The organism is Nostoc sp. C117 (assembly GCF_043099735.1).
In the GTDB taxonomy this organism is placed as follows: Bacteria; Cyanobacteriota; Cyanobacteriia; order Cyanobacteriales; family Nostocaceae; genus Nostoc.
Map to the genome: position 1 here is coordinate 5,712,986 of NZ_CP170991.1, position 57,671 is coordinate 5,770,656.

37 protein-coding genes, 2 pseudogenes and 1 riboswitch (2 of these 40 running past the window's edge) are annotated in these 57,671 nt (G+C 42.3%); of the genes and pseudogenes, 20 read left to right on the forward strand and 19 right to left on the reverse strand.

Annotated elements, in window-relative coordinates:
• On the reverse strand, positions 1-4,735 hold the 5' portion of the coding sequence (locus tag ACFG4S_RS24655; protein ID WP_392531572.1) for a PAS domain S-box protein. It extends 857 nt beyond the left edge of the window; only the first 4,735 of its 5,592 coding nucleotides appear in the window; it begins with the start codon at positions 4,733-4,735; its stop codon lies off the left edge, out of view.
• Positions 4,736-5,054: 319 nt separating this feature from the next.
• Positions 5,055-7,379 (reverse strand): response regulator, encoded by a 2,325-nt coding sequence (locus ACFG4S_RS24660; RefSeq protein ID WP_392531573.1) that lies wholly within the window; start codon positions 7,377-7,379, stop codon positions 5,055-5,057.
• An 842-nt stretch (positions 7,380-8,221) separates the two neighbouring features.
• Between ACFG4S_RS24660 and ACFG4S_RS24665 the strand changes: the two genes are divergently transcribed.
• From ACFG4S_RS24665 to ACFG4S_RS24680, 4 genes are all read left to right on the forward strand, one after another.
• Positions 8,222-8,572: a hypothetical protein gene (locus ACFG4S_RS24665; RefSeq protein ID WP_392531574.1), complete on the forward strand. Its 351-nt coding sequence runs from the start codon at positions 8,222-8,224 to the stop codon at positions 8,570-8,572.
• Between the two features lie 669 nt (positions 8,573-9,241).
• Positions 9,242-9,478: a hypothetical protein gene (locus ACFG4S_RS24670; RefSeq protein ID WP_392531575.1), complete on the forward strand. Its 237-nt coding sequence runs from the start codon at positions 9,242-9,244 to the stop codon at positions 9,476-9,478.
• Positions 9,479-10,133: 655 nt separating this feature from the next.
• A complete protein-coding gene (locus ACFG4S_RS24675; protein ID WP_392531576.1) occupies positions 10,134-14,300 on the forward strand; it encodes a PAS domain S-box protein in 4,167 nt (1,388 codons plus the stop codon).
• Positions 14,297-15,253: a diguanylate cyclase domain-containing protein gene (locus ACFG4S_RS24680; RefSeq protein WP_392531577.1), complete on the forward strand. Its 957-nt coding sequence runs from the start codon at positions 14,297-14,299 to the stop codon at positions 15,251-15,253. The genes ACFG4S_RS24675 and ACFG4S_RS24680 overlap by 4 nt, the downstream gene beginning before the upstream one ends.
• Positions 15,254-15,470: 217 nt before the next feature.
• Here the strand turns inward: ACFG4S_RS24680 and ACFG4S_RS24685 are convergent, their stop codons facing one another.
• The 6 genes and pseudogenes from ACFG4S_RS24685 to ACFG4S_RS24710 form a co-directional block, all read right to left on the reverse strand.
• Positions 15,471-16,607: a cob(I)yrinic acid a,c-diamide adenosyltransferase gene (locus ACFG4S_RS24685; RefSeq protein ID WP_392531578.1), complete on the reverse strand. Its 1,137-nt coding sequence runs from the start codon at positions 16,605-16,607 to the stop codon at positions 15,471-15,473.
• Between the two features lie 297 nt (positions 16,608-16,904).
• Positions 16,905-17,912: an aldo/keto reductase gene (locus ACFG4S_RS24690; protein ID WP_392531579.1), complete on the reverse strand. Its 1,008-nt coding sequence runs from the start codon at positions 17,910-17,912 to the stop codon at positions 16,905-16,907.
• A gap of 24 nt (positions 17,913-17,936) precedes the next feature.
• Positions 17,937-19,049: a zinc-dependent alcohol dehydrogenase family protein gene (locus ACFG4S_RS24695; RefSeq protein ID WP_392531580.1), complete on the reverse strand. Its 1,113-nt coding sequence runs from the start codon at positions 19,047-19,049 to the stop codon at positions 17,937-17,939.
• Positions 19,050-19,283: an alpha/beta hydrolase gene (locus ACFG4S_RS24700; RefSeq protein ID WP_392531581.1), complete on the reverse strand. Its 234-nt coding sequence runs from the start codon at positions 19,281-19,283 to the stop codon at positions 19,050-19,052.
• 181 nt (positions 19,284-19,464) lie between these two features.
• Positions 19,465-19,862: pseudogene (locus tag ACFG4S_RS24705) on the reverse strand (SDR family NAD(P)-dependent oxidoreductase); the annotation flags it as partial.
• A gap of 57 nt (positions 19,863-19,919) precedes the next feature.
• Positions 19,920-20,342, reverse strand: a complete 423-nt coding sequence (locus ACFG4S_RS24710; RefSeq protein WP_392531582.1) for a cupin domain-containing protein — start codon at positions 20,340-20,342, stop codon at positions 19,920-19,922.
• 182 nt (positions 20,343-20,524) lie between these two features.
• On the opposite strand from ACFG4S_RS24710, the gene ACFG4S_RS24715 reads away from it, so the two are divergent.
• Positions 20,525-21,508: an AraC family transcriptional regulator N-terminal domain-containing protein gene (locus tag ACFG4S_RS24715; protein ID WP_392536072.1), complete on the forward strand. Its 984-nt coding sequence runs from the start codon at positions 20,525-20,527 to the stop codon at positions 21,506-21,508.
• Positions 21,509-21,726: 218 nt separating this feature from the next.
• Positions 21,727-24,156, forward strand: coding sequence for a BsuBI/PstI family type II restriction endonuclease (locus ACFG4S_RS24720; RefSeq protein WP_392531583.1), 2,430 nt, complete (start codon positions 21,727-21,729; stop codon positions 24,154-24,156).
• A 189-nt stretch (positions 24,157-24,345) separates the two neighbouring features.
• On the opposite strand, the gene ACFG4S_RS24725 is transcribed toward ACFG4S_RS24720, so the two are convergent.
• Both ACFG4S_RS24725 and ACFG4S_RS24730 read right to left on the reverse strand, forming a co-directional pair.
• Positions 24,346-25,887 carry a sensor histidine kinase gene (locus tag ACFG4S_RS24725; protein WP_392531584.1) on the reverse strand — a complete coding sequence of 514 codons (1,542 nt, stop codon included), beginning with the start codon at positions 25,885-25,887 and terminating at the stop codon, positions 24,346-24,348.
• Positions 25,884-26,567: a response regulator transcription factor gene (locus ACFG4S_RS24730; protein ID WP_392531585.1), complete on the reverse strand. Its 684-nt coding sequence runs from the start codon at positions 26,565-26,567 to the stop codon at positions 25,884-25,886. The genes ACFG4S_RS24725 and ACFG4S_RS24730 overlap by 4 nt, the downstream gene beginning before the upstream one ends.
• Positions 26,568-26,716: 149 nt before the next feature.
• On the opposite strand from ACFG4S_RS24730, the gene ACFG4S_RS24735 reads away from it, so the two are divergent.
• A complete protein-coding gene (locus ACFG4S_RS24735; protein ID WP_392531586.1) occupies positions 26,717-27,373 on the forward strand; it encodes a hypothetical protein in 657 nt (218 codons plus the stop codon).
• A 159-nt stretch (positions 27,374-27,532) separates the two neighbouring features.
• Here ACFG4S_RS24735 and ACFG4S_RS24740 read toward each other — a convergent pair whose 3' ends face one another.
• Complete coding sequence (locus ACFG4S_RS24740) at positions 27,533-27,739, reverse strand: hypothetical protein (protein WP_392531587.1); 207 nt, start codon at positions 27,737-27,739, stop codon at positions 27,533-27,535.
• A gap of 297 nt (positions 27,740-28,036) precedes the next feature.
• On the opposite strand from ACFG4S_RS24740, the gene ACFG4S_RS24745 reads away from it, so the two are divergent.
• From ACFG4S_RS24745 to ACFG4S_RS24755, 3 genes are all read left to right on the forward strand, one after another.
• Positions 28,037-28,813, forward strand: a complete 777-nt coding sequence (locus ACFG4S_RS24745) for an intradiol ring-cleavage dioxygenase (RefSeq protein ID WP_392531588.1) — start codon at positions 28,037-28,039, stop codon at positions 28,811-28,813.
• A gap of 119 nt (positions 28,814-28,932) precedes the next feature.
• A riboswitch (TPP riboswitch) is annotated at positions 28,933-29,029 on the forward strand.
• A gap of 6 nt (positions 29,030-29,035) precedes the next feature.
• Positions 29,036-30,409 carry a phosphomethylpyrimidine synthase gene (thiC, locus tag ACFG4S_RS24750; protein WP_392531589.1) on the forward strand — a complete coding sequence of 458 codons (1,374 nt, stop codon included), beginning with the start codon at positions 29,036-29,038 and terminating at the stop codon, positions 30,407-30,409.
• Between the two features lie 215 nt (positions 30,410-30,624).
• Complete coding sequence (locus ACFG4S_RS24755) at positions 30,625-31,182, forward strand: chloramphenicol phosphotransferase CPT family protein (protein ID WP_392536073.1); 558 nt, start codon at positions 30,625-30,627, stop codon at positions 31,180-31,182.
• Positions 31,183-31,262: 80 nt separating this feature from the next.
• Here the strand turns inward: ACFG4S_RS24755 and ACFG4S_RS24760 are convergent, their stop codons facing one another.
• Positions 31,263-33,251, reverse strand: a complete 1,989-nt coding sequence (locus tag ACFG4S_RS24760; protein ID WP_392531590.1) for a S8 family serine peptidase — start codon at positions 33,249-33,251, stop codon at positions 31,263-31,265.
• Positions 33,252-33,614: 363 nt separating this feature from the next.
• Here ACFG4S_RS24760 and ACFG4S_RS24765 point away from each other — a divergent pair, with 363 nt between their 5' ends.
• The 3 genes from ACFG4S_RS24765 (at position 33,615) to ACFG4S_RS24775 (ending at position 36,966) form a co-directional block, all read left to right on the forward strand.
• On the forward strand, positions 33,615-34,220 hold the full coding sequence (locus tag ACFG4S_RS24765) for a hypothetical protein (protein ID WP_392531591.1): 606 nt from the start codon (positions 33,615-33,617) through the stop codon (positions 34,218-34,220).
• 470 nt (positions 34,221-34,690) lie between these two features.
• Positions 34,691-35,008: a thioredoxin gene (gene trxA / locus ACFG4S_RS24770; RefSeq protein ID WP_392531592.1), complete on the forward strand. Its 318-nt coding sequence runs from the start codon at positions 34,691-34,693 to the stop codon at positions 35,006-35,008.
• A 476-nt stretch (positions 35,009-35,484) separates the two neighbouring features.
• The gene (locus tag ACFG4S_RS24775) at positions 35,485-36,966 is read left to right on the forward strand and encodes a site-2 protease family protein (protein WP_392536074.1); all 1,482 of its coding nucleotides are present in this window, start codon (positions 35,485-35,487) and stop codon (positions 36,964-36,966) included.
• A gap of 145 nt (positions 36,967-37,111) precedes the next feature.
• Here ACFG4S_RS24775 and ACFG4S_RS24780 read toward each other — a convergent pair whose 3' ends face one another.
• From ACFG4S_RS24780 to ACFG4S_RS24795, 4 genes are all read right to left on the reverse strand, one after another.
• Complete coding sequence (locus tag ACFG4S_RS24780) at positions 37,112-38,833, reverse strand: multicopper oxidase family protein (RefSeq protein WP_392531593.1); 1,722 nt, start codon at positions 38,831-38,833, stop codon at positions 37,112-37,114.
• Positions 38,834-39,265: 432 nt separating this feature from the next.
• Positions 39,266-40,525 carry a glycoside hydrolase family 10 protein gene (locus ACFG4S_RS24785; RefSeq protein ID WP_392536075.1) on the reverse strand — a complete coding sequence of 420 codons (1,260 nt, stop codon included), beginning with the start codon at positions 40,523-40,525 and terminating at the stop codon, positions 39,266-39,268.
• 82 nt (positions 40,526-40,607) lie between these two features.
• Positions 40,608-41,744, reverse strand: coding sequence for a hypothetical protein (locus tag ACFG4S_RS24790; protein WP_392531594.1), 1,137 nt, complete (start codon positions 41,742-41,744; stop codon positions 40,608-40,610).
• 715 nt (positions 41,745-42,459) lie between these two features.
• Positions 42,460-42,966 carry a hypothetical protein gene (locus ACFG4S_RS24795; protein WP_392531595.1) on the reverse strand — a complete coding sequence of 169 codons (507 nt, stop codon included), beginning with the start codon at positions 42,964-42,966 and terminating at the stop codon, positions 42,460-42,462.
• 1,295 nt (positions 42,967-44,261) lie between these two features.
• On the opposite strand from ACFG4S_RS24795, the gene ACFG4S_RS24800 reads away from it, so the two are divergent.
• Complete coding sequence (locus ACFG4S_RS24800) at positions 44,262-46,847, forward strand: GAF domain-containing protein (RefSeq protein WP_392531596.1); 2,586 nt, start codon at positions 44,262-44,264, stop codon at positions 46,845-46,847.
• Between the two features lie 569 nt (positions 46,848-47,416).
• On the opposite strand, the gene ACFG4S_RS24805 is transcribed toward ACFG4S_RS24800, so the two are convergent.
• Positions 47,417-49,261: an alkaline phosphatase family protein gene (locus ACFG4S_RS24805; protein WP_392531597.1), complete on the reverse strand. Its 1,845-nt coding sequence runs from the start codon at positions 49,259-49,261 to the stop codon at positions 47,417-47,419.
• 326 nt (positions 49,262-49,587) lie between these two features.
• Between ACFG4S_RS24805 and pheT the strand changes: the two genes are divergently transcribed.
• From pheT to ACFG4S_RS24825, 4 genes are all read left to right on the forward strand, one after another.
• Positions 49,588-52,050, forward strand: coding sequence for a phenylalanine--tRNA ligase subunit beta (pheT, locus tag ACFG4S_RS24810; protein WP_392531598.1), 2,463 nt, complete (start codon positions 49,588-49,590; stop codon positions 52,048-52,050).
• Between the two features lie 200 nt (positions 52,051-52,250).
• A complete protein-coding gene (locus tag ACFG4S_RS24815) occupies positions 52,251-52,520 on the forward strand; it encodes a YciI family protein (protein WP_392531599.1) in 270 nt (89 codons plus the stop codon).
• A 182-nt stretch (positions 52,521-52,702) separates the two neighbouring features.
• Positions 52,703-53,497: a Tab2/Atab2 family RNA-binding protein gene (locus ACFG4S_RS24820; RefSeq protein ID WP_392531600.1), complete on the forward strand. Its 795-nt coding sequence runs from the start codon at positions 52,703-52,705 to the stop codon at positions 53,495-53,497.
• Positions 53,498-53,805: 308 nt separating this feature from the next.
• Positions 53,806-54,192, forward strand: coding sequence for a DUF4280 domain-containing protein (locus ACFG4S_RS24825; protein WP_392531601.1), 387 nt, complete (start codon positions 53,806-53,808; stop codon positions 54,190-54,192).
• A gap of 149 nt (positions 54,193-54,341) precedes the next feature.
• On the opposite strand, the pseudogene ACFG4S_RS24830 reads toward ACFG4S_RS24825, so the two are convergent.
• Positions 54,342-54,858 (reverse strand): annotated as a pseudogene (locus tag ACFG4S_RS24830) (IS701 family transposase); the annotation flags it as partial.
• Between the two features lie 29 nt (positions 54,859-54,887).
• On the opposite strand from ACFG4S_RS24830, the gene ACFG4S_RS24835 reads away from it, so the two are divergent.
• Together ACFG4S_RS24835 and ACFG4S_RS24840 are read left to right on the forward strand one after the other, a co-directional pair.
• Entirely contained in the window at positions 54,888-56,321 is a 1,434-nt protein-coding gene (locus ACFG4S_RS24835; protein WP_392531602.1) for a bifunctional orotidine-5'-phosphate decarboxylase/orotate phosphoribosyltransferase, read from the forward strand.
• Positions 56,322-56,476: 155 nt separating this feature from the next.
• Positions 56,477-57,577, forward strand: a complete 1,101-nt coding sequence (locus tag ACFG4S_RS24840) for an AI-2E family transporter (protein ID WP_392531603.1) — start codon at positions 56,477-56,479, stop codon at positions 57,575-57,577.
• Between the two features lie 52 nt (positions 57,578-57,629).
• Here ACFG4S_RS24840 and ACFG4S_RS24845 read toward each other — a convergent pair whose 3' ends face one another.
• Positions 57,630-57,671 carry the 3' portion of an MlaD family protein gene (locus ACFG4S_RS24845; protein ID WP_392531604.1) on the reverse strand. Its footprint extends 1,437 nt past the window's final position, so the window shows 42 of its 1,479 coding nt (coding positions 1,438-1,479); its start codon lies beyond the right edge, outside the window; the stop codon is at positions 57,630-57,632.

Genomic DNA, 57,671 nt, shown 5'->3' on the forward strand with positions numbered 1-57,671 from the left:
CTTTGGTTTGAATACCGCTTGTTGTCTGGACAAAAGGCTGAAACAGATTATCCATTTCTTCTGGTGCTATTCCCCGTCCAGTGTCTTCGACTTCAAAGATTAGGGAGTGGGGAGAGGGGGGAGAGGGGGGAGACAAGGGAGATAAGGGAGACAAGGGAGACAAGGGAGACAAGGGAGAAATATTGCTATCTTGTCTACCTTGTCCCCAGTCCCTAGTCCCCAACTTTACCCGCAAAGTTACCCCCCCAGTTTGGGTAAACTTGACGGCGTTACCCAAAAGGTTAATTAGGACTTGGCGGAGTTTACCTTCATCTGTTTGGATGTAACGGGGGAGATCGGGGGACATTTCAAATCTAAGAAACAATTGCTTTGCTCGTGCCCGTACCTGGAACATCTCTTGTAATGTTTGCAACAGCATATAAAGGTCGAAGTCTTCGGGGTTAAAAATGATTTGCCCGGCTTCAATTTTGGACATTTCCAGGACATCGTTAATCAAGTTAAGCAAGTGTTCTCCACTGCGGTTTATGGTAGCTAAAGATTCACGCTGATTTGAGTTGAGGCTGGTGTCTCGCTCCATTAATTGAGAAAAGCCAAGAATTGCATTTAGAGGGGTGCGAAGTTCGTGACTCATGTTAGCGAGGAAAGCACTTTTGGCACGGTTGGCACTTTCGGCAGCTTCTTTGGCAATTCTCAGTGCTTCTTCTGCTTGATATCTAGCTCGACCGATCGCTATTATTTCACCTACCAATTTTAATAGATTAATATCTTCTTGATTCCAAGTTTTGGTATAGTGAATCGTTGCTGCACCAACAAACCCAACGACTCTGCCAGTATGAAGCATGGGCACAGCTAATAAAGATTGAAACGACATACTTTCAAACAATTGTCGCTCAGGTAGATGGGGCGGTAGTTCTTCCACACAAGAGATTTGGCGATGTCTACCACAAAGAATGGGCTCGTAGAAATAAGGGAAAACTTCCACAGGCGAACCTCTGGCAATATCAATTAATGGCTGAACATCTTCGCCACACCATTCATGAATGAGGTTAAATTCTTTTTGCTCGTTGGAGCATTCAAAAATACAACTGTGTTCAACATCAATAAATTGAGCGATCGCTCGGAGTGTAAAATGTATTGCTGTTTCTAAATCTTGGTCAATAAATTGTCGAGATATGCTGCTGAGTAAACTTTCTGCTTGAGTGCGACGTTGCAGGGCTGCTTCTGCTAGTTTGCGATCGCTAATATCACGAGCTACCCCGACAATCTGAAAGTTACCTTGGGCATCTTGTGTGCGGACTGCATTACTAGTTAGCCAAACCCATCCCTTGGTGCGATGTTTAGCGCGGTACTCAGTATCCGAAATTCCCTCGCCTGTTGCTAGGATTGTTTGGGCGACTTCTAGACATTTTGGTACATCATCAGGATGAGTAAAGAACGCCAAAGAATTACCCTCCATTTCCGTAGGGGCATATCCAGTAGTCTTCAAGATATTTGGAGAAATATAGTTGAAAACACCATCAGGATTGATCGCAAACAGCACATCATTGACTTTTTCGACGATCGTGCGAAACTTTAACTCACTTTGCTGGAGGGCGGCTTCTGCTTGTTTCCGCTCCAATTCGGCACCAGCGCGGGCAGCAAAAATTTTTACAATCAGTTCCCGTCCCGGATCGGGCTGCATTGGTTTGACATCTATCACTGCTAGATGTCCAATGATTTCGCCGGATGAACTGGTGAGAGGAACGCCAAGAAAACTTTCGGCATTCATCTTTACTAAATCTGCATCTGTAGGAAAAGCAGTTTGCACTCCTTGGGGATAGTGACACATGTTGCCTTGCAAGGTATGTTCACAAGGAGTACCATACAAATCATATTGCAAGTTATCAGCAATATCCCCGTAGCACCAAAATGCCAAAGTGCGGACTTGAGTTTTTGACTCATCATTAAACTCAGTTACCAGAGCATATTTAACCTGCAATACTTCAGCCAGGTAACGAACGCAGGAATTAAAGAAGTCATTGCCTGTTTTCGCTGCTGTACCCTCAACAATTAAGCGTAAGGCTTTTTCTTGATGTTTGCGATCGCTAATATCTGTAAAGACTGAATCTAAACAGTTTTCTTCTGCATTTAAACGAATTGACAATAATACCCAAACCACAGAATTATCAAGGCGACGCAATGCTACTTCAAAATTGCTGACCTCACCGTACTCTTCTAACTCTGCTAAAATCCGGGTGCGATTTTCTGGATCTACATATAACTCAGTTGTAAAATACTTACCTATGAGTCCAGCCGCAGAGGCAAAACCTAAAATCTCTGCACTGCGTTGATTGGCATCCACAATCAATCCATCTTTTTGACGGGTACGAAAAATCCCCACTTGGGAATTTTCAAAGATGTTGCGGTACTTCATTTCACTCCGACGCAAGGCTTCTTCTGCTTGCTTGCGTTCTGTGATGTCGCGTCCCACACCTGCGATCGCAATTTCACTACTATCGGTGTTGATTGTTGAAGTGTTAAAGTTAAACCATCGCCAGCTACCATCTTTGTGTCGCAATCGCACTTCAATATTAGTTAGCTTTTCCCCTGTCATTGCCCTTTGTAAGGCGGCGGCGCTAGTTGGTAAATCTTCTGGTTTGGTAAACTCCACCACCGAATGACCTTCGATTTCTTCCAAGTTGTAACCCATAATTGCAGTTACATTCGGCGAGTGATAAGTAAAAATTCCCTCTGGTGAGAGGACAAATATCAAATCATTGGCATTTTCCACGATGCTGCGGAATTTTAACTCGCTTTCCTGGAGGGCTGCTTGGGCGCGTTTGCGTTCTGTGGCATCGGTGCCCACTGAAAGAATTTCGATTAAGTTTCCTTGTTCATCTAAAATGGGTTTATTCGCCCAAACTATCCAAACGCGATCGCCATTTTTGCACAAGTTCTCGTTTTCGTTAAATAGATAGTTCTCTGGATGCTCGCAAATATCAACCATTAACGCTTGTAAGTCCCGTCCAGAAGTTTCCGTTTCTGGAACAATTGTACCGATGACATTACATCCAGTAATTTCATCTAAATCAAACCCAAAAAGCCTTTGACCATAGTCATTTAAAAATATAATGTCACCATTGCCATCCCAACGCAGAATAATACAGTTGGCTGTTTGCACCAAATCGCGGTACTGTGCTTCGCTTTGGCGTAAGGCTGATTCGGTGCGTTTACGAGCGCTGATATCCCGCACAATGGCTAAAATATGTCGCTTGCCATTGTAAATACAAGTCGTTCCTTTGACTTCCACATCGATTAAAGTACCATCTTTGCAGATATCAACCGCTTGTCCGTAAAATTGTTCGCCAACTCGTGTTTTCTCGACAAACTCATGAAAAACAGAATGTGAGTCTGGGTGAATGTAGACAGATGGATGTAAAGTCAGAAATTCTTCATAAGAGTAACCGTGCATCTGACAAGCAGCAGGGTTGATTTCCGCGACCGTTTCAGTTTCTATTTCAGTAATAAATAGTCCATCATTGATCGCTTCAAAAACACTGCGGTACTGTAACTCACTTTGTCGCAGTGCTTCTTCCGCCTTTTGGCGTTGAGTAACATCGCGGAAGCACCACAATCTACCAATAATCTGTTCGCCAACGCGTTGAGGACAGGAGTAGCGCTCAAATATTCTGCCATCGCGCATTTCTAAGCAGTCGTGACTAACTACTTCCGGCTGTGAATATAATTCTCGGACGCGTTGCAAAAATCCATCTGGGTCTTTTAGTTGGTTTGCCAGATACCCTAGCCGCTGAGGATGATTTGGTTCCGCCAAAAGTTCTGGTGAAATAGACCACATTTCTAAGAACTTTTGGTTGTAATTAGTGATATTACTAAAGCGATCGACTACTAAGATACCATCTTGAATTGATTCAAAGATAGTTTTTAATAAAGATAAAGAATTTTCTAGAGCTAGCTGGGTTTGTTTGCGTTCGCCAATATCGCGTCCCAAAACAAGCATAGCCTTGCGTTTACCATCTTGGTGAAACAGAGGAGCTTTAATCATATCTAAACTGCTCACTGTCCCATCAGGTCGAGGAATAACTTCTTCTACTCGATGCACAGTTCCCAATTGCCAAGATTGTTCATCTGTTTCGCTGCAATTGAGCAAAGCATCGTGATAAAAATTGCTAAATTCTGCTAGTTCTGAGTCAGTTTTGCCTTGATAATCAACGTCTTGGAGTTCTAAAAACTCTAGGTTAGCCTGGTTTGACAGCAACCATTTTCCCTCACCGTCTTTTAAACAGATGATATCGGGTGTAGCGTTAATTAATGTCTGCAATCGCTCCTCAATCTCTTGCAGAGATTCTTGGGCTTGTTTCGTCTCCGTGATATCCCGAATCACCAGTATTGCACAGCGATCGCCAGTCAATCCTATACAGCTACCGGAAATTTGTAGCGTTAAAGTCCGCTCACCCTGCTGCAACTGATAATTTGTGGTTTCATATTCTCCATTCAGTATTCTGAGATCGGGATAGCAAGGCAAAGCAACTAATAGGGGTAGCAAATCACTTAACCTCAAGCCGCAGACAGTACCGTGGGGTTGGTTAACGAGAGATTCAAAGCAAGAATTGCACCATTGAATGAGCCGGTCTTCTCCCACCCAGACTACAGCATCAGCGATCGCATCCAGTGTGACTTCCATCTTATTCAACGTGGCTTGCAATTGCTCTACCTGCTCTAGCTTTTGTCTACTCATCAAGGACTCCTGTTAAATAATTCGTAATTATTATGAATTAAGTACTTTACAAATTAATGATTATGTGGTTTTTATGGCACTAACAAATTTGTATAGAGATTGTATCGTTACTCCATGACTGGGATATTCGACTACAGCAAAACTACACATTTCCTTCAAATCTTTTACAAAGTTAACGCAAGAGAAGCGATAAATAGCCGTCTTTACAATAACCAGTCCTTCGTAGAGACGGCGATTTATCGCGTCTTTGTCATTTGAATGCGATCGCCATATGATAATTACGAATTACGAACTTGTACTGAGTTTCGACTACGCTCAACTACCGCGTAGCCTCTCGTAGAGAAGTATTACGAATTACCCCGACTTGATATAGAGATTGGATCGTTAGCCCATCGCTAGGATATTCAACTACAGCAAAATTACATGTTGGCTGAAAGCGATCGCTATTGAAAGCTGTGAATATTTGCTGGCGTAAAGTAGTTAAAATCTCACTCAGGCGATGGTTCATTTCTGTTTTGGTTAACCCAGTAATTCCCACTATAAAGTCTCCATCACCCCAATAACCAAGAATTTCACCACTACAAAATGCTGATTGGAATAAACGACTCCATCTTTGTAATACTTGGTTTCCAGCCTCATGGCCATACTTTATATTAATTTGACGTAAATCATCCACGCTCAAAATCGCCAAAGAAAGAGATTGCTGATTTTTCTCAGCTTGAGTAATTAGGTGTTCTAAGTTGCGGCGAGATTGGAACTGATTTGCCAGTCCAGTTAAAGGATCTTTGGTAGAAAGGGACTGAAGTAAACGGTTGCGTTCTAAGCGATGGGTAATCCGTGCCAACAATTCGGCTCCAACAACAGGTTTAATCACATAATCATCTCCCCCCACAGCAAACACCTGCTGCACAATTTTGATTTCCCGATGAGCAGTTAAAAACACAATCGGCAATTCTTGCCATTGGGGATCGGTACGAACTGCTTGGCAAAGTTCGATACCACTAATATGAGGCATATCTACATCTAAAATCAACAAATCCGGTGTAGTCGATTGCAGTACTTCCCAGAAACGTAAGGGATTGTCCAATGCTGTCATCCGCATACCCCAAGGTTCTAACATTGGGCGCAGTGCTGCTAAAATCAGGGGGTCATCATCTACTGCTAATACATTTACTCGCAAAGAACGAGTACGCTGTAATAATTGAGACGAAACATCCCACACCTGAGCTGCTGTTACAGGTTTGGCTAGAAAACCTCGCGCCCCACATTGAGCGAAAGTCACGCGTTCTATTAACTCATCAGTCCCAGCCATTACCAGCACAGGTACAGGTGGGGTACGGGTTGTCAATTCTGACAACAGTGCTAAACTTTCTTGCCGTCGCCCGACTTCATCTACATTTAGTACTACTAAATCTGGGGATGTAGTTTGTAGAAAGTTTTTTGCATCCTCTAAGGTTGTAATTTGCTGCCAACACATTCCCATGCATTCAACGAGTTGTTGCAACTCAGAACCTAGTTGTGGATTGGAGTCAATTAATATTAATTGGCTACAAATTTCTGGGGCGATCGCAGTTGTAGTTTGATTATCTACTTTTTGCCCCATCTGATGAATTAACTTACCTAAATTTTCAATCAGTGTCAGCAATTGCCGCTTTTCATCTGGTAGCAAATCGCCATCTTTCCCTAAAATCTGCTCAATTTCTCGCGCTATTTGAGTGCCATTATCTTGTTCAAACATACCCAAGACACCAGCCAATTTGTGCGCCTCTCGTTCTGCGGATTTGTATAACTCCTGAGTCAGGTTTTTATGAGAAAGTGCTGCTGCTAATTCTTCCAGTACCGCCAGGCGTTGTCCGATCAACCCTTTATATTGCTTCCACAAGCCCCCCATTGCCTCCTTAAACTCCTCCTCAACATGAGGACTTGGGTGCAATTTTTCTTTTCCCCCCTGCTTCCTCTGCCCCTCTGTCCCTCTTCCAGGCTTCAGCCGATATCCCAAACCATAAACGTTTTCAATCCAGTCTACTGCTCCAGCTGCTTTTAACTTTTGTCGTAGGTATTTGATGTGTGATTTTACAGTTTCTTCCTGGGGCGGATCATCAAAAGTCCACAAATGCTCAATGATATCTCCGCGACTAAAAACACGCGATGGATTTCGCAGAAATAGCTCTAGCAGACTGTATTCTTTGGCTGTTAATTCTAATAATTTATTGTTATACGTGACTTCGCAACTACTAGGATCTAGTCGTAGTGCGCCTACTTCTAGTATTGGGGTAACGGGGCGATCGCCTCGACGTAACAACGCTCGTATCCGTGCTTGCAGTTCTCCCAAATCTAAAGGTTTAATCAGATAATCGTCTGCACCTGCATCAAGTCCCTGAATTCGCTCTCTAGTACCATCTTTTGCCGTCATCAACAAAATCGGAGTGAAACACCCACCAGAACGCAATCGCTGACACAATGTAATCCCGTCCAGTTTCGGCAAACCTACATCTATTAGCAGCAGATCGTAGTTGGCATTTTGCGTATATTCCCAACCCATTTGACCGTCTTGTGCTACATCAACAACATAGTGTTGTTTAGTCAGAGACTTCAACAAGACACTTGCTAAAATTTCTTCATCTTCGATGAGTAAGATTCTCATCACACCCGTCCAATATATAACTTGCTACCTTCCCCAACAAAATAGTAGACTAAATAGCTAATTTCCTACAAGAAAATAATATTTTTATACTAATACCAATTTAACGTGAAGTTGCACATATCTTGATCCCCCTAAATCCCCCTTAAAAAGGGGGACTTTAATAGATGTTTTTCTGGTTCCCCCCTTCTTAAGGGGGGCTAGGGGGGATCGAATTATATGCAGCTTCATAAAAAATTGGTATAAATTACCTATTGCAGATAAAGTAATAATCCAATTCCAGCGATCGCTTTCTAACTAACTGTTCACTTCTACACATAGCCATAGGGATGACAAACGCTAGGCTAGTCTGTATATCATTGTAGCTTTACAAACTGTAAGGTAATTTATTAAATCATTATAAAAAACAAATAATACTCCTGAAAAGTATTACGACTTACACAAATGTCACAAAAATTAAAACTTTTAGTTTGTAGTAAGGGCTCCCCTGGGGAACGCAACTCTTAGAGAGGTTCCACCAACGCAAATAACCCTGATTTTGAGTACTTTAGTTCTCTCTGCGAGACGCTGCGCGTAGCAAGCTCCCCGGAGGGGTACACTACAAACTAAAAATAATATGCCAGTTGCGTTAGTCTTAAGTATGCATAATACTCATTAATAATGAGTGTAAGATTTGAATTTAATTTAGCACTAAAAGCCTGAGAGTGCTAAATTTGAACTGAGATTTAATAGTTATAATGTAGGTGAAAGCTATACTTTTTCTAGATGATTTAGATAATTTTCAGATATCATATTAGACAAAGTTAAAGCTTTGCAGAAAGGCATTTACGACTGGGAGTACTGGCATGAAATATACTTTTGATATTGTAGGAGTATCTCCACTTTTACAGTTTTTTAATCATCAACAAAATAGTTTGCAAAAACCACCCTACCAAGGCGTAGAATATTTGGGAATGCATACCTGTACGCTAGATACATTTCTCGAATCTGTGGAATCAGTTCCCGCAAAACGGGGTTGGAATTTGGATCAAGTGGTAGATACAGTCATTCAGTTTTGGTTGAATAACTCAGAGAGTATTCGTTACTGGAAAGTATCTTTAAGTGATGCTGGTAAAGATAATTTATTAGTGACAAGGTTGGCAGATATAACCGCCTTGCAAGCTGAATTTGAATCTCTGCTAGATAACGATTTCTGAAGCAAGAGTGATGGAAGAGCGTTAGGGAATTCCAAGAAATAAATTATCCAATATTGTCGGGTGGGCATCCTGCCCGCCCAGTTGATATGGCTCTCGTGTCGCCCACCGCACAAGAGTTAATTGGATGTTTGTTTATTTGGAAGTCCCTTAGGAGACAAATAAGTAAAACCATGTTAACGACTGCACGTAGCCTCAGCCGTAACAATTTTGGGAAAGCACTACCGATTTACTGGCACAAATGACAATAAAGCAACTCAAATTTGATGAATTGTGCTGTCAAAACTATCCTTTGAATTATCCTAAAAATCTCTTCTCAATTTACCAAAAATTTATTTTTCTAAGTCTAATAGTATTTTTTTTGAATTGTTTTTCATTTTACTACTGATATAGAATTTACTTACGTGTATTTATTAAAATGCCCCGCAGTTAATCCTTGTCAAACTTTTAGTTAGAGTATTGTTTTACCTGAAAACAGTTGCAAAATAAAGCTTTGAGGGTTATAAATACTTGTAATTTATAACTTAATTCGTCTTAAATATTGCGCTCAGTATTGACAATTTCTGAATAATCGAATAACAAGGTGGCAGCAGCTTAAAAAAAAGCGTTAGTGCATTCCTACCTAGAAACTAATTAACGCCCTTCATGAAACTTCATACGGAAAAGATAATTATGCCAGAAAATACTGAATACAAAGCTTCTAAATTAGACAATCAGGGTACTGCCTACAAAGAGCGCCTGAATTCTTGGGCGATCGCTCGTTTAGTTCCTAATACCCAACGAGAAATTGTTGCTCGCTTCCGCAGTCGTTCTGATGCAGATGGTTATATGCAGCACCTGCGTCAGGAGATGCCAAACGCTTCTTTCATGGTTGTTTTTGATTGTCAACGCGAAGAAGCTGTAATTTAGATTACAGCTTGATTTTGAATTTTTGGATGGAGATTTCCTCCATCCGAGAGTTCCTCAAGTCTGCCTCACCAATTTCCAGCAGAAAGTACAGATATTTCATGCTATGGAAGTAAAAGTAATTTGTAATTGATAATGACGTTTGCGGAGTCGCTAACGTCATTTATAGTTATAATCAGTGGAGGGTTGTACCTTCTTAATTACCAATATTTGGTCAAAAGTCCAAAAACTTCAACTTTTGAATCTTTACTCTCAACAACCTCTACGAAAAAATAACACAAGGCTGGCGATCGCTTTGTTAAGACAAATCACACAGAATTTGATGGGAGAATTCCATAACATTAATTCAGTCATCTTGGAAGAACCTATTTCCCAACTTCTATTTCAAAGCTACAGTTTATACAGCATAGGGAATGCATCGCTTAGGAAATCCCCAATCAGTGAACTTCTAATATCAAAGGACAATAGCCTTGGCGTTCACCCGCACTAGTAAGGTACATACTTCTACCTTAATTATTTTTTGTTAAGTTTTTTTGTCAAAAAATACAAATATTAAATTTTCCCAAAATCCGTAATTGCCCCCTTGCGATTAATATTTTAGATTAATTAAAAGTAAAAGTTAGCACGAAAATCCCTGAAAGTGCTGGAGGGTTAATAAGTGGTCAAACAGCACCGATGTGATTGGTTCAAAGCTGTGAAATTTTTCTGCAAACGGGAATTACTAGGGCTGTTGCTAGAGATTTTTTTCTCCATTTCCGTAATCTTACTGTGGCAGAAACTTTTAATCCAAACTGTGGGGTTATTAACACCAGTAGGATTGATTAGTGGGTTATTTGTTATCGGGTTATTGGTTACCAGCAAGCTAATATTATCAATGTATTTTGCTCTGGGTATGAAAGCAAGCAACCAACAGATAACAGCAATAAATCAGGAGTTAATTCACGAAATCGATCGACAAAAACAGGTAGAAATTGCCCTCCGTGCCAGCGAAAATGGTCTGCGGCAGTTGTTAGAAACTGTCAAAGTCATTCCTTGGGAATTAGACTTGAAAACTTGGCGATTTATCTACGTTGGACCACAAGCTGTAGATTTGCTAAATTATCCCATTGCAGAATGGTATGAGGGAAATTTTTGGGTAAATCATCTACATCCACATGACCGAGAAAAATCTGTTCGTCTTTATCAACAAGCAACTGCTAGGTGTGAGAATTACGAATTAGAATACCGAATGTTAGCAGCAGACGGGCGCGTTGTTTGGCTGCGAGACATTATTAGCGTCGTTCACCAACTAGGAACTCCGACGACGCTGAGGGGGTTTATGTTTGATATTACTGATTTAAAGCTAGTTGAAGAAACCCTGAGACTAAGAGAGAGGGCACTTGCTGCTACCAGTAATGGAATTATTATTTGTGATGCCAGACTGGCATATAATCCAGTTATTTATGTTAACTCTGCCTTTGAACGGATAACAGGTTACAGTACTACTGATGTAATTGGGCAGAACTGTCGATTTTTGCAAGGCACAGATACTCAGCAGCCAGCACTCAATGAATTACGGTCATCCATTAAAGCTGGAACAACTTGTAAAGTGATTCTCCGCAACTATCGCAAAGATGGGTTGATGTTCTGGAATGAATTGAGTATTTCTCCTATTCATGATGACAATGGCAAGTTAAGTCATTTCATTGGCATTCAGAGAGATATTAGCGATGTCTACGAGGAACTTCGCTTACGCAAACTTGCCGAAGACAGTCTGCGTCGCCAAGCCCTCACCTTTGAAAACATGCATGATGGTGTGATTATCACAGATTTAACAGGAAAAATTATTGACTGGAATCCTGCTGCCGAAAGCATGTTTGGCTATACTAAAGCTGAGGTTTTGGGTAAATATCCCAGTATTTTACATAAACCTGAAGTAGCTGCAACATTAAGTGCCAAAGTGCTGGAAAGAATCAAACAGCAAGGACGCTGGTCAGGGGAAATACACTTTATTCGCAAAGATGGCAGTGAGGGAATTTCCGAAACAACAGTAGTCTCTTTGCAGAATGAAGAAGGTCAAACTGTTGCCACTGTTGGGGTCAATCATGACATTACCGAAAACAAACGAGCTAAAGAGGCATTGCAGAGACAATTACATCGAACCCTACTACTCGAACAAATTACTCAAGAAATTCGTCAAAGTCTGGATACAAGCAAAATATTTGAGACGGCTGCTACTCAAATTGGGCAAGCCTTTGGAGTCGATCGCTGTCTAATTCATTCTTACATTAATGAACCTATCCCCCGAATTCCCTTAGTAGCAGAGTACAATGTTATCCCCGGTTACTGCTCGATATTGAACTTGGAAGTTTTTATAACTAACAATCTTCATGCTGAGCAAATGATGACACAAGAAACAGCGATCGCCTCTCCAGATGTATACGTCGATCCTTTACTCCAAGGAACTGAACCTACCTGCCGAGAAATTGGTCTGAAATCCATGCTCTCAGTCCGCACTTCTTATCAGGGAGAACTAAATGGCGCTATAATCCTACACCAGTGCAGCCGTTTTCGCCACTGGACACAAGACGAAATTGAATTACTAGAAGCAGTGGCGGCTCAATTGGGTATTGCTTTAACACAAGCTCACTTACTGGAACAAGAAACCCGCCAACGTCAAGAACTCACCTTGAAAAACTTTGCCTTGGAGCGAGCAAAACGTCAAGCAGAAGCCGCAAATCGAGCAAAAAGTGAATTTTTGGCGATGATGAGTCACGAAATTCGCACTCCCATGAATGCTGTGATTGCTATGACAAATCTATTGCTGGATACTGACCTCACGCCCCAACAGCAAGACCTTGTGGAAACAGTTCGCAGCAGCGGAGATGCTTTGCTCACCATCATCAACGACATTTTAGATTTCTCGAAAATAGAGTCTGGCAAACTGGAATTAGAAGAACAGCCTTTTGATTTGAGAGCTTGTGTAGAACAGGCTATCTATTTTTTAGCCCCTAAAGCTGCCCAAAAAGATATCGAATTAGCTTACCTGATTGAGCCGCAAGTTCCCACGCACATCATCGGCGATTTGACTCGTCTACGCCAAGTCTTGATGAATCTGCTCAACAATGCCATTAAGTTTACTGAAAACGGAGAAGTAGTACTTTCTGTTGAATTGGGGACTGGGAATTTAATTCAAGAAACTTCTTCTCAGTCCCCAATACCCAGTCCCCAGTCCCTAGTCCAAATTCAATTTGCCATCAAAGATACAGGTATCGGTATTGCACCAGAAAAAATAGAGCGATTATTTCAACCCTTCACTCAAGCTGATGTCTCCATGACTCGACGATATGGCGGTACAGGATTGGGACTGGTGATTAGCAAGCGGCTCAGTCAGATGATGGGGGGTACTCTTTGGGTAGAAAGTCAGGGGTTTATTGGTGGCAATCCTAGCTCTACATGGAAAAATATAAAATTATCATCTCCTTACTCTTCTCAAGGTTCAACATTTTACTTCACCATTACAGCCGAAGTGGCCGTTGTGGCAGAACAATCTGAATTTAGGACTTTGCTAGTAGAACTGGCTGGAAAACGTTTGTTGATTGTGGATGACAATCTCACCAACCGAACAATTCTCAGTTTGCAAGCAGAGTGTTGGAAAATGCAAACTTATGCTGCCAAATCTGGTCAAGAAGCCTTAGCTCAACTTGCTCAGGGGAACCAGTTTGATATTGCCATTTTGGATATGCAGATGCCTCAAATGGATGGTCTAACGCTAGCTCGTCAAATCCGCAAGCAATCTGGCTGTGAAAATCTGCCTTTGGTAATGCTGACTTCTTTGGGTAGACTAGAAACTTCTCTTAACTTTGGGGATGTGCAGTTTGCTGCCTCTTTGGGGAAACCGATTAAACAGTCTCAATTCTACGATGTTCTGACCAGTGTTTTGGGTAATCAGCCGATTCCAGTCAGTATTTCTCATTCGCATTCTCCCTTAATCGATCCACATCTCGGCCATCGATCGCCACTGCGGATTCTCCTAGCAGAGGACACGATTGTTAATCAGAAAGTTGCCCTATTGATGCTACAGAAAATGAGTTATCAGGCGGATGTAGTAACCAATGGGCTAGAAGTACTCAAAGCCTTGGAAAAACAGATCTATGACGTAGTATTAATGGATGTCCACATGCCGGAAATGGATGGATTGGAAGCAACGCGGAGAATTTGTCAACAATGGAAAGTTGGTTTTCGTCCCTATATCATTGCAATAACTGCCAATGCAATGCGCGGCGATCGCGAAGCTTGTCTGGCTGCTGGGATGGATGACTACATTAGCAAACCCGTTCAACTTGAAGACCTAGCCCAGGCACTGAGAAAATGTTCGCTCCACGTCATTTCTCAATTCGCTTCCATCACTCAACAAGATAAAGTGATGACTTTGGAATTGCCATCTTTGCAAAATATCCTGGAAGAGAAACAAAACCAGATATTGAATAATTCCAAAATTGATGCCAAAATTCTCACATCTTTGCGGGATATTCTCAGAGGAGATCGTGTGGCATTTGTGGAACTACTCCAGTGTTATCTTACAGAAACTCCCAGACTGGTGCAAAATATCAGCACCGCGATCGCCAATGAAGATGCCCAAACCCTATGGAAGACAGCACATCAACTCAAATCCAGCAGTGCTTCTGTAGGAGCCATCACTCTAGCGCAACTTTGCAAGGAATTAGAAAGACAAGGACGAAGCAACAAATTCCAAAATAATCTAGATACTATATCACAACTACACCAAGAATATCAACAAGTTAAAAGTGCCTTAGAAAAAGAACTTGCCAAGGAAGCACAATGAAAGCCACCCTTCAAGAAAGCCAATCATTAGTTTTAATTGTTGATGATGAACCATTTATCAGAATGATATTACGACATTTCTTGCAGCGGGAAGGCTATCAAATAGTGGAAGCCCAAAATGGCATAGAGGCTTTAATCATATTTAAGCAACTCCAACCTGATATAGTACTCCTTGATGCTATAATGCCTGACATGGATGGGTTTGAGTGTTGCACTGAGTTGCAAACTCTTGATTGTGGCAAGCACACTCCAGTTTTGATGATTACAGGACTTGACGATCAAGAGTCAGTCGATAGTGCATTTGAAGTGGGGGCAATTGATTATGTTACCAAACCAATTCACTGGCCAGTTTTGCGACAACGGGTAAAACGCTTAATTCAGCAATCTCAGTTACAACAAAAATTAGAAGCCATTAATTTGGAATTGCAGCGATTAGTTACTATCGATGGGTTAACTGAAGTGGCAAACCGTCGGGGATTTGAAGAGTATTTTGCCCAAGAGTGGCAGCGGATGAAACGCGAGCAAAGCCCGATTTCCCTGATTATTTGTGATGTTGATTTCTTCAAATTATACAATGATACTTATGGTCATCGAATAGGCGATCGCTGTCTTCAAGAAATTGCTAAAGCCATTAAAGATATTGTTAAACGTCCTGGAGATTTAGTTGCCCGTTATGGTGGGGAAGAATTTGCTGTAATTTTACCCAATACAGACACTTTAGGGGCGACTTATATTGCCGAAAACATTTGTGATGCTGTCCGAAAACTGGCAATTCCTCATCGAAATTCACAAGTTAGTCCTTATGTAACCCTGAGTGCCGGGTTTACTACAGAAATTCCTCAACAAAGTTCTGACTTGGAAGAAATGATTGCCGCCGCAGACTTGGCACTGTATCAAGCAAAGGCAGCAGGACGCGATCGCTTTGTGCAAAATATCCTAGCTACCCAAAAGTAAAATTTTTCCCTAGTGCGTCAAACTTCAGACATTTCCACCCTATTTTTAACCTATCGACTTGTATGATTCTGTCCCTTGAAAATGCAAACTCGCCTTTAAACTATTGATTCAAGAGCGATCGATAAGACTTGAGTTTTGAGTACTGAGTGGGGAATTTCAGTTCTTGACTCAGAACTCGGAAAAGAGGAACTGTTTTGCCCAATGTCCAATGCCCAATTTAAAAATCTACCCCTCGTTTGAGTTCTACACCTTGATTGGCATAGTGTTTATGGCAATAAACCTCTGAGTGGATGCTAGCCAAATCGAAGTATGCGGGTTGATTTTGGCAGCGGCCAGTGATAATAATTTCGGTGTCGCGGGGTTTGCGGAGTAGAGCTTGGACAATGGGTTCAACAGGGAGTAATTCTAAGTCAACTGTGGGATTGAGTTCATCGAGAATAATAGTTTTATACATACCAGAGGCGATCGCAACTTTGGCAATTTCCCAACCCCGTTCGGCTTCTACATAATCTAATTCTTGCCGGGAATTCCGCCAGACAATTGCATCTCCACCGCAGCGCTGATGATCCACCACTTCTGGATATGATTGCTGTAAAGCGGCGATCGCAGCATCTTCTGTGTAGCCAGTACCACCTTTAAGCCACTGCATAATTAATACACGGGTAGACCCTGGATGATTGATACCTCTGCCAATGGCTTGCAAGGCTTTGCCTAAAGCACTGGTAGATTTACCTTTACCAGCACCAGTATAAATTTCAATACCTTCCAGGAAAAGGGCTTTAGCTGTTGGGTGGTGATGGGGTTTCATCTCTGAGTGCAAATCTGCAATGTCGAGCAACTTTTGCGGTGCGGCGCGTCCGGTAGCAATGATTTCCAACTCTTGGGGTTTGGATTTTAATGTTTTTACCACTTCATCCACTGGTAGCAAACCCAAATCTAGGACAGGGTTAATTTCATCCAAAACCACAACTGAATATAAACCACTGGCGATCGCACCTTTGGCTACATCCCAACCCCGTGCCGCTTCATCTCTATCAAAAGTAGTAATTTCTTCTGGGCCAAAAAATTCGGCTCTCCCAGTGCGAACCTGATCGATTAAATGGGGAAATCCACGTTGCAAAGCTGCGATCGCCCCATCTTCGTCATAATCCCGTTCCGGCCCTTTTAAAAATCGCAGCAGTAAAACTCGGTTGGAATTACTAGGTGTATTTATTCCCAAACCAATCGAACGCAAAACCACCCCTAAAGCCGCCTGGGACTTACCTTTCCCCACACCATCATAGACGTGAATTTGACCAATGAGCCGTTCCTGACGCACTTGCGCCGTGCGAATACCGATGCCGTTCCTTGTCATGTGTCGAAAAGCTATAATATAACATTTAATTTTCTTTGGGAATTGCGGCTGAATGCTTGGAAACGACCAAAGGAGATTATTTGGAAGAGATGGTAAAAAACAACTTTCTACAACTTAGTTTTAGCAATGGAAAAATTTTGAGCGTTGAGGCTGAAAAGCTCACAGCATAGTAGTTATTACGAAGAGGAGTAAAGGTGAACGGGAAAAGGGAAAAAACTCAAAACCCCTTCCCTTTAACCTTTTCCCTCTCTTGCAAAAATATATTTATATTTTTGCAAGAGATCTATTTTTTGCCGCTTAGCGACCGGTCATTTGCTCTAGCTTTTCGGGGTATCTAGCCCCTTGCACCGTAATCTTGGAGGCGGCGTCATCGATGTCACGCAGATCGTCGGGCGTGAGTTCGACTGAGACAGCCCCGATGTTTTCGTCCAAGCGATGCAGCTTTGTGGTGCCTGGGATCGGAACAATCCACGACTTCTGGGCTAGCAGCCAGGCAAGGGCAATTTGAGCAGATGTCGCTTGCTTCCGTTCTGCGATGCTGCCGAGCAGATTAATCAGGGCTTGATTCGCCTTCAGAGCCTCGGTTGTGAAGCGAGGCAGGGTGCTGCGGAAGTCGGAACTGTCGAAGGTCGTGCTTTCGTCCATCTTGCCCGTAAGAAAACCTTTACCCAGAGGGCTGTAAGGGACAAAGCCGATTCCGAGTTCCTCCAAGGTCGGTATCACTTCCGCTTCAGGCTTTCTCCACCACAGTGAGTACTCGCTCTGGAGAGCAGCGATCGGCTGAATGGCGTGTGCGCGACGAATCGTTTGCACTCCTGCTTCTGAGAGTCCAAAGTGCTTAACCTTACCTGACTGAATCAGTTCTTTCACCGCTCCTGCCACGTCCTCGATCGGCACGTTCGGGTCAACCCGATGCTGATAGAGGAGGTCGATCGCCTCCACCTTGAGTCGCTTGAGCGAACCCTCCACGACTTCCTTAATATGCTCCGGTCGGCTATTCAGTCCGGGTGAACCCTTCATACCACGGGGATCGGAATTTGGACTGATGTCGAACCCGAATTTGGTGGCAATGACCACTTGCCCACCCAAGGGAGCAAGAGCTTCCCCCAAAAGCTCTTCGTTGGTGAACGGGCCGTAGACCTCAGCGGTGTCAAAGAATGTAATGCCGCGTTCAACAGCAGCCCGAAGCAGGGCGGTCATTTCCTGTGTGTCTTTGGGCGGGCCATAGGAAAAACTCATTCCCATGCAGCCCAGCCCGATGGCCGAGACTTGCAGATTACTATTTCCAAGTTTGCGCTTTTGCATTGTTTGCACTCCTGTCTTTGAGAATTAAGGTCGTACCATAACTTTGATCGCATCCCGACTATCCATTGCGGCATACCCTCTAGGGACCCCATCGAGATCGACGGTTAAATCGAGAACCGCAGAAGCATCAAGTTTGCCTGTCACCGCATCGGCTAACAATTCTGGAATGTAGGCACGAACAGGAGCAACACCACCTCGCAAAGTGATATTTTGCCTAAATAAACGACCCAGATTGAAATTATGGCCGCTGCCGTGCGGCACACCGACATAGCCGATCGCGCCACCGGGACGTGCAATGCCGATCGCTGTTGCCATTGCTGACTCACTACCCACACACTCCAGTACCGATTCTGCACCACCCTGGGTTATCTCTTGTACAGCGGCGATCGCGTCCTCACCTCGACTGCTGACGACATCCGTGGCACCAAACCGTCGCGCAATCTCTAGCCGCGATTCGTGCCGCCCTAAAATAATGATGCGTTCGGCACCAAGTCGTTTGGCGGCAAGCACGCCACACAACCCCACTGCACCATCACCAATGACTGCAACCGTGCTGCCTGTGCGAACACCTGCTGAGACGGCAGCATGATGTCCGGTTGACATCACATCAGTGAGCGGCAGAATGGCGGTGAGGAGGCCATCATCATTCTCAACGGCTTTAGGAATGACAACTAATGTGCCATCGGCCAAAGGCGAACGGATGGCTTGGGCTTGTCCACCATCGTTTGTGCTTCCCCCCCAAAAACCACCATGTACGCAAGAGGTTTGGATTCCTTTATGGCAGAACTCACAGGTACCATCGGAAAATGCAAAGGGAGCGAGGACGCGATCGCCCTTCTTCAAGGTGCGAACCTCAGAGCCAATCTCTTCCACAATTCCCATCCATTCATGTCCTGTTCGCCATCCTGGTTGCCACTCTTCCTCACCCCGATAGAACCAGAGGTCAGATCCGCAAATGCAGGCGTGAGTAATCCGAACAATGGCATCTGTGGGCTGTTGAATTGTGGGATCGGGAACATTCTCAACCCGGACATCACCAGGGGCATAGTAAACGGTTGCTTTCATCGAACAATCTCCTTGTAAAAAACTAATGCTTGCCTTATTTTCTCCTGCCTGTGGCTCTTGCCAGTTGCTCACTTACTTGCTGAGATGCTGAATGAAGAAGGACTGAAGTTTGTCCCAAGGGATGAGGTTCACCCGATCGTAAAGGTCGAGGTGCCCAGTTCCCGGAACAATGTAAAGTTCCTTTGGTTCGGCTGCACGCTTGTAAGCATCTTCACTGAACTCTCTGGAGTGTGCATCTGCCTCCGTGATGAACAGCATGGGACGAGGTGAAATCGTCTCGATGTCGTTGAACGGGTGGAGTTTCATTTGAGTTCTTTAAATGTGTGGATTGGTTAGCTGCGGTTCGACGCGTCTGCCTGGCGGGATCTCCACTCACTGCAACGGTGTCACGGTTGGCGACGAACAATCATTGCACCGTTTGACCGCCATCGACGACCAAGGTGTGTCCGACGATGAAGGCAGTCGCGTCTGAACACAGCCAGACAATTTTCTGCTCCACACCGGCGTTGTTGAAGACAAAGTCCAGCCGCCCGAAAGATGGTCTTGGAAAGAGCCGCCTTCAGGTCCTCGGTTCGCGTCACATCGCACTTGACGGCGATCGCTCGTTTGCTGAGTTCTTCGATCATGTGTACCGTTCTTTGATTGGGGACTGACAAATAAAAAAATATCCAATCAACTTTTGTGGGGTGGGCGTCTCGCTGCCCATCCCACAATATTGGATAATTTATTTCTTAGAGTTCCCTTGCCCTGTTCTGAAACGTCGGCGACCACTACATTAGCGCCCTCACGAGCAAATGCCAGCGCCGTAGCTCGACCGATGCCCTTCGTTGCTCCGGTTACAAACACAACTTTTCCTGTGTAGTTTCCATTGTCGTTTGTTGTCATGATTTTTTTCCTTTAATTCTTTACCTAACAAGGTCTTAAAAGCACCAGATGCAGAGATCAGTTGAGATACTGCTCGTCGCTCACCTTTTCCAGCCAGTCCACAGGCTTACCATCGAACCATTCCTGAATAGCAATGTGCGTCATCGCCGTGGTTGGTGTGGCACCATGCCAATGCTTCTCACCCGGCGATATCCAGATCGCGTCCCCCGGTCGAATTTCCTCGATCGAGCCGCCCCAGCGTTGTACGAGGCCACAGCCAGCTGTCACGATCAAGGTTTGTCCCAATGGGTGGGTGTGCCATGCTGTCCGAGCGCCAGGCTCAAACGTGACACTGGCTCCAGACGTGCGTGCTGGATCGTGTGCCTCGAACAGGGGATCAATGCGGACAGTGCCGGTAAAATAATCAGCCGATCCTTTGGCAGAAGGCTGTGAGCCACTTCTTTTAATGTCCATTTTCTTAATTCCTTCACTTGATGCCATTTTGGGTAGTACTAGGCAAGTCTCTTGCCCAATCAAAACTGAGTTTTCTATTAAATAAAAATCCAGAATGCTTATAAGAAGCCGAAATCTTTTTCCATTGCTTTAGCTTCATTCTAAGAATATTGAGGAATAAGCAATAGGACGATCGTCTAAGATCGTTGTACAATTCTGCAAACTTAGAAATGAACGCTGCCAAAACGAGTCAAAAGCCCGATCGCGATTTAATCAACGATCCGCAGCTAAAGCGCGAGGTAGACAGAGCGCAAGCCAACAGAGACGAACTGAAAGAGCGGATTGCAGGCGCGATTCGTTATGATGGGACGATTGAGCCTCTGAAAGGTTTGCACTTCAATCGCTCCTCCTCGCCTTCGGAATGCGTTCATAGTGTCTCCATACCTGCGTTTTGTGCGATCGCTCAGGGCAGCAAAGAAGTTCTTTTGGGTAGCGATCGCTATCAGTACGACCCAATGCATTATCTGCTTGCTACGGTCGAACTGCCAATTATCAGCCAAATTCTGGAAGCGTCCAAGGAGCAACCGTACCTTAGTCTTCGCCTCGATCTCGACCCTACCCTCGTTGGCTCAGTGATGGTCGAGGCAGGATATCCCTCGTCGCGTAGCCGTGCTGATGTGAAAGCGATTGATGTAAGTCCGTTGAATGCAAATCTGTTGGACGCTGTGGTGCGGCTCGTTAGGCTTCTAGATTCCCCTGCTGAAGCTCATGTTCTCGCACCACTGATTAAGCGGGAAATTATTTATCGGCTGCTGATGGGAGAACAAGGTAATCGGCTCCGTCATATTGCAGTTTTGGGTGGCTACACCTACCACATCGCCAGAGCCGTCGAGCGACTTCGTAAAGACTTTAACGAGCCGATCAAGATTGAAAGCATTGCACGAGAGCTGGGAATGAGTGTATCGGGCTTCCACCATCACTTCAAGTCTGTCACTGCCATGAGTCCCTTGCAGTACCAAAAGCAACTGCGGCTTCAGGAGGCTCGCCGTCTGATGCTGGGGGAAAAGCTTGATGCTACGAGTGCTGCCTACCGCGTGGGTTATGACGATACCTCACATTTTAACCGAGAGTATAAGCGGCTTTTTGGTGCTCCACCGATGCGCGATGTGGAGCGGCTGCGAGAAGCTGCTAGGGAGACTGCTAGTTCAATATAATTGCGGCTCCTAAAATGAACTTTTAACTCAAGATATGGGTTATTGGCAACTTTTAGTGATACAATTGCGCTTTTTGCATTGGCTCCTGATTGAGATATCATCCCCTAAATTCAAAACCTGGTAAAGTTAGTTTCTGTTCGACAAAATGAACCGTGATGTTCCAATCAAGTAGTAGAGATTTCACAAATCACCATAAGAAGTCGTTGGAATTTAACAGCTTGGCAAAATGCTCTGCCAAAAACTTGCTTGGTGAAGTAGATTTTCTCAGGATTGCTGCAAGCTTGAAACAGGAGCAAAAGCAAAAAGGAACACTAGGTCAGTTTTTCACTCCTGCTCCGGTAGCAGAATTAATGGCTGGGATGTTTGGTAAACTCGATCTTCCTGAAATATCTTTACTTGATGCTGGAGCAGGAGTTGGCTCATTACTTGCAGCCTTTGTGGCTAACCTTTGTCAGAAGCAACGATCCTTAGTCAATTTACATATTGTTGCTTATGAAATTGATCCTTTTTTGATTGGGTATTTGCGTCAAACATTGGAATTATGTGCAAGCCAATGTCGAATAGCTCGTATCTCTTTAAAGTATGAGATTCGCAATACAGATTTTCTTGAGGATGCAGTCAGGCTTTTGAGACCTAGTTTGTTTGATCGTCCTGACAATTTAAGATTTACGCATGCTATTCTCAATCCCCCATATTTGAAAATCAATGCTCATTCCCAAGTTCGTGCTTTGATACGTTCTCTTGGATTAGAAACCAGCAATCTCTATACAGGTTTTATAACTGCTACAGTTCAACTTCTGAAATCAGGAGGGGAGCTTGTAGCTATCTCGCCGCGTAGTTTTTGTAATGGGCCTTATTTTAGAGACTTCCGCAAGATGTTTTTGGAAATGATGGCTTTAGAGGAGATACATCTTTTTGAATCCAGACAGGAAGCTTTTAGTGGCGATCGAGTTTTGCAGGAAACAATGATCGTTCATGCTACAAAACAACAACAAAAATTTGACAATGTACTTATTAGCACAAGTTCAAGTACTGATGATGATTTTTTTCTGTCAAATTCCTTAGCTTATACAGAGATAGTTCATCCCGACGATTCACAACAATTCATCCACATTATTCCAGATACACTGAGTCAGCAGGTGATTCGACAAATGACGAATTTTACCTGTACATTAGAAGATATTGGATTAACCGTATCAACAGGACGTGTTGTAGATTTCCGTGCAAAAGAATATCTGTGTTTAATGCCAGATAAAAACACTGTTCCTTTGATTTACCCATTGAATTTTTCGAGAGGATATATTGAGTATCCAAAGGTAACTAGAAAACACCAAGCTTTGGTAAATGGAGAAAAAACAGTTTCTCTTTTAGTACCAAACGAGAATTATGTATTGACTAAACGATTCTCCTCAAAAGAGGAAAAAAAACGAGTGGTTGCGGTTGTATATGATGCTAAACAAATTGATTGTTCTTGGGTAGGTTTTGAAAATCACCTGAATTATTTTCACCAGGATGGAAAGGGATTAAATCTTACCTTAGCACGCGGTCTTGCTGCTTATCTTAACTCTAGCCTTGTAGACGCATTTTTTCGGTTGTTTAATGGACATACTCAGGTGAATGCAACCGATTTACGTAATTTAAAATATCCTTCAATTATGCAGTTAATGTCCTTGGGGCTGAAAATTGGGGAGTATTTCCCCTCACAAGCTGAAATTGATGAACTTGTGCAAGCAGAGTTACCAACTATGACGAATCAATCTGAAAATAACCCTTTAATAATTAAAAGTCGTATTGATGAAGCACTACAAATACTAATTGAACTTGGACTTCCACGAGCGCAACTTAATGAACGTTCAGCTTTAACTATTCTGGCTTTAGTTGACTTAAAGCCCACCGATCCTTGGGAAACTGCTGCATCTCCATTAATGGGAATCACACCAATTATGGAATTCATGGCACAGCATTATGGTAAAACATATAAACCTAATACACGGGAAACTGTTCGTCGCCAAACAGTCCATCAATTTTTAGATGCAGCTTTAATAGTTGCAAATCCAGATGTTCCCCATCGCCCTGTTAATAGTCCAAAAACAGTATATCAGATTGAAGAAAGTGCGCTTGAGTTATTACGTACTTATGGAACTTCTGAATGGGAAAAGAGCATTCGTACTTATCTTGCTTCAGTTGAAACTTTGAAAAAAAGATATGCTCAGGAGCGAGAATTATCACGTATCCCTATAGTGATTGAAGGAGAGCTGAAAACTCTCTCGCCAGGTGGTCAAAATATTTTGATTGAGAAGATTATTAAGGAATTTGCAGAACGTTTTACACCTGGAGCAAAACTAATTTATGTTGGCGATACAGATGAAAAATTCGCGTATTTTAATGAAGTGATATTGAAAAATTTAGGGGTTACTGTAGATTCTCACGGTAAAATGCCTGATGTAATTATCCATCATCTAAAAAATGATTGGCTAGTTTTAATTGAAGCTGTAACTTCTCACGGACCAATTAACCCTAAACGCAAGAAAGAACTTGAAGTTATTTTTGCTAATGTCAAAATTCCTCTTGTAATGGTCACAGCTTTTTTAAGCCGAAAAGCAATGGTAGAGTATTTGGCTGAAATTGCTTGGGAAACGGATGTTTGAGTTGCTGAAGATGCTACTCATCTTATTCATTTCAATGGAGAATCTTTATTACAAGCTTATAAAATATAGTGTCCAAACGTCAGTTAAAAAACCTCTTCTTGCCTTGAACTTTAGTTTAAAATAAAGAGAGGTTTGTCGAATTCATCTTGTTTTCTCTCTGAATTCTGCTGTATAAAAATTCTCAAACTGCTACCGATCGCTCGCTCTATTCTCTAACTTCATCGGTAAAGTGAGGGTAAACGCTGTTTCACCAGAAGATGTTGAATCAAGGGTGAGATCGCCACGATGCGCCCTGGCTATTTCTCTGGCTAAGCTTAGTCCCAGTCCGATTCCTTCTACCTTGCGGTTACGTGAAGGATCGCCGCGATAAAAGCGGTCAAAAATACGATGGCGATCGCTTACTGGAATATTTTGCGATGCATTGGTAATAGCAATCTGGAGAGTTGTGGGAGTTTGATGAGTGCGAATCTCTATCCAGCCATTGGGAAGATTGTATTTGATGGCATTACTGAAGAGGTTTTGCAAAACTTGAATGAGAAGATCGCGATCGCCCTCTACCCTCAGTCCATCAGTGAAGTTGCTTTGCACAGTCAACTGAGGAGCTAGCATTTCCACATCTTCTAACATTTCTATTAGCAACTCAGACATATCGACTTCAACCAGATACAAGCTCATTTTTCCCGCATCTGCCAGAGATAGCAGCAAGAGTTTTCGCATAATCCCACTGAGGCGGCGCACTTCATCCAACAAGTTACTTAAGCGCTGTTGTACTTCACTTCCCGGCTCAACTTGTTGCAGTGTTCGTTCTAGTTCACCTTGCAAAATAGTGAGTGGGGTTTTCAGTTCATGGGCGGCGTCACCACTAAAGCGGGAAGCTTGGGTAAAACTGCGTTCCAAGCGTTCCAGCATTTGGTTAAATACTTGAATCAATTCCACAAATTCAACATCAGTTGTGCCAATCGGAATCCGCTGATCTAGCCCCTTGACAGTCACCTGTTGAATCACATCCGTTAATTGATGGATGGGACGCAAAGCACCACCAGAAACTAACCATGCCCCCACTGCAACCAACAGCAGCGCTCCCGGAATTGAAACCAGGAAGATATTACGAATAGTACCCATCTCTTGATCTACGGCTTGCAGATTAACAGCGATCGCAACCTGAGCATTGGGAAATTTAGTTGCCCCAATCCGCCACGCTGCTGTTGCTGTTTGCTGTGTGACGAATTGAGGGGGGTGTGGACGAATCAGTGGTGGTCGCTCGAAAGATGGATTTCTATTGGAGGGTAAAGGTGGTTCTCTCTGAGGTGGTGGTGGTAGAGGTACCAGCTGGAGACGCCCAAGCAGCAGACGATTTATTTCCAGGTCGTTAGCTAGGGAGTTAGATTGATAAACTGTGTTGCCGTTTGCGTCAAGCACCAGGACGGCAACGGGGGTTTTTGTATTGGTTCCGAAGGCATAAGATAATGAATCTTCGTAAAATTGCCATCGCGATCGCAGGAAGTTATCGTTTATATCTTCTCTTTTCAGAGACGATGCGCTAACGGGAGGTTCACCCCGTTGAGGCATCGGAGTTGCCCGCATCAAGTTATTTAATAGTTCTGCATCCAAGCGGCTAATTTTAGCATTGTAAATCTGAAACCAGGAAACTGCACCAAATCCGACTAATGTGCTTCCAGCTAGACTGGCAGATAACAGGGCAATACGGAGGCGAAAAGAACGAAGTTTCATGGGGAAGAGTCTGGCTTACGAAATCGATATCCAACCCCTCGAATGCTTTCAATCCAGACTGCTTCATCAATGGGGTCAATTTTTTTTCGAATTCGCTGAATACAAACATCGACGACGTTGGTGTTAGGGTTAAAGTCATAGCCCCAAACGTGTTCTAGGATTTGGGTGCGGGTAAAAACTCGTCCCGGAGAGCGCATGAGATATTCTAGAAGATTAAACTCGCGGCTGGTAAGTTCGATCGCCTGATGATTACAAGTGACTTCCCTGGTGATGCGATCGAGTTTTATCGGCCCAACACAAAGTAGATTTTGGCGGTCGCTGACACTGCGGCGGACAACGGCATGAATTCGAGCCGCTAACTCTTCGACAAAAAAGGGTTTAGCGATATAGTCATCAGCTCCTAAATTTAGTCCTTCTAAGCGATCGTCTAATTCATTCCGAGCCGTCAACAAAATCACCGGAGCATTCCGACCTTGCCGCCGCAATAGTTTTAGAATTGATAGTCCATCCTTTCCCGGCACCATAATATCGAGTACGATCGCATCATATTCGTTATCTAATGCCCGCAGATATCCTTCATCACCGTTATCACAGTAGTCTACAACAAATCCTTGCTCCTTCAATCCAGCCCGGACAAAGTTAGCAATTTTCGCTTCATCTTCGACAAACAGAATATTCACAAGCGTTTATGACTTGGTATATTCTTCCATTTTAAATTCATTATTTTTTGTGGAAATTACAAAACTGTAATTTAGAACATCAGCAAGCTGTAATTTTCAGGTGGCTCAATTAGGAATATGAACACCTACCGTTTTGAAGGTTGATTTTTATGAATATTCGTCGAATATTAGTTTTGAGCGCAATTCCTGTTGTGGTTGGTGGATTTGGTTTTACTTCACTCAATCACGCAAATGCCAGTAGTCAATCTTATCAAATTGCACAAGCACAACAATCGCCCAATCAACAACCAGGCGATCGCCAGCATCCACCCAGACCTGATTTTGCAGCCGCAGCAACCAAGTTAGGAGTTACAGAAGCGCAATTAAAGGCTGCGTTGGGAGTTCCTGCTAATCCTCCCAATCAAGGCGATCGCAATCAGCAGCGTCCACCCAGACCTGATTTTAAGGCTGCTGCAACCAAATTAGGAGTTACAGAAGCGCAATTAAAGGCTGCGTTGGGAGTTCCTGCTAATCCTCCCAATCAAGGCGATCGCAATCAGCGTCCACCCAGACCTGATTTTAAGGCTGCTGCAACCAAATTAGGAGTTACAGAAGCGCAATTAAAAGCTGCGTTGGGAGTTCCGGCTAATCCTCCCAATCAAGGCGATCGCAATCAGCAACGTCCACCTCGACCTGATTTTAAAGCCGCAGCAGCAAAGCTTGGTGTCACTGAACAACAGTTAATCGACGCATTAGGTATTCCACCTCATCCTCCTGGCGATGGCGGAGCCTCTGGTCAAGAAAATCGCCCCAATCCACCACAATAGCTCAACATTATCTAGATTAGGACTTACGCAAAAACCCTCTTAAACTCTCATTCCTGCGAGTCCTCTGTGGTTCGTTTTCCGTTACCTACCTGTGCGTAAGTCCTAGAACAGCCCCTTCCCTGCTAGTGTTAGAGAGTAAGCTTCAAAGCCTCTCTCCTTTTAGGTTGCGGTATACACACAAGTATTTTGACCTTGCACATTTGATGTATTGCCCTGCACCTTTGATGCATCGACTTGCACCTTTGATGTATTGCCCTGCACCTTTGTTGCATTGATTTGCATCTTTGTTGCATTGACCTGCACTTTTGTTGCATCGACTTGCACCTTTGAGGCATCGCCTTGCACCTTTGTTGCATTGATTTGCAAAAATTAATTTAACTGACGTTAACGCAACAACTCTAAAAGACTTGCATATACACGGTAGCTTCTTTTAAAAGAAAGGTCAGAGTGTATTCAATACGGTTCAGATAAAGTTTTTTGATGACACGCTATTTATTGCAAAAACGCAATAAATAGCCGTTTTTACAATAATCAATCTTTTGTAGAGACGGCGATTTATCGCGTCTCTTACCTCAACCTAACCATATTGAGAGTGTATTGCATATATAACGATCGCCATACAAACCCTCAAGAATAGCTTGACAAAAGCATGAGGAACACAGCATGAAAAAACAGGACTGTCAAATAAGTCGCATTCTCAGTCGAAGAAAAGCACTTGCTTTATTTAGGGCAGCTGGAACTGCAATACTTGTAGTTGGATGCATACCGAAAAAGTCAAGATCCACACAAGCGCAATCGAGTCTAACTGTACCAGCATTACCCTTAGCCAATAGTACATCGTCTGCATGTGTGGTGACTCCAGAGCAGACCGAAGGTCCTTATTTTGTTGACGAAAAGCTCAACCGCTCCGATATCCGTTCCGATCCGGCGGACGGTTCAGTGAAAGACGGCATACCACTCCAACTGACACTGCGGGTTTCTCAAATTGGCAATACTAGTTGTACGCCACGTGCAGGTGCGATCGTTGATATTTGGCACTGTGATGCACTAGGTGTTTATTCAGACGTGACAGACCCAAGTTTTAGTACCGCCGGCAAAAAGTTTTTGCGCGGCTATCAAGTCACAGATGCGAATGGAAACGTCCAGTTCACAACTATTTATCCTGGTTGGTATCAAGGTAGAACCGTTCATATCCACTTTAAGGTTCGCACAGATGCGGCATCAGCGCAGAATTATGAGTTTACATCACAGTTATACTTTGATGACTCAATTACAGATCGAGTACACACCGAGAAACTATATGCCAGCAAGGGACAACGTAATTTGAAGAACGCTGGAGACGGAATTTTTCAAGCTGGTGGTGACCAAATGTTGCTCCAATTGACAAAAACAAGCCTTGGCTATGCAGCAACCTTTGATATTGGGCTGCAACTAGCTTAATAAGCGAATGCGCTGACATTGCAATATTTGCGTCGCGGTGACCATAGAAAAAGGTTGTTCTTTGTAAACACAAATCACTCATGACTAATAACTAAAGTCATAACTAAAGTGATACACTACATCAATGCTAGGGGTGCCTACATAACCAGGCTGAGATCACACCCTTAACACCTGAGTCTGGGTAATACCAGCGGAGGGAAGCTGTTTATTGAGGATTTCAACATGCGGACAGAATGGGTTGCTAAGCGGCGTGGGCAAAGTAATGTATCTCAAATGCATTATGCACGCCAAGGTGTTATCACCGAAGAAATGCACTATGTCGCCCAACGGGAAAATCTCCCTGCCGATCTCATTCGTGATGAAGTAGCACGGGGACGAATGATTATCCCAGCTAACATTAATCACACCAACCTAGAGCCGATGGCTATTGGCATTGCCTCTAAATGTAAGGTAAATGCTAATATCGGCGCTTCACCCAACTCTTCCAATCTTCAAGAAGAAGTGGATAAGCTGAATCTAGCTGTGAAGTACGGCGCTGATACTGTGATGGATTTATCCACAGGTGGCGGTAATTTGGATGAAATTCGTACCGCCATTATCAAGGCTTCACCAGTTCCCATTGGGACGGTGCCAGTTTACCAAGCTTTAGAAAGTGTCCACGGCACAATTGAAAATCTGACTGCTGATGATTTTCTGCATATCATCGAAAAGCACGCCCAGCAAGGGGTAGATTATCAAACTATCCACGCGGGGATTTTGATTGAGCATTTGCCTTTGGTGAGAAACCGCATCACTGGTATTGTTTCTCGCGGTGGCGGTATTCTGGCGCGGTGGATGTTACATCACCACAAACAAAACCCACTTTATACCCACTTCCAAGACATCATTGAGATTTTCAAAAGATACGATGTCTCTTTCAGTTTAGGAGATTCCCTACGTCCTGGCTGCACCCATGATGCTTCAGATGAGGCACAATTAGCTGAATTGAAAACTCTCGGACAGCTAACTCGCAAAGCCTGGGAAGATAATGTTCAGGTAATGGTAGAAGGTCCTGGACACGTGCCAATGGATCAAATTGAGTTCAACGTCCGCAAGCAAATGGAAGAGTGTTCTGAAGCGCCTTTCTATGTGTTGGGACCATTGGTAACAGACATTGCTCCTGGTTATGACCATATTACTTCCGCGATCGGCGCAGCAATGGCGGGCTGGTATGGTACTGCTATGTTGTGCTATGTAACGCCAAAAGAACATTTGGGTTTACCAAATGCCGAAGATGTGCGAAATGGGTTGATTGCTTATAAGATAGCAGCTCATGCAGCGGATATTGCAAGACATCGCCCAGGTGCAAGGGATAGAGATGATGAACTTTCTAAGGCGCGTTACAACTTTGATTGGAACCGTCAGTTTGAATTATCACTCGACCCAGAAAGAGCTAAGGAATATCACGACGAAACTCTACCAGCAGACATCTATAAAACTGCTGAGTTTTGTTCAATGTGTGGACCTAAGTTCTGCCCAATGCAAACTAAAGTTGATGCTGATGCGCTGACAGAATTAGAGAAGTTCTTAGCGAAAGAGGCTGTGACGCAAAGTTAATTGACGCGGTGACGCGGGGATGTAAACAGAAGTGGTTTCAAGAGTTTTGTAGTTTTGTCGGGTGTGTTACTGCGTAGGGTAACCCACCCTTAAGCCCTGTCCCGCCTATTTATTCAGATTTGCTAAGGATGTGAGGAGCGATCGTGGGACAAACACAGGAGTTAGGACAGATTATCATCCTGAATGGTGCCCCGCGATCGGGGAAATCGAGCATTGTGGAAGCGATCCAGGAGACGTTTGATGGTGTATGGATGAACTTGGGTGTCGATCGGTTTATGCAAATGACTCCTGCACGATACTTACCTGGAATCGGTTTGCGGCCAGGGGGAAAACGCCAAGACATCGAACCCATTGTTCCCGTCCTGTACAGTGCTATGTATGAATCCATCGCTGCCCACAGTCGCTTGGGACTGAACGTCGTGGTTGATGTCGGACACCATGACGCATACGCAATAAAGCGGGGCATTCTGACCGATAGTGCCCGACGTTTAAACGGATTGCCGGTCTTTTTCGTAGGGGTTCGCTGCCCCATTGAGATAATTATGGAAAGACGACGAAACACGGGGTGGAAAGTAGTAAGTGCGGCCGACTCTCAGGTGCCACTTCCGGTTGAGTTATGGCAACGTGAAGTCCACATTCCTGGTATCTATGACCTTGAAGTAGATACTTCGTTGTTAACTCCGGGTGCGTGTGCCGAGGTGATACGCCAGCACCTCGCAAATAGTCCAGCACCATCGGCATTCCAACGGCTTGCTGCACTGTCTGGCAACTAAATAATCTTGAAGACGCGATAAATAGCGTCTCTACATGAAGGTTTTGGGCTTAGAATTATTCCTAAATCAAGGGTATTGGCTTAAAATCCAATTTCTATGGTGAAGCTGCGAATCTTTCCTGTATCTAGATTAGATTTATCTGCTACTTCCAGCGTCCAGTTTCCTTGGGGACTTTTACCTTTAAAGGCAGCAAGTTTAGGGCTGTTTACCTCATCATAGGTTTTTTTGATGTCATCTGAAGATCCGCCGAGGCGATCGTGGAGAATTATGGGAAGTACGCCTGTAGTCGCTGGGGGATTGAGAGTAACTACAAGATCAGCAATGTAAGTATGTTCGATGTCTACTGTAACTTTGATAGATTTGACAAGATTGGTATTAGCGATCGCCAATGATAATTTTGATGTTTGCAAGTCGTTAATTGGTACGTCTTGCACTGCTTTGAATACGCCAATGGGTGATGGTTGATTGGGCTTGGCTAATTCTACAGCTTTGAGAGCATTGATTCTACCGTAACCGTAGAAGGGACTGCGACCATTAGCATCATATTTACCTCCGCTTGGGTCAATGCGATCGCAGGAGCGTTTAATGATGTCTCGCACTTCGTCCCAACGCAGATTAGGATTGCTAGCAATAATTAAGGCTCCTACACCAGCAGCACCCGGAGAAGCACTGGAAGTTCCACCGAACTCGTTTGTGTAGTGACCTGCGGTGTCACCCAGATTCACATTACCCGAATTATAGCCAAGTACACCAGAGCGATCGGTTGTCCAAATTCCAGGGGTTTGAGAACTGTCACCATTATTACTGGGGAAGGCACACCAGACTGCTTTACCAAAGTCGCTATAAGCGCTTCTTGTGCCGAAGTCGTTACAAGCTGCCACAGCGATGACATTTTGGTAGCTGGCGTAACCGTCATTATCGACACTTTCGTTGCCATTACCAGCAGCAAAGAAAATTACACAACCTTTGCCGTTGCGTCCTTTATTAATTGCATACTCAATGGCAAGTCTGGTGGAATCAGGGAGAGGCACTTTTTGGTTATGTAGAGGATCTTTTGGGTCGTACCAAAGACCATCTGCGGGTCCCCAGCTACAAGAGATTACATCGGCACCATTTTGAGCTGCCCAAACAAAAGCATCGGCTTCATTTTGCGATCCCAGTGCGGAAGATAAACGAATCGGCATAAGTTTTGCACCAGGCGCGACACCAGATGCCCCAAAGTTGCCGTTTGCACAGGCTACTCCGGCACAGCCTGTCCCGTGGTCATCACCGTTTCCGGGGCTGGGATCGTTAGTTTGCCGTGTGACATCACGCGGGGCAACAATCTTTCCCGAAGAACGGAATTCTTCGTGATCGAGATCTACACCGTCGTCGATAATTGCAATAGTTGCTCCTGTGCCATTGCTTAACTTCCAAGCCGCCTCAACGTTAGCATGAGCGTTAATTACTTTACCGTTAATTGTTGTTTGTTTTAAGTGCCACTGCTGCGGAAAAACCTGACGTTTGCGTAACTCACGCACTAATTCAGGATGACACAGTTCAACTGATTGCTCATTTATAAGTCTCTCGGCGATGTCAAAGATCGCTAAACCAGTATTGGCAACTGCGCTAACAAAATAAGCATTTCGGGAATATTCAAGTTTGCGTTTAATTATTAAGTTGTAGCGCCTTAATACTTCCTCACACACCGCTGGTTCTTGTCGATTATCAAATTTAACGAAGAGGTTTTCGGTGTAGATTACAGGTTCTTGGGATGTTGGATCGACAAGAACGCGTCCAGCAAATTCAATTTTAGGTTCTTGATTGAGAATTGTCCTAGCGCGATCGCGTAAAGCAACATCTTGACTCGGAACTTTTGTCCGTAAAATTTCTACACCTGCGTGCCGAAATTGTGTTGCTAACTCGAATTGATTGAGTATACTACGAGCTGCAACTGAAACAGATGCCACTCCAAAGGGTCTTTGACTAATAAGAGCATTGCGGTCTTCTGTACGAACTACAATGTGGTCACTACTAATAGTAAGTTCATACCGTTGACCATTTTCACCACCGTAGCGAACTTGAACCATATTTAGTCTCCTGTTTTAAAAGTTGGGCAAAAGAGTGCTGAGTGCTGAGTGCTGTTAGCGGGGCGTTTAGCCCGTGCTGAGTTAGGAGTTAGGAGTACTATTATCTTTTCCGCCCCTCCGCCCCTTTGCCCCTCCATGTGTTATATCTACATTAGGGCAGAAAAAAGATATAGCTAAACAGAATTTAATCTCTCTAAGTTCATACAAGTATTTAATTCCTCTTTCCAGAAAAGAGGGAATTCCAAGCCAGTTTAATTTACGAATCTTCACCATCAGTAGGTACAAATAGTCTATGCATTTCTAGGAAAAATTTGTATTTCACGCCACTAAAAAAAGCTATAACATCATTAGAACTTAAAAAAGATGATTTATTTGCCAGTTGAGTCTTTTATACAAGTGTATTCTCTACCCCTGATTGCTGAAGTGAGATTCCAAAAAGATTATTTTTCTGAGTATCCCCAACAAATTCGTGTTGGTAGCGATGCCTACAGTGGGCTACGCGAACGCTCTGCTGTATCCTACAATCGTAAACCTGGGTACTATGCAGTGCATTACAATCAACCTGGTACTGTGGCTGAAGGAGCAATTTTACAACTTAATGAAGGAGCGATGTCTACGACGGGCTGCGCCTACGCTGTTTTTTCTGGCGAACCTAATCAATCAGAAAAAAATACATTGAGTCCGATTTATACTCTAGAACCTGATGGCTCTCTAGCTGTACCTACTGGACTAGTTTTTATTCGCTTTGCTGAAGGTGTTGATGTAGAGTTACAGCGCGAGGCGATCGAACGAGCAGGTTATAAAATAGAGCAAAGTATTTCTTATGCACCTCACGCCGCTTGGTTACGCCCCCAATCAGGTAAGATTCTCGATGCGATCGCCGGAATTTCTCAGTTAGAAACTATACCAAATGTTGAGAATGTCGAACTTCAAATGCTGATGGAAAGGGTTGTGAAACGAGGATTTTGATTTGGGATTTAACTGATAATAGATATAACCAAAACTAAAACAATTAAGTATTTCATGAGTAATAATTTGCTGAAAAAGCTAGCGGATTGTCTATCCATATTTAATTAGTATTAGTTGAAGCAAAACAGTATGGACATTAGCAACAGTTTGTGGTTTGTTAGAGTGACAGATATTTAGTTTTTGAATCTCTATAAAATTTGCTGCAATTGGTTTCTCCTGTCATCGAGTGACTGGATTTACTAACTGTTACAAGGAAGATCGAATTATTTAGTTAGTCAGCATAAGTTTATTTACCCATGCAATTTCCATGCACGAATCAAAATAAAATCTGTCTTTTGTTAGGATTATTTAATATTTTTCATATATATTAACTAATCTAATATTTTCACAACAAAACCCATCAACTTGTACCGATTTTATTTTCTAAGAATTACCATTGAAACAAATAATTGAAAATCGGTGTGTGTCACATGGCAACTAAAAAACATTTTAACAGCTTTGAAGAGATGCTATCTGATTCTGATGTACCTGTATTGGTCGATTTTTATGCTGAATGGTGCGGTCCGTGTCAGATGATGGTGCCAATTTTAGAGCAAGTGAATGCCCAACTGAAAGATCGCCTACGGATTGTCAAAATTGACACAGAAAAATACACAGAGTTGGCTAGTAAGTATCAAATTCATGCCCTACCAACCTTAGTACTATTTAAGCAGGGTAATCCTGTAGAGCGAATTGAGGGTGTAAGACAAGCGGCGGATTTGGTGCAACATCTAAAAACAATCGTTTAAGTAGTATGTAGAATTTGGTTTTTAGTTCCCAGAGGCGCGAAATGTCGCGTCTTTTTCAATACCACAACTGTCCTAAATTAACGTGAGTCTCCAACGGAGACGCACGTTAATTTTAGACTTCATTTAAATAAAGTTTTGATTCATAGCAATCGCAAAACTTTTGTTATTATCCCGAAAAACATAGCGATGTATAAATATTTGTGAAAGACTGTTTATATTTTATGAAGCTGATTTGGAGATAGAAGCAAAGCTATTGGGGACTTCCAAATAAAATAATCAATCGCTTTGGGGAGACAAGGGAGAAATATTGCTACCTTGTCCCCCTGCTCCTAATTGGATGCAAAAATTGAGTAATTTAATTTTTGGATGTCCCGAGTCGGATAATTTGGGCAGACGACAGGCAACGTTATAAATTAATAAATGTATCTGCAATACCGGACTTGTTCTGGCTCAGTCTCAATAGCAAAGGTTTGGAGATGTTCACTTTATCAGAAACTTCTATCCTGGCGGCAATTCTGCTAGTAGCTTTAGGCATTTTGGGTTGGGGCTTTTATCGCGCCAGACCTTTTGGTAAGCTAGGAATCTTGGCTTGGTTACAGTCGGTGGTGTTGATGACTCCCTGGCTCCTATTTTTTGGATTGTTTGCCGCAGGAATTTACATCAACATAGCAGGTATATTGTTCCTAGTAGTGGCTTCTGCTGGATTGTACATCTACTTGGGTAGTCAGTTACGCGCAGCTGGGCAAGATGCGATACTTAAGCAACGGGCAACTGAAAGACTTGCCACTGATTCCTTACCGGAAGAAAATTCCCCACAACCAACAATAGTAGAACTTAAACCGCAGATTCCACCGATACCGGAAGATGACTTGAATGCAATTAAAGGTATTTTCGGGATTGATACGTTTTTTGCGACAGAAACCATCGGCTATCAGGATGGAGCGATTTTTAAAGGCAATCTGCGGGGAGAACCAGAAGAAATTCACAACCGTCTGACTGCAAGTTTGCGAGAACGCCTTGGCGATCGCTATCGCTTATTTTTAGTGGAAAATACAGATGGTAGACCAGTGGTAATTGTCCTACCGAGTCGCAACGATCCCCGACCGATGCAGTTATCGCAAAAAGCTTTTGCGGGTCTTCTATTAGTTGCGACTCTTGGCACAAATTTAGAAGCTGCGGGATTACTGCTGAATTTTGATTTCTTTGGCAATCCAGGGCGGTTTACAGAAGCTTTGCCCATAGGCGCGGGAATATTTTCGATTTTAGTCGCTCACGAAATCGGTCATTGGTTACTTGCCCGTCGTCACCAAATCCGCCTCAGTTTACCGTTCTTTCTACCTGCTGTACAAATTGGCTCCTTTGGGGCAATTACCCGTTTTGAATCTCTATTGCCCAACCGCAAGGTATTATTCGATATCGCCTTGGCAGGGCCAGCCTTAGGGGGTATTGTCTCTTTGTTAATGCTGATTACTGGGTTGCTGCTTTCCCACCCCGGTAGTTTATTTCAATTGCCAAATCAGTTTTTTCAAGGGTCAATTTTGGTGGGAAGCTTAGCGCGAGTTGTCCTTGGTTCTGCCTTGCAATCGCCTTTAGTAAGTATCCATCCCCTAGTGGTGATTGGTTGGTTGGGGTTAGTAATTAATGCTTTAAACTTAATGCCCGCAGGACAACTAGATGGTGGACGCATTGTGCAGGCCATTTATGGACGCAAAACCGCAGGACGGGCAACTGTGGCAACTTTAATTTTACTGGCGCTGGTGTCTCTCGGTAATGTTCTTGCTATGTACTGGGCGATCGTCATTTTCTTCTTGCAAAGGGATCAAGAACGCCCCAGCTTGAATGAAATCACTGAACCCGATGATGCTAGAGCCGCTTTAGGTCTTTTGGCTCTATTCTTGATGATTACCACACTTCTACCCTTGACTCCCGGCTTGGCTGGGCGTTTGGGAATAGGATAGAGAGCAATACTCGTCGGGTTTTGGGGATTAAAGGTTTTTTCTTTCCCCTTTCCCTTTCCCCTTTTCCCCTTAACCGACAAGTATTGAAACTGCTACTTACTAAGCTTTTAGCGTAGGCGTAGCCCTTTGTAGACATCGCTATACCTTAGCGTTGTTTACTTTTGACTTCAATAGATGCCATCATCCCGTTGTCTTCGTGTTCCAAGATATGGCAGTGGTAGACAAAGGTACCTGCAATACTTGTATCCTTCTGAATGCCTCGGAAATCCATTCGCAGTTTAACACTGGGAAACGGGGTGTTTGGATCGCCATTCCAGGTAGGTAAATTGATTGTGTCGCGCAACATGCCGATTTCACTCGCATCGGAACTGTCTAAGACCAGGAAGTGGATTTGGTGGATATGGAAGGCGTGTGCTTCCAAAGTTCGGTTTTCCACAATCCAATCCTCAGTCGTTCCCTCCTCAACCGTGATATCGGGAGTTTTGAAGTTTGGATCGTAAACTTTAGGCTGATTTGGCTCTAGGGTGATGTAGAACTTCTCTGGTTCTACTATATCACCAGCTGTTTCCGAGAAGTAGAGCTTGCGCTCCTTTATAGACTTGTTCTGATTTAGTCCAGAGAAGCGATCGCCTGATACCCTGCTTAAATCAACGCTTAACTCCGGAATTGAGGCTGAAACAAATGATGATGCCACTATCGGACTAAATTCTGGTTTGGTTTTAATTTTAGCGATCGTTCGTTGTGGATCATAATCACCTTCTGTGCCTCTGTCATAATTCAGCGTCAAAAACTTGGCATCCTTCACCGACGCTTTCGGACCCTTGATGATGAATTCTGCCCTTCCGCCTGGAGGTAGTAAAATGTGGTAAACCGATTTAGTCTGGTTTTGCAGCTGACCATTAGCATTGATGGGAACGCCATCCATCGCTACTAATTCCAGTGGTTGAGCAATGCTATTATATTGGAGTTGTAAGTCAAAGTAAGTATCCGCCGCAGTATTAGCCACACGCCAAAACTGCTCTTGATTGGGTTTTATTTGAATGATCGCTGGCGGATCGTAAATACCCGAACCTTGATATCTAATTGGAACTGAGTTGATGGAAATATCCTTCGCTGGTTGCTGAGAGTCAAAATCTTTTAATAGATTCGTATCACGTAGCACAAACACCCGTTCGGGAAGTTGAGCAGCTCGCTTGTTATACTTACCGATGCCTTCAATAATAATCGCACCGGTTAATCCGCTCAATACTTGATTTTCACTGTGCATGTGGACGTGTGGGTGATACCAGTATAGTCCGGGTGGCTCTCTCTTCGGAATATTGATATCATATTCAAAAGTCTCTTTCGGCTCAACCACTGTCCGCACAACTTCGTCCTGATGGCATTTGGGAGATATATTCAACCCATGAAAATGGAGGTTGGTGGAATTTCGGGGTGGCATTCCTCCAGAATATTGGCGATCGCAGTTTTGGTCTTGTGGTTTTTTTCCTTGACCTGGTAATTGGTTAGTCAATTTCAGTACTAAGTTTTCCTTACCGGGGCTTATCCTCAGGGTTGGTGCTTGCAAGTTACCATTGGCAATGTAGCAGTTTTGCTCAGGGGCAATGTTGACAACCGTAAACTTTGCCGGATGGGTGGCATCAGGATTGCGGATTTCTGGTGGGTTTTTAACAATGCTTCCCGCAGGTGGTAAAGCGCAAATAGAAGATGAAGATGTGGTTTGTGCCGCCCCTTGCAACGCATATATTACAATAACAAGAGCAAAAAAAACACTGCCAGCAATCTTTAAGAGTTGCCGCAGTTGTCTTCTCTTCAATACCCCTGGGAGCGCTGTAAGCTTTAATTTTGTCCGTTTAATTCTGGTCATCAATAATAGTTTTTCTTTTATAAAGAAGTTAAGCCTGAATTTATCACAAAGAAAGAGAGGATCAAAAACTACGAAAAAGTATGTAGAAAAATAATTTTATGAGTTATAAAACACGACTTTATTTTCACTATATAATACATTAAGACATATAATACACCAAAATAAACAAGAGGTAAATCGCGGAATTAATTAGTTAAACATGTAATAATATATACTTATTAATCCATCAGTAATCGAGGCATATCCAAAAATCTGGAAAAAACCTCACCTTGGTTTTGCATAGCAAAACCTTTCCCTCTCCTTAGTAAGGAGAGGGAAAGATTTACCCTTGGGTAAAGCGAGGGTGAGGTTGTCTCGTAGAGAAGATAGTAGATCAAAATCCCCATCCGTAACGTAATTACGTTAGCGTAGCCCATTACGAATTACAAATTGTTAATATGGTTTCCATCCTGCGAGCAAATTTGGGTAAGCCGTTGGTGTCGGGAAGATTTTCTGGAAGCCAGTTTGACGTTCTTGGGGCTTTTCTTTACTGATATTCCACAGGCTTTCATAGAAAAAGAAGGAAACTCCAGCAAAATTGCGATCGCGTACTTTTTGTATTTGCGTCTGAATCTGTTGCATGGGTACAGATTTGTTTTTTAAACCAGCCAAAATTCCAATACTCACTGGAATATGACGCTGTGCAGTTTTCACTTCTGGGTATTCTAATTCCCTGACAAAAACATTCAAGTCATCTCGATAGATTTGCAAGACCAAATCTTCAACAATTCCCATCCGTTCCCACTTTGGCCAGTCTGCTAAAAAGAAGCCGTAAGAAAAACGTTGAGGATTAGGTGCAACAGAAACAAGGCAATCTTTTTTAGTGGCTTTGATGGTTGTGAATAACCGTTTCATAAAATCAGTGATTTTATTAGCTCTCCAACTGACCCATTCTGGATCTTTAAAGTTCTTAGAGGGAGCTTTACCACGGTGTTCTTTTTTATAAAGTGTCACTGTATAAGCATCATATCCTAATTCTGATGGCAACCCAAAATGGTCATCAAATTGAATGCCGTCGATATTATAGTTTTTGACAATTTCAACGACTAAATCTTGAATAAATTGTTGTACTTCTGGACGAAAGGGATTTAGCCAAACCCGATTATCATTACCATCTTTGACAATCCGAGTCCCGTCGCTGCGACTAGTGAGCCATTGGGGACGGTTCTTAGCGAGTAGGGAATCCGCTGGCGCCATGAAGCCAAATTCAAACCAGGGGATGACTGTTAACCCTTTTTGATGGCCCACATCAACGATTTCTTTGAGGATATCTCGCCCTTGGAGTCCAGGTGTGGGGTCGATCGCTCGCCCAATCACTTTTGCTGTAACAATGCTTGGATACAATGTATACCCCCAATTCCAAACTGCGGGATATACGGTGTTAAAATTGAGTTCATTAAGGCGTTGTAAAGATCCCTTCAGGCGATCGCGCTCGAATAACACATCACTATCAATATTTGTTAACCATACTCCCCTTAACTCAGATGCTGGCAATTTCTGAGGATTAGTTTGAGCGTTTAAGGGCAACGATAGCATCACCGTAGCTACTACGCTCAAGCTAAGTAAGACGGCAAACAACCCCGATTTTCTGTTTTGGCGAACATTCCACCAACAAGAATGAAATCCAACGCACCACTTTACAAACCTTTTCATCATCTACCATAGGTATGATTAAATTATCGTTTCGATTGTATGCCCTAAAACAATCGCCATTTAATCTGATTAATCAGGTTTATTATTCGGCGTTGGCTGTAATCTGATTCCAAGCTTTAACTACTAACTGTAAATTTTTTGGCAGGTTAGATTTAGAAATATCGTTATACTGAACTGTACCCTTTTGGCTGGTGAGAGTGTAGGTAATCAAATCAGCACCATCGGCTGGGTAACTGAGATTCTGGTATTGACTAAATCTATAGCGTTGTAGCGATCGCAAAAATTGTTCCACCTGTTGCAAAGAAACACGGCGAACAGTACGCTCAGAATCATTAGCATCACCAATCCGCACCCGAATCAATCGGCCATCTTTAAGTAAAACAGTTTCATAAGTTCTACCAGCAAAGCCACCACTAGAGATTTGCCGAAATACCACATCTCGATCTAACGGTGGTGGTAACTCGCTGGCTGGAATTCGCACAGGCTTTAGTGTACTTTCGCTAGCTTTTTCATTCAGCCTAACTGCGGAACCTGTTTGATTGGTATGATAAACCAAGGTTTGTTCATTTCCACCAACAATTACCCGCCAGCCTGGGATCAAAGCTTGCGTACAGAATTCATCAGTAGTCGCTAATTCTAAACAGCCATTTCTCCAAGTTTGCTGTTGTATCTCAATGATTTTTAGCTGAGAAATTGGTTGTTGCAACCGTCTTGATGCGGCTTGCAAAACAGCATTTTTTACAGGTGTCGGTAATTTATCTGATACATTTTCTGAGCGAGTGTTTGCCGAAGCTAAACGTAGCGATCGCCCGTTGCTATTGGTATGATAAATCCAATTTTGTTTGCCATCAGAGACTACAACCAGCCAACCACGAACTAACGCTTGGGTGCAGATTTCATCAGGTTGAGCTAGTTCCAAGCAACCATCGCGCCAAGTCTGCTGATTATAATTAGTAATTTTCAGTTCTCTAATCAAAATTCCCTGTCTGCGGGCTAAATCTTCCAGCACCGCGTTAGCTATTGGACGTGGCAAGCGATTTGATTTAATATTCTCTTTAGAAACTTCATTCCTTGTTGCTATCGACAAGTTTTCAGCAAGAGCGGTGGCCTCTTTAATCAATATTAAACTGCTACCAACAGACAGAATTCCAGTCAAAATCAAAGCTGTGAGAATTCGTCCTTGATTGGCGATCAGATAATTTTTAGTCAGGAATTTCATACTAATATACTATTATTGGTCAATAGTTGTAAAACTAACAAATAATATGCAGCCACTCCAGAGAAAAATTATATAATCCCATCAATTGACTAGTTAGGATTAGTTTTGTATTTGTCTTTTGAAGCAGATATAAAAACAGACGCTAATCTCATGATTGTTTGTTCCTAAACTAGATTCTATCCAAATCAAATAATCGAATACACAGTGCTTAAAATATAGTGATAAGCTGTCACCTCTTTACTTTTCCAAAGCATTCTCGATATATGAAGATATATGAAGGGTTATGGCATTTTACCTGCTTAAACCCATCGGCACTGCTTGAGTTAATTGCAGATTTTGGGCAGAGTTAAGCCACTACCTATAAATTACAAGGTATCTAAGGAGAAAATTAGCATCGCTGAGGGGTTTGAGCCTTTACCCATGCCACTAAAATCGGCTATAATATGAGAACGATCGCCTAAATTGTAAACAAATTTATCGTAAATTAAGGGTTTTAAAACCCCAATCATTATAGCTAGCCTCAGTTTCAGTTGGGGTTTAGATTTTCTATGAAAATATTTTTAATTGTTTCTTAAGTTTGTGACAGCCACAAGCTAGGGTATACCTGCCATAGGAAAATTTGAGGATATGATGACCATTACTATCCCTAATATTGATCATAACTTCTACTTGTTTAAATCGATGTTTTTTACTAACTTAACCTCTCAAGCTACATTTAGTGCCCTAAAACAGCACAGAGTGCAGGCTCGGAACTGACGCTTTCTACAACATCAAATCTAATAGTACTAGCAGCCCAGTCTTTAAAATCCGGTGCTAGCCAGACTAACTTGGAGAGAATTTCGTCATTAACCCACAACACCAAGGGAAACTTAAACTGTTTGCGAAACTCATCTCGCATAATATTAGTACTGATGATTAGTTGATTAATTGCCACAACAGATTCTAAACCCCGTACCATCAAAGCTTCAGGTTGAGTAGAACCAATTGCAGTTGTGATAGCTGTATATAATGTGTCGGTCGCAGGTGTAAGCAGGATTTCGTGGATATCTGCTGGCGAAAATTCTGTTAATAAATTCAGCACTTGCTGCTGCCTTTCAACAGAGTTACAACACACTAAAATCAGTGAAAACTCCCCGGCAGAAACCATTATTGCCCTTGCTAGCCTCTTAGTGGCTGCTGTGCTGTTAACTGTACTGTTTTCTGAACTAGTTAAGCTGATCATTCAAAAATCCTGCTTTGATTTTAAAATAAAAATAGCTGACCACTTTCAGTTATTCTACCCTATTAATTTTTCCTCAAAAGTGTTACTCAATAATTTAAGGATATTTCTACGTAGTTTCTACTATAATCTTATACTTTCTTTAAAGAGTAATAGTATCATCCATTATCACATATTTATAATTGAGGAATATTGTAAAGACAATATCAACAAATATATATGTAACCAAAAGCGGAAAGGGCTAGAATTAGTAGCTAAATTATTACTGTATTCTCATAGATTTTCACATTTGGCAGTAGTTAAGTAATTTTTGTTTACAAAAGAGTTAAAATAAACACTCAGCATAAGTCTAACAACAAACATTGGAAAGTGGGAGAAAACTGACAGAAATTCTTCCAGGACATAGTTAGCTGTGTCCCTTAATATGTAGCTTATTGAAACGAAAAAATCTTCGTTCATTGGTTCATTCATCTATTCATTAAAATTAATACTATTTGACGAAATACCTACTGTTACAGATAGATGTCTACGGTAGCGGATCTGTGCATTCTTACAACATATTCATTTGTTGCCAAGATTTTGAGAAATGGCATGAATCATCCGTTTGATAGAACTGTACATCAAAGATGTCCTCCTATTACAATACTTGTCGGTTAAGGGGAAAAGGGGAAAGGGAAAGGGGAAAGAAAAAACCTTTAACCTTTACCCTTTAACCTTTTCCCCAAACCCAATTCCGAGTTAAAAATGCTTTACCCGAGCAGTATTGCCTCCTATTAGTCAGAGTACATGGCACTTTTAGCTTTCTAAGGTCATCTCAGATATTTTTATTTGAGGGAGTAACCAAGGACGAATTGAATAGGTGTGTAAGCTGTTACGCATTTAATTTGTACATTTATCTGATGACTGATGACTGTTAACTGTCAATACTGCGTAGATTTTGGAATTTCTTGATTGAGGCAAGCTGTTCTTGAGAAGGCTGGCGTTGAGTTTTGCCTCGTGTGCCTCCCCTGCTCCTTCTGCAAGAATCTGTATCAATCTTAAAGTGAAACGGTATTAGCCACAGGCGCAACTATGTGGGCTGCTATTGTTAGGTGTGCGGAAACGGCAAACTGGTGCGATTGTAATTGCTGCCGCTCTGCACTCTGAAGAGCGCCCTTTAAACTCCACAGGATGACGCTGGCTGAACAAGCGATTACACTATGGATAATGTTAAGCAATTGTTGCTTTTAACACCTCTTACATAAATTTAATTGCATTGTTAAATCTAAAATCGAATTCCTATATATCAAATACCAGTTATGTCAGCGTATCAAGGAAGTTGTGGGGAGACTACCGATGTGATTATTGGTGTTCACAACCAAGAAAACGGCGAATTACCAGTAAATACTGCTCCTGTGGGCGCTCTTGCCACTAGACAAGGAACTTTTTCTACGTTTCTTGCTCCCTTGACTCAGGATACTTTTAAACAGGTTGTTAAGGATGTCGAGCAAAAATTACAGATTGTCCATCAAACCCTATCAATGCTGGATTCTCATGGGTTTGAAAAAATCTTGCAAGAAATGTTGCACTCGATTACCTTGAAAACCGGGGAATTACTGGGAGCAGACCGCACGACGATATTTTTATTGGATGAAGAAAAACAAGAACTCTGGTCAATTGTAGCTGAGGGAGAAGGCGATCGCTCTTTAGAAATTCGCATCCCCGCTAATAAAGGTATTGGTGGTGAAGTTGCCACCTTTAAACAAGTTATTAATATTCCCTTTGATTTTTATAACGATCCGCGATCGCATTTTGCCCAAGAACAAGAAAAAAGAACTGGCTATCGCACTTACACCATGCTGGCTTTACCGCTGTTAAATGAACATGGGCAATTAGTTGCGGTTGTACAATTACTCAATAAATTAAAATCTGTTAATAATCCCCAGGCTCCACTGGCTGAACGTATAGATACCAAAGGTTTTATCTCTGCTGACGAAGAATTATTCCAAGAATTTGCCCCTTCAATTCGACTGATTTTAGAGTCCTCGCGCTCTTTTTATGTAGCTACCCAAAAACAAAGAGCAGTGGCGGCGTTGATGAAGGCGATCAAGTCTCTTTCTCAAAGTAGTCTTGACTTAGAAGATACTCTAAAGCGGGTGATGGATGAAGCCAAGGAACTGATGAACGCCGATCGCAGTACTCTATGGTTAATAGACCGCGATCGTCATGAATTGTGGACTAAAATCACCCAAGATGATGGTTCAACTAAGGAGTTACGAGTCCCCATAGGTAAAGGCTTTGCTGGTATAGTAGCTGTCTCTGGCAAAAAGCTCAATATTGGCTTTGATTTATACGACGATCCCGACTCTGAGACAGCGAAACAACTCGACCAGCAAAATGGCTATCGTACCTGTAGCCTACTTTGTATGCCAGTATTTAACGCCGATCAAGAATTGATTGGTGTTACCCAACTAGTAAATAAAAAGAAATCTGGAGATTTTCCTCATTATAATCCAGCCTCTTGGCCGAAAGCTCCGGAATGCTTCCAAGCTAGTTTTGACCGCAATGATGAAGAGTTTATGGAAGCTTTTAATATTCAAGCGGGAGTAGCCCTACATAATGCCCAGTTGTTTGCCACAGTCAAGCAACAAGAACAAATGCAACGAGATATTCTGCGTAGCCTTTCTAACGGAGTGGTTTCTACTGATAAAGCTGGGTTAATTATTGCCGCCAATGAAAGTGCGAAACGCTTGCTAGGGCTGGAACTAGAAGACCGTTTAGAAGGTAAATTAGTTACAGATGCGATCGGCATCAAAGAAGGTGACTTTAGCAAGTGGTATTTAGATGCTTTACATGGAACTGACTCCAAACGTCGCCAACAATATTATCCGGATCGCACACTCATAAGCACTGGTACAGAACAACATAGTATTAATTTATCGATTAACACCATCGCCGATGCTAGCGACCAAGATCAAGTGCGTGGGGCGCTGGTGGTGATGGAAGATATTAGTGATGAAAAGCGGCTCAAAAGTACGATGTACCGCTACATGACCCAGGAATTAGCCGAAGAATTGCTGAAATTGGATGATGCTAAACTAGGAGGCGATCGCAAAGAAGTTTCGATTTTATTTTCGGATATTCGCGGCTACACCACTTTAACGGAAAATCTCGAAGCAGAAGAAGTGGTGAGTATGCTGAATGAATATTTTGAATCAATGGTGGAAGCCGTTTTTAAACATAAAGGCACCCTGGATAAATACATCGGTGATGCCATTATGGCTGTGTTTGGTTCTCCTTTACCTTTAGAAGAACACGCTTGGATGGCAGTGCAAACATCCTTAGAAATGCGGGTTCGTCTGCACGACTTTAATCAACGTCGCTATGCAACTAATAAGCCAAGAATTAATATTGGTATTGGCATCAATTCCGATACGGTGATTAGTGGAAATATTGGCTCTAGTAAGCGAATGGAATTTACCGCCATTGGCGATGGTGTTAATCTCGGCTCCCGACTAGAAAGTGTTAGCAAACAGTATGGTTGCGATATTATTATTAGCCACAACACTTTTAAACCATGCCAAGAACATATTTGGGCTAGAGAACTAGATTACATTCGCGTCAAAGGCAGAAATGAGCCAGTAGCCATATATGAATTGTTAGGTTTGCGTTCTCAACCCATTGAAAGCCAAAAGTTGGAAGTGATTGAGCATTATTATAAAGGGCGCGAATATTACCTCAAACGCGATTTTAACCGTGCTAGAGCTGAATTTGCCCTAGTTTTGGCAGCTGACAACCAGGATAAAGCTGCTATGTTGCATCTTTTACGTTGTCAGCATTGGTTACAATCACCGCCAACAGAATCAGATTGGGATGAAGGGGTCTGGACGTTTCAGGAAAAATAAGTGACTTTAGGAACTTACGCAACTGGCATATTATTTTTAGTTTGTAGTGAGGACTTTAGCGAAGCGTTCCCGCAGGGTAGACCTTACTACAAACTAAAAGTTTTAATTTTTTGTGACTTGACGCGATGTGCGACTTATTCTTGAAACCCCACTTCCATTCCTCTCTCCGTTTCGGGGAGAGGCTTTGATTCTTGCTCCCCTTTTTTACAAGGGAAGGGGTTGGGGGTTAGGTCTGAGACAATACTGCTCGCTTTGTGCATTTTTAACTCGGAATTGGGTTTGGGGTAAAGGTTAAAGGGTAAAGGTTAAAGGTTTTTTCTTTCCCTTTTCCCCCGTCCCTTATCCCCTTCTTGGGACCCCACCTTCCCCTTTTCCCCAAAACCCGACAAGTATTGAGGTTTGAGAGAAAGTCGTAGACGGCGTGACTTGCATAAGTCCTAACTTTTTTCTGAAAATATGAAGTCTCTAAGTAAAACTCTTGGGCAATGGGTAGCCTTTGACTGAGTTTTACTGAGCTTACTCGAAGTAGCGCTCACGCTGAAGTCTTTCCCGCACTGATTATTCAAAGACTATTTTGCTAAACCGAGTGTACGACCAGGAAAACCTGCAACATCAAAATATCGAGTTGAGCCAACAGTTTGATACTTCAGGATTGTTTTTAATCCATTACTAGCTGGTTGAGATGTCAGAGTATGAGATTTAAAAGAAATCTTTCTAGCTTTTCTCACCAATGATTCATGTAAAACACGACCTATAAGTTCTCCTTGATGGGGAATCTGCAAATTTAAAATCTCAGCCAAGGTAATAGCCACATCAGCATTACTTACTGGTACTCGGTCTACAAAAGCTTTCTTAAAGTCAGGACCGATCGCAGCCATATTATTGTAAGTATCAGCACGGCTAAAAGAGCCATGCATCCCTTGTCCTTGCTGCAAAGAAGAATCTGCAACTTCCACTCCGCAAGCAGTTGGCTCGCCACAGCCAGTATCAAATGTCCTAAAGTTTACTGCGATCGCTGGACTAGGAAGATGAGATTTACCATGAAGCCCGATCGCACTTAAGGGTAAAGTTCCCGCAATAGAGCCTAATGTATCATCTACAAATAAACCGCTAACATAATCTTCTTTTAAGAGAAGATCTACAACTTGTTTAGCAAGTGCTTGGCGATTTGCGGTATTAGGCAAATAAATCAAATCTGAACCACCATTAGCAGCCACTAACACATCAGGTTTATTGGGTTCTTTACCAATCAACCCATTTTTAGACAACTGATCCTGAGTTGGATCGACAGCAGCATTTTGTTTATCTGGATCGAATAAAGACAATTTTAAACCATGAGCAATATCAATAGCGAGAAAACCAGGTGGCAAAAATCCTTTTGGAACATCTGAATAACTAAGTGTTGTTGAGTAACTGGTTTTGCTCTCCTTACTGATAGTAGAAAAACCGTGATCGGCCGTCACAAAAATATTTGTAGAAGCTTCTAAATTTAGCTGTTTGAGAGTAGTACGGATTTGGGCAAGATTTTTATCAACATTTTGACGAGCGGCGAGGGAAGTGGGGCCATTAATCCCTGGAATGAGAGTATTTAGACTATCACCTTGATTATGCTGAGTTCCATCGGGATCGCGCGACCAATAAATTAACACAAAAGGTTTTTGCCGTTGCTTGAATAGAGGTAATAACACTTTTGTTGTGACATCGACAAAGTATTGTTGTTGAAATATATTAGCTATTTTTGTTCCTGATACTTTGCTGTTACCAGACTTGCCATTATCTCCTCGCGTTGGAGATGTTAAAGGAATACTATTTTTGGTTAACAATTCAGTGATTTCCGAACTCAGAGGAATTCCTGTTGGAGAACCGGTGGCATCATCAATTATGATTGTGGGTTTACCAGTACGTTGAGTTACATCTTGAATTAAGACTGGCCCAATCTTTCCCACCGCGGCAGTACTAAATCCGGCTTTACGTGCGGCATCTAATAAGCTTTCTTCATTTAAGTAATTGCCATCAAAATGTTGATTAAGTTCTCCCAAAACAGCGTCATTTTCTAAAAAAGGAACTGGGCTATTATTGGCACTTTGGACAGGAAAGCCGACATTAATTGTATTGCTGAAATCGCCAGTGTCACCAAGATAATGTCCAGTAGCGATCGCAGAAGCATTAGCTGTGGTAAATGTCGGAAACAGTGAATGGCTATTGACAAAATTCACGCCCTGCTGGCGAATTTCGTTGAGATTAGGAGTTTCCTGGGCATTAACTTTACTAGGCCGCAATCCATCGGTAATGAAAATTATTACATTGTGTTGAGGTCTTGTCTTAGCAAACCCGGAAACTGACAATACTGTAATGAGTGTAACAGTGGCTACTATCAGAAAAGTTTTATATATCTTAGGTAAAACTATCTGCATACATCTCCAAATGTAGATATTCCATGCTTTTTGAGTCTTCCGTATTTAATTGAATCATGGTTTAAGCTTGATTGCTTGCTAACTGTAATACAATTTTTTTATACCAGAATAGAAAATAAATTCAGATTTTTAGCTATTTTTGCGTAAGTCTTGATTGACAGAAGCCAAAACGCCAAGACAAAATTAGCATCAAAGATGGTTCTGCCAATCTAACGTAGTAGGATTGTTCAAGTGAAAGGCTATGACTTGCAGGGTGAATAGCGATCGCTCGCTAGTAGACACCTTAAAATGAGAGCAAAAGACGATTCCTAAAACCAGCACATTCCATGCGTATTTCTCTAAATTGGCTGCGCGAACTAGTAGAGATAAAACTTAGTCCCGAAGAATTAGCCGAAACCCTGACAATGGCTGGGTTTGAGGTAGAAGAGATTGAAGACCGCCGCACTTGGGCAAATGGCGTTGTGATCGGGAAAGTGCTTGAGCGTCAACCCCACCCCAACGCCGATAAGTTGAGTGTTTGCCAAGTGGATATCGGTGCAGAAGAGACTTTAAATATTGTCTGTGGTGCTGCCAATGTGAAGGCAGATATCTATGTGCCAGTGGCAACTACGGGTACTTACTTACCCAACATCGATTTAAAAATTAAACCTGCAAAACTGCGCGGTGTCGCATCTCAGGGCATGATTTGTTCTTTAAAGGAACTCGGTTTGCCCACCGATGTAGACGGAATTCATATTTTTACCCAGGAAAATTTATCATTGGGTAGTGATGTGCGTCCGTTGTTGGGTTTAGATGATGTAATTTTAGACCTCACTGCAACTGCTAATCGCGCTGATGCCTTGAGTATGGTAGGCGTAGCACGGGAAGTAGCAGCTTTGACTGGTGGAAAACTAAGCATTCCTCAACCAGGTGAAGTCTCAATTACCAAAGATACCGGAAATTTAGCTTTAAAAATTGCCGATACCCAGGCTTGTCCTGCATACATTGGCACGGTTATTGAACAAGTGAAAATTGCCTCGTCTCCCGAATGGTTGCAACAGCGTTTGCGGGCTGCTGGGGTACGTCCGATCAATAATGTGGTGGATATTACTAACTACGTTCTGTTGGAATGGGGACAACCACTACACGCCTTTGACGGCGATCGCCTAAAATCAGTTGCAAGTAGTGAAAATTTAGCGATCGGCGTCCGCTTCGCCAATGCGGGAGAATCTTTAAAAACCCTGGATGGACAAACTCGCACTTTAGCATCCCAAAATTTGTTAATTACCGCTAACGAAAAACCTGTTGCATTGGCGGGAGTTATGGGTGGAGAAGAAACTGAAGTCCATGAGGGGACTCAAAGTTTAGTTTTAGAAGCCGCCTTATTTGATTCCGTTGCTATTCGCCGTTCTTCTCGGAGTGCAGGGTTAAGAAGTGAAGCTTCTGGTAGATACGAACGAGGCGTTAACCGCGCTGAGTTAGAAATAGCTAATCGTCGCGCTTTGTCATTAATTAGCGAATTGGGTCAAGGAATTATTGTACACCAAGAAATTGCCGATACCCGTCCCGAACCATCTACCTGGAGTCGTTCTATTGCATTGCGTTTAGACCGAGTTAATCAAATATTAGGGCCAATCGATTTAGAAGACGACGCAGGAGAACTCCAAGGACAAGATGTTGAGCGGATTCTGACTGCATTAGGATGTCAGTTAACTTCTTCCGGGGATGTTCCAGGACAAGATAATACGCCTCAACCCACATGGTCTGTTTCTGTACCACCCTATCGTTATCGTGACTTAGAACGGGAAATCGATCTCATAGAAGAAATTGCCCGTCTCTACGGCTACAACAAATTCTGTGATACTTTACCAGAAAAAGCCGAACCAGGTTATCTGCCATTAGATCAGGAATTGATTCGCAAGTTACGAGGGTTTCTGCGGGCAGAAGGTTTGACAGAATTAATCCATTACTCTTTAGTCAAACCAGGAGAACAGAGAGAAATAGTCTTAACAAACCCATTATTTGTAGAATATTCAGCCCTGCGAACCGATTTGATATCTGGGTTAATTGACGCCTTTCAATATAATATAGAACAGGGTAATGGTGCCCTCAACGGCTTTGAAATTGGGCAAATTTTCTGGCAAGGAGAAGACGGTTTGCAAGAAGCCGAAGTCCTAGCTGGGATTATGGGAGGCGATCGCACTATTGGCAAATGGTCAAAAGGTGGTCGGGAACAATCCATGACTTGGTTTGAAGCCAAAGGCATTTTAGAAAGCGTCTTTCGCCAAATTGGCTTGCAAGTAGAATATCAACCCGATCGCCGCGATGAACGTTTACATCCAGGACGCACTGCTTCTCTGTGGGTAAGAGGTAACAGACTCGGTATTTTTGGGCAAATTCATCCCCAAATCCGGCGAGAAAAAGGTTTACCAGAATCAGTTTACGTTTTCCAGTTGGATCTAGATGTGCTTTTAGTTTCTCTAGAACAAGAGGAAATTCTCATTCCCGCATTCCATCCTTATTCCACCTATCCAGCAAGCGATCGGGATATCGCCTTTTTCGCACCCGTGAAAGTCTCAGTTGTCGAACTAGAAAAAGCAATTACCAAAGCTGGTAAAGATTTGCTCGAATCAGTGGAATTGTTTGATGAATATCGTGGCGAAAACGTCCCCGAAGACCAGCGGAGTTTAGCATTCCGCCTAATTTATCGGGCTAGCGATCGGACTTTGACTGAGGCTGAAGTGGAACCAGTACATAATAAAGTCCGCGAAGCCTTGGTGGAAAAATTTGGCGTGAACTTGAGGAGTTAGAAGTAATTACCCCCCCTTAATCCCCCCTTAGAAAGGGGGGAAAAAAATATCTAGTTCTCTCCCCTTTATAAGGGGAGGGTTAGGGTGGGGTAAAACCTTGGTTAATCAGCTATTTCAGACTTGTGTGTATTAAGTCTGTATTCCATGCAATTGGGAACCGCCATAACCTTTTTATTAACCAGCAAAAGTAACAAGCAATTATGACTAAATATGTACTTTGGGGTACTTACTGCGAAGACGTTCTCGAAAAACGCACCCCCTACCGTCAAGCTCATTTAGACGGATTAGCAAAACAAAAAGAATCTGGTGTGCTGATTACCATTGGTCCTACCAAAGATGTCACAAAAGTTTTTGGGATTTACGAAGCCGAAGACGAAGCCACTGTGCGCGAACTAATTGAAAACGATCCCTACTGGAAAAATGGCATCTGGACTGAATATTCTGTCAAAGAATGGATTCAGGCTGTTTGAATTGATTGTGGGGAATGGGGCATTGGTTATTAATTCTTCTCCCTCACTCCCAATACGGTTTGGTTAGGGTTTTTTGATGAAAATTTTAAATCGAAAAGACGCGATAAATCGCCGTCTCTACAATAACCAATCCTTATTCTTAACGGCGATTTATTGCGTCTCCCTCATCCTACTCCCGACTCATGAAAATTTTGCAAGCTGATTTTTATCGTCGTCCATCACCAGATGCATCTGAACAAGTTTTCTGGGAGTTGTTGATTTGTGATGCAACTCGCAGCTTTGAATATGAAGCTACCTGTCTTCAATCAGCAGCCAATTCTAATTGGGTGACTGCTCAAATTCAGCTAGCAGTTGGGGAAAAATTCCCGGATGTAATTCAGGTGTTTCGTCCCCAGTCTCTCAGTTTAATTGAGGCGGCTGGACGCAATTTAGGTATTAATGTCGAACCGACTCGCCGCACTTTGGCATTGAAGCAGTGGTTACAAGAAAAGCAATATCCCTCAGTGGTGGATAAAGCACCCCCAGCGCCATTACCTGAAAACCTCTGGGGAGAACAATGGCGTTTTGCAACTTTACCTGCTGTTGATGTAGAAACAAGATTTAGCGATCGCCCCATTCCCATTTTGCACATGCCAGAATATCTCAAACCCATCAATTTAGGTTTGGCGTCAACAGTGGCTATTCCTGGTGTGGTAATTTATGGTGGAAGGCGATCGATGCACTTAGCACGGTGGTTACAGCAAGCGCGTCCTGTGGCGTTAAACTACATTTCTGGCGCACCAGATGGCTTAATATTAGAAGCAGGTTTAGCAGATAGATGGATTGTTGCCACTTTTGAAGATCGAGAAGTGACAACAGCAGCCCAAACCTATCAACAACGCAAACAGCAAAGCCAAGGATTACATTTTTTGTTAGTGCAACCCGATGATTCTGGAATGACTTACAGCGGCTTCTGGTTATTGCAAACAGAAGATTAATAAGCAGGGTAAGCGCATCTCAAAGCCTATTGACAGTTTGCAAAATTGCAAAGATTTGAACAGTTCAGGGCTTAAACGGCTAGCCATTAAGGGTTCACGTAACAATCTATTGGCAGTTTTCCAAAGGTCTTTTCTTGATTGCTGCCAAGAAATTGCGATCGCATAAAAAATTACATCATTCTTTGTTTACCCTAAATGATGTAAATTAAATTGCTAAGTTTTTATTCATCAGTTTGTGCAATACAACCTGATGAGTGCTACGCTACAGTATTCAGGAATTGTATCTTGATTTGTGGAGGGGATAAATTATGGCTCTGCAAGTATGTTCGGGCGCAACGCTCAAGTGTAGCTTTGGTGTTACACCAAGTTCGTTGGTAGTTCTGCCTGTCAATCGGGTATCAACCGTTACGCCAGATGCAAACATTATGGATAACAAACCAATGGTGAATATTATGCCTTTTGGTATGTGTTCGTCTTTAGCCAATCCAACAGTTGCATCCGCCACAGCAGCAGCTTCTGGTGTGTTGACACCTATGCCTTGTATACCCGTGATCCCTGCCCCGTGGGCACCTGGTTCGCCTACTGTTCTGATTGCTAACATGCCAGCGCTGAATAATACATCTAAATTGATGTGTGCGTGGGCAGGTGTGATTGAGGTACTCTACCCCGGTCAAACAACTGTATTCATCCCCTAAAACAATTTTGGATTTTAGAATTTTAGATTGACTCTATGCTTTCTTCCTTGGTTGGAATAAAGAGTTTTACCGAAGAGGATCTCAGATTTTTTTTGTGTTTACCTTTCTTCTGTCACTTTTGGGAGTGAGCAAGTAGTAACTAAGTGAAATTATCCAGAAGCATAACAGAGTTTAAATTGATTAATTTCACTAATTAATTGAATCCCAGTAAGAAATTAGAATTTAGGAAAATATGTATCCAAGATAAATCAACCAAAATAGTAAGAGTGGTTGAGCAATGAGACGCAGATTAATTAAAGTATTCTTCTATCCGCATTCATGGTTCCATTGTTGATGATTATAAAAATCAACAGAACTATTTTCTTGTACCTGAGTTTGAATTTAACGAGATATATTTAAGCCTAACAAGGCTGGAGAATTGGAACTAATCATTGTGTAAACACAAAAAATAATTTCTCACCATCTCTCAATATTGTCCAACTTAGTTCCTGTTTACACTATCGGAAACGATATTCTACCCAGGTTCTTAATCGATACAAATTCAATAGAGTTTTCTTGAGATTACCTTAAAGATTTGCGATCGCCAAAGAAGTAGAATTTCTGGTATGGTTTCGGGTCAGTAGTTATTTGCCAGTAAGTTATAGTCACAGAAGAGGGGTAATATATAAATACTTATCCTTGTTAAAATAAAAAATATGAACTTTTTTGATAAGTTGAATCGAAATATTTTACAAAATCAAAGCTTACTATTTGTAGGACTCGATCCTAACCCAGAAATGATGCCTGGTCGCTATGAATCTGAAGATATCATTGCTGGTTTGTGGAAATGGTTAGAATTTATTATTGCTGAAACTTCTGATTTCGTTTGTGCTTATAAACCGACGTTTGGCTTTTACGAAGCGCTAGGTATTCCAGGTTTAAAACTACTCCACAAAACTTTAGCAGCTATTCCAAGCCACATTCCAATTATTTTAGATGCCAAACACAGCGACTTAAATACGAGTACCATCTTTGCTCGTACCGTGTTTACAGAATGGCAAGTCGATGCAATCACTCTCAGTCCTTATACAGGACAAGATCACGTAGTACCTTTTCTGGTCTATCCTGATAAAGCTGTGTTTATTTTATGCTGTACTTCTAATCCTGGAGCAGAAGCTTTACAGCAGTATCCAACAAAAGAATCACCTCTTTATTTGCAGGTAGTAAAAGAATCAAAAAATTGGGGAACTCCAGAACAATTGTGTTTGGAAGTGGGAACTACAAATTCTGAAGTTTTAGCCCTGATTCGAGCAGTTGCTCCGGAAAGAATTATTATGGCTCGTAGCATCTGGGCGGAGGGAGCAAACCTCAAGCAAATTTTAGAATCAGGTTTGAATAATAATGGTGATGGTTTGCTGATTCCTGTTCCTCAAGATATGTTAGGGAACCCACAATTATCTGAGCAAATTCAGTCTTTACGTGCAGAAATTAATCAATTAAAAACTGAAATTTTTCATGAAAATTCTACTTGTTCTGTATGGTTTCCTGATGTTTGTTTGCTAAATAAACATCCTCAGCAAGATTTGATTTTACAACTTTATGACATTGAGTGCATTATGTTTGGCAACTTTGTCCAAGCATCAGGAGCGATATTTCCTTATTACATTGATTTACGCAAAATTATTTCCAATCCCCAAGTTTTTAATCAAGTTCTCACTTCTTATGAGGAAATATTGAAGAATCTTAATTTTGATAGGTTAGCAGGTATTCCCTATGGTTCTTTGCCTACTGCGACTGGTTTAGCCTTGCGCCTAAATTGTCCGATGATTTTCCCTCGCAAAGAGGTAAAAGCCCACGGAACTAGAAGAGTAATTGAGGGCAATTTTCATCCTGGTGAAACTATTGTAGTAGTTGATGATATTCTCATCAGTGGTAAAAGTGTAATGGAAGGAGCAGAAAAATTGGAATCAGCAGGATTAAAGGTTAATGATATTGTGGTATTTATCGACCATGAACAAGGTGTGAAAGACAGATTACAACAAAATGGTTATCACGGTCATGCGGTTTTAACTATTTCGGAAATCACTAATACCCTCTATCAAGCAGGAAGAATAAATGATGAGCAGTTTTTAGCTTTTACTGAAAATTAGCACTCCATTACTACCTTAACACTCTAAATATTACCTCGCTTTTATTTATCTGTGTCAGATCCACAATATTTCCTAACTAAAAATTGATGCGTGAAAAGGAAACTTGGCACTGGATTAATGCATAAAAAAACTTCGTTTTTTCAAAATTATTGATTATGAATTTTTCGCTAAATCAACTACTAAAATGGTTAATTTTGACGCTGCTATTTCCTTTAGTGTTTCTCAATGCTTGGCTAGCATTTCAGCTTTTACAAAATTTGCAACCTGTGGTAACAATTCTTTTATTAGCTACTTTGCTAGCATTCATTTTAAACTACCCTGTTTCAATTCTCCAGCAGCGAGGAGTTAAACGCAACTATGCAGTAGGATTAGTTTTTATATTAGCATTAGTAAGTTTCGTTGCTCTGGGTATCACTTTAGTGCCTATTATTGTAGAGCAATTTCATGAGATGGTTAAAGTTCTTCCGCAATGGATTGATTCTAGCGAAGAAAAACTGAATGTTTTAAATGATTGGTTTTTTAAACATAAATTAAATGTAAATTTTAGCAAAGTACTAATACGAATTACTGACCAATTACCAAATGAGTTTGAGTTTCTTTCAGACAAACTTTTAAGTATTATTCTTGATACGATTGATAGTATATCGGAGGCGCTAATTATAGTAGTGCTGGCTTTTTATCTATTGTTAGATGGTCCGAGAGTTTTGGAAGGATTATTTAATAAATTACCTGGGATTTTTCCTAAGAAAGTGAGCCAGTCAATTCAGCAAAATTTCCAAAATTACTTGATTGGTCAGGGAACTTTGGCTTTGCTGATGGGAGTTTCAGAAACATTATTGTTTTTAGTTTTCCAAGTCCAGTTTGCCTTACTCTTTGGTTTAGGCGTTGGGCTTTTGAGCTTAATTCCCTTTGGTGATGTGCTTAGTCTTGTTGTAATCACTTTAATCCTAGCCTCACATAACTTTTGGCTGGCGGTGAAAGTTTTGACAGTAGCTGTTGTAATTGACCAGTTAATCGATCAGGCGATCGCACCACGTCTTTTAGGTAAATTGACTGGTATTAGACCCATATGGGTGTTAATTGCTTTGCTTATAGGAACCAATGTCGCTGGAGTCTTAGGTTTGCTAGTCGCAGTACCTATAGCTGGTTTTATCAAAGATGCAGCAGATGGTTTTTCTAAACTTGATGACTCTGAGAATATAGCTGATGGTGAAACATCATCAGAATTGTTGACAGAAGAATCAATATCACAATGATTGTCCTTATGTTCTTTATGAATGATGAATAACTAATCATTAATCACGAAGACTATTTTTCCGTTTTGAGTTCCTCACGTTGCTTACCATACTC

Coding starts and splice junctions, on each gene's coding strand:
- ACFG4S_RS24660 (WP_392531573.1), bottom strand. CDS start 7,379: ATGAGAATCTTACTCATCGAAGATGAAGAAATTTTAGCAAGTGTCTTG.
- ACFG4S_RS24665 (WP_392531574.1), top strand. CDS start 8,222: ATGAAATATACTTTTGATATTGTAGGAGTATCTCCACTTTTACAGTTT.
- ACFG4S_RS24670 (WP_392531575.1), top strand. CDS start 9,242: ATGCCAGAAAATACTGAATACAAAGCTTCTAAATTAGACAATCAGGGT.
- ACFG4S_RS24680 (WP_392531577.1), top strand. CDS start 14,297: ATGAAAGCCACCCTTCAAGAAAGCCAATCATTAGTTTTAATTGTTGAT.
- ACFG4S_RS24685 (WP_392531578.1), bottom strand. CDS start 16,607: ATGACAAGGAACGGCATCGGTATTCGCACGGCGCAAGTGCGTCAGGAA.
- ACFG4S_RS24690 (WP_392531579.1), bottom strand. CDS start 17,912: ATGCAAAAGCGCAAACTTGGAAATAGTAATCTGCAAGTCTCGGCCATC.
- ACFG4S_RS24700 (WP_392531581.1), bottom strand. CDS start 19,283: ATGAAACTCCACCCGTTCAACGACATCGAGACGATTTCACCTCGTCCC.
- ACFG4S_RS24710 (WP_392531582.1), bottom strand. CDS start 20,342: ATGGCATCAAGTGAAGGAATTAAGAAAATGGACATTAAAAGAAGTGGC.
- ACFG4S_RS24715 (WP_392536072.1), top strand. CDS start 20,525: ATGAACGCTGCCAAAACGAGTCAAAAGCCCGATCGCGATTTAATCAAC.
- ACFG4S_RS24725 (WP_392531584.1), bottom strand. CDS start 25,887: ATGAAACTTCGTTCTTTTCGCCTCCGTATTGCCCTGTTATCTGCCAGT.
- ACFG4S_RS24735 (WP_392531586.1), top strand. CDS start 26,717: ATGAATATTCGTCGAATATTAGTTTTGAGCGCAATTCCTGTTGTGGTT.
- ACFG4S_RS24745 (WP_392531588.1), top strand. CDS start 28,037: ATGAAAAAACAGGACTGTCAAATAAGTCGCATTCTCAGTCGAAGAAAA.
- thiC (WP_392531589.1), top strand. CDS start 29,036: ATGCGGACAGAATGGGTTGCTAAGCGGCGTGGGCAAAGTAATGTATCT.
- ACFG4S_RS24760 (WP_392531590.1), bottom strand. CDS start 33,251: ATGGTTCAAGTTCGCTACGGTGGTGAAAATGGTCAACGGTATGAACTT.
- ACFG4S_RS24765 (WP_392531591.1), top strand. CDS start 33,615: ATGATTTATTTGCCAGTTGAGTCTTTTATACAAGTGTATTCTCTACCC.
- trxA (WP_392531592.1), top strand. CDS start 34,691: ATGGCAACTAAAAAACATTTTAACAGCTTTGAAGAGATGCTATCTGAT.
- ACFG4S_RS24775 (WP_392536074.1), top strand. CDS start 35,485: ATGTTCACTTTATCAGAAACTTCTATCCTGGCGGCAATTCTGCTAGTA.
- ACFG4S_RS24780 (WP_392531593.1), bottom strand. CDS start 38,833: ATGACCAGAATTAAACGGACAAAATTAAAGCTTACAGCGCTCCCAGGG.
- ACFG4S_RS24785 (WP_392536075.1), bottom strand. CDS start 40,525: ATGAAAAGGTTTGTAAAGTGGTGCGTTGGATTTCATTCTTGTTGGTGG.
- ACFG4S_RS24790 (WP_392531594.1), bottom strand. CDS start 41,744: ATGAAATTCCTGACTAAAAATTATCTGATCGCCAATCAAGGACGAATT.
- ACFG4S_RS24795 (WP_392531595.1), bottom strand. CDS start 42,966: ATGATCAGCTTAACTAGTTCAGAAAACAGTACAGTTAACAGCACAGCA.
- ACFG4S_RS24800 (WP_392531596.1), top strand. CDS start 44,262: ATGTCAGCGTATCAAGGAAGTTGTGGGGAGACTACCGATGTGATTATT.
- ACFG4S_RS24805 (WP_392531597.1), bottom strand. CDS start 49,261: ATGCAGATAGTTTTACCTAAGATATATAAAACTTTTCTGATAGTAGCC.
- pheT (WP_392531598.1), top strand. CDS start 49,588: ATGCGTATTTCTCTAAATTGGCTGCGCGAACTAGTAGAGATAAAACTT.
- ACFG4S_RS24815 (WP_392531599.1), top strand. CDS start 52,251: ATGACTAAATATGTACTTTGGGGTACTTACTGCGAAGACGTTCTCGAA.
- ACFG4S_RS24820 (WP_392531600.1), top strand. CDS start 52,703: ATGAAAATTTTGCAAGCTGATTTTTATCGTCGTCCATCACCAGATGCA.
- ACFG4S_RS24825 (WP_392531601.1), top strand. CDS start 53,806: ATGGCTCTGCAAGTATGTTCGGGCGCAACGCTCAAGTGTAGCTTTGGT.
- ACFG4S_RS24835 (WP_392531602.1), top strand. CDS start 54,888: ATGAACTTTTTTGATAAGTTGAATCGAAATATTTTACAAAATCAAAGC.
- ACFG4S_RS24840 (WP_392531603.1), top strand. CDS start 56,477: ATGAATTTTTCGCTAAATCAACTACTAAAATGGTTAATTTTGACGCTG.